The 55862-nt window shown below is 68.6% G+C and carries 54 protein-coding genes, 1 tRNA gene, 5 pseudogenes and 1 riboswitch (2 of these 61 running past the window's edge); of the genes and pseudogenes, 32 read left to right on the plus strand and 28 right to left on the minus strand.

The annotated features are described in order from the left end of the window. Window positions 1-210, minus strand: partial view of a GTP cyclohydrolase I FolE gene (gene folE, locus ACWDKQ_RS02270; protein ID WP_450136953.1) — the beginning only. It extends 387 nt beyond the left edge of the window; the window shows 210 of its 597 coding nt (coding positions 1-210); the start codon lies at window positions 208-210; its stop codon lies beyond the left edge, outside the window. A gap of 203 nt (window positions 211-413) precedes the next feature. Here folE and ACWDKQ_RS02275 point away from each other — a divergent pair, with 203 nt between their 5' ends. Then, window positions 414-1085: a helix-turn-helix transcriptional regulator gene (locus tag ACWDKQ_RS02275; protein WP_450137019.1), complete on the plus strand. Its 672-nt coding sequence runs from the start codon at window positions 414-416 to the stop codon at window positions 1083-1085. Between the two features lie 59 nt (window positions 1086-1144). On the opposite strand, the gene ACWDKQ_RS02280 is transcribed toward ACWDKQ_RS02275, so the two are convergent. Beyond that, a complete protein-coding gene (locus ACWDKQ_RS02280; protein WP_450136954.1) occupies window positions 1145-2380 on the minus strand; it encodes a sodium:proton exchanger in 1236 nt (411 codons plus the stop codon). A gap of 266 nt (window positions 2381-2646) precedes the next feature. Here ACWDKQ_RS02280 and ACWDKQ_RS02285 point away from each other — a divergent pair, with 266 nt between their 5' ends. Next, a complete protein-coding gene (locus ACWDKQ_RS02285) occupies window positions 2647-3024 on the plus strand; it encodes an ArsR/SmtB family transcription factor (RefSeq protein ID WP_450136955.1) in 378 nt (125 codons plus the stop codon). A gap of 34 nt (window positions 3025-3058) precedes the next feature. On the opposite strand, the gene ACWDKQ_RS02290 is transcribed toward ACWDKQ_RS02285, so the two are convergent. Continuing rightward, window positions 3059-3475: a hypothetical protein gene (locus ACWDKQ_RS02290; RefSeq protein ID WP_450136956.1), complete on the minus strand. Its 417-nt coding sequence runs from the start codon at window positions 3473-3475 to the stop codon at window positions 3059-3061. A gap of 91 nt (window positions 3476-3566) precedes the next feature. Here ACWDKQ_RS02290 and ACWDKQ_RS02295 point away from each other — a divergent pair, with 91 nt between their 5' ends. The 8 genes and pseudogenes from ACWDKQ_RS02295 (at window position 3567) to ACWDKQ_RS02330 (ending at window position 7441) form a co-directional block, all read left to right on the plus strand. After that, window positions 3567-3932 carry a TetR-like C-terminal domain-containing protein gene (locus ACWDKQ_RS02295; protein ID WP_450136957.1) on the plus strand — a complete coding sequence of 122 codons (366 nt, stop codon included), beginning with the start codon at window positions 3567-3569 and terminating at the stop codon, window positions 3930-3932. 111 nt (window positions 3933-4043) lie between these two features. Further along, complete coding sequence (locus ACWDKQ_RS02300; protein WP_450136958.1) at window positions 4044-4262, plus strand: 2-hydroxycarboxylate transporter family protein; 219 nt, start codon at window positions 4044-4046, stop codon at window positions 4260-4262. Window positions 4263-4276: 14 nt separating this feature from the next. Continuing rightward, window positions 4277-4384, plus strand: a pseudogene (locus ACWDKQ_RS02305) (CoA transferase); the annotation flags it as partial. Beyond that, window positions 4381-4617 (plus strand): annotated as a pseudogene (locus tag ACWDKQ_RS02310) (CoA transferase); the annotation flags it as partial. The pseudogenes ACWDKQ_RS02305 and ACWDKQ_RS02310, both read left to right, overlap by 4 nt. 131 nt (window positions 4618-4748) lie before the next feature. Further along, window positions 4749-5048, plus strand: a pseudogene (locus ACWDKQ_RS02315) (aldolase/citrate lyase family protein); the annotation flags it as partial. A 50-nt stretch (window positions 5049-5098) separates the two neighbouring features. After that, entirely contained in the window at window positions 5099-5491 is a 393-nt protein-coding gene (locus tag ACWDKQ_RS02320) for an aldolase/citrate lyase family protein (RefSeq protein WP_450136959.1), read from the plus strand. A gap of 593 nt (window positions 5492-6084) precedes the next feature. Next, window positions 6085-6600: a DUF6879 family protein gene (locus ACWDKQ_RS02325; RefSeq protein ID WP_450136960.1), complete on the plus strand. Its 516-nt coding sequence runs from the start codon at window positions 6085-6087 to the stop codon at window positions 6598-6600. Further along, window positions 6587-7441, plus strand: coding sequence for a helix-turn-helix domain-containing protein (locus ACWDKQ_RS02330; RefSeq protein WP_450136961.1), 855 nt, complete (start codon window positions 6587-6589; stop codon window positions 7439-7441). Before ACWDKQ_RS02325 ends, ACWDKQ_RS02330 begins: the two co-directional genes overlap by 14 nt. Before the next feature lie 599 nt (window positions 7442-8040). Here the strand turns inward: ACWDKQ_RS02330 and ACWDKQ_RS02335 are convergent. After that, window positions 8041-8568: a hypothetical protein gene (locus tag ACWDKQ_RS02335; protein WP_450136962.1), complete on the minus strand. Its 528-nt coding sequence runs from the start codon at window positions 8566-8568 to the stop codon at window positions 8041-8043. 902 nt (window positions 8569-9470) lie between these two features. Here ACWDKQ_RS02335 and ACWDKQ_RS02340 point away from each other — a divergent pair. Both ACWDKQ_RS02340 and ACWDKQ_RS02345 read left to right on the plus strand, forming a co-directional pair. Continuing rightward, window positions 9471-9560, plus strand: a pseudogene (locus tag ACWDKQ_RS02340) (helix-turn-helix domain-containing protein); the annotation flags it as partial. A gap of 12 nt (window positions 9561-9572) precedes the next feature. Beyond that, window positions 9573-10535: a LysR substrate-binding domain-containing protein gene (locus ACWDKQ_RS02345; RefSeq protein ID WP_450137020.1), complete on the plus strand. Its 963-nt coding sequence runs from the start codon at window positions 9573-9575 to the stop codon at window positions 10533-10535. Between the two features lie 144 nt (window positions 10536-10679). Here the strand turns inward: ACWDKQ_RS02345 and ACWDKQ_RS02350 are convergent, their stop codons facing one another. Next, on the minus strand, window positions 10680-11630 hold the full coding sequence (locus ACWDKQ_RS02350) for a LysR family transcriptional regulator (protein WP_450136963.1): 951 nt from the start codon (window positions 11628-11630) through the stop codon (window positions 10680-10682). Between the two features lie 83 nt (window positions 11631-11713). Here ACWDKQ_RS02350 and ACWDKQ_RS02355 point away from each other — a divergent pair, with 83 nt between their 5' ends. Next, the gene (locus ACWDKQ_RS02355; protein WP_450136964.1) at window positions 11714-12475 is read left to right on the plus strand and encodes a sulfite exporter TauE/SafE family protein; all 762 of its coding nucleotides are present in this window, start codon (window positions 11714-11716) and stop codon (window positions 12473-12475) included. Between the two features lie 221 nt (window positions 12476-12696). Further along, window positions 12697-12864, plus strand: coding sequence for a hypothetical protein (locus ACWDKQ_RS02360; RefSeq protein WP_450136965.1), 168 nt, complete (start codon window positions 12697-12699; stop codon window positions 12862-12864). Between the two features lie 36 nt (window positions 12865-12900). Here ACWDKQ_RS02360 and ACWDKQ_RS02365 read toward each other — a convergent pair whose 3' ends face one another. After that, entirely contained in the window at window positions 12901-13221 is a 321-nt protein-coding gene (locus tag ACWDKQ_RS02365) for a hypothetical protein (protein WP_450136966.1), read from the minus strand. A 197-nt stretch (window positions 13222-13418) separates the two neighbouring features. Between ACWDKQ_RS02365 and ACWDKQ_RS02370 the strand changes: the two genes are divergently transcribed. From ACWDKQ_RS02370 to ACWDKQ_RS02390, 5 genes are all read left to right on the plus strand, one after another. Then, entirely contained in the window at window positions 13419-17174 is a 3756-nt protein-coding gene (locus ACWDKQ_RS02370; RefSeq protein WP_450136967.1) for a CHAT domain-containing protein, read from the plus strand. Window positions 17175-17413: 239 nt separating this feature from the next. After that, a complete protein-coding gene (locus ACWDKQ_RS02375) occupies window positions 17414-19018 on the plus strand; it encodes an Hsp70 family protein (protein ID WP_450136968.1) in 1605 nt (534 codons plus the stop codon). 168 nt (window positions 19019-19186) lie between these two features. After that, entirely contained in the window at window positions 19187-19525 is a 339-nt protein-coding gene (locus tag ACWDKQ_RS02380; RefSeq protein WP_450136969.1) for an ATP-binding protein, read from the plus strand. Window positions 19526-19613: 88 nt separating this feature from the next. Then, on the plus strand, window positions 19614-20249 hold the full coding sequence (locus ACWDKQ_RS02385) for a hypothetical protein (protein ID WP_450136970.1): 636 nt from the start codon (window positions 19614-19616) through the stop codon (window positions 20247-20249). Between the two features lie 2 nt (window positions 20250-20251). Then, on the plus strand, window positions 20252-20914 hold the full coding sequence (locus ACWDKQ_RS02390; protein WP_450136971.1) for an RES family NAD+ phosphorylase: 663 nt from the start codon (window positions 20252-20254) through the stop codon (window positions 20912-20914). A 440-nt stretch (window positions 20915-21354) separates the two neighbouring features. Here ACWDKQ_RS02390 and ACWDKQ_RS02395 read toward each other — a convergent pair whose 3' ends face one another. The 10 genes from ACWDKQ_RS02395 to grpE all read right to left on the minus strand — a co-directional run bounded on the left by ACWDKQ_RS02395 (window position 21355) and on the right by grpE (window position 33379). Continuing rightward, a complete protein-coding gene (locus tag ACWDKQ_RS02395) occupies window positions 21355-21963 on the minus strand; it encodes an Rv1733c family protein (RefSeq protein ID WP_450136972.1) in 609 nt (202 codons plus the stop codon). Window positions 21964-22314: 351 nt separating this feature from the next. Further along, the gene (locus tag ACWDKQ_RS02400) at window positions 22315-22533 is read right to left on the minus strand and encodes a hypothetical protein (RefSeq protein ID WP_450136973.1); all 219 of its coding nucleotides are present in this window, start codon (window positions 22531-22533) and stop codon (window positions 22315-22317) included. A gap of 143 nt (window positions 22534-22676) precedes the next feature. Beyond that, window positions 22677-22880 carry an Hsp70 family protein gene (locus ACWDKQ_RS02405; protein WP_450136974.1) on the minus strand — a complete coding sequence of 68 codons (204 nt, stop codon included), beginning with the start codon at window positions 22878-22880 and terminating at the stop codon, window positions 22677-22679. Then, window positions 22873-23013 (minus strand): hypothetical protein, encoded by a 141-nt coding sequence (locus ACWDKQ_RS02410; RefSeq protein WP_450136975.1) that lies wholly within the window; start codon window positions 23011-23013, stop codon window positions 22873-22875. The genes ACWDKQ_RS02405 and ACWDKQ_RS02410 overlap by 8 nt, the downstream gene beginning before the upstream one ends. After that, window positions 23010-24593 carry a TRAFAC clade GTPase domain-containing protein gene (locus ACWDKQ_RS02415; RefSeq protein ID WP_450136976.1) on the minus strand — a complete coding sequence of 528 codons (1584 nt, stop codon included), beginning with the start codon at window positions 24591-24593 and terminating at the stop codon, window positions 23010-23012. The genes ACWDKQ_RS02410 and ACWDKQ_RS02415 overlap by 4 nt, the downstream gene beginning before the upstream one ends. Next, window positions 24593-26995: a GTPase-associated protein 1-related protein gene (locus ACWDKQ_RS02420; protein ID WP_450136977.1), complete on the minus strand. Its 2403-nt coding sequence runs from the start codon at window positions 26993-26995 to the stop codon at window positions 24593-24595. Before ACWDKQ_RS02420 ends, ACWDKQ_RS02415 begins: the two co-directional genes overlap by 1 nt. Next, window positions 26992-28182, minus strand: coding sequence for a TRAFAC clade GTPase domain-containing protein (locus ACWDKQ_RS02425; protein WP_450136978.1), 1191 nt, complete (start codon window positions 28180-28182; stop codon window positions 26992-26994). Before ACWDKQ_RS02425 ends, ACWDKQ_RS02420 begins: the two co-directional genes overlap by 4 nt. 163 nt (window positions 28183-28345) lie before the next feature. After that, a complete protein-coding gene (locus tag ACWDKQ_RS02430; protein WP_450136979.1) occupies window positions 28346-30706 on the minus strand; it encodes a hypothetical protein in 2361 nt (786 codons plus the stop codon). A gap of 173 nt (window positions 30707-30879) precedes the next feature. Next, the gene (locus tag ACWDKQ_RS02435; protein ID WP_450136980.1) at window positions 30880-32535 is read right to left on the minus strand and encodes an Hsp70 family protein; all 1656 of its coding nucleotides are present in this window, start codon (window positions 32533-32535) and stop codon (window positions 30880-30882) included. Then, the gene (gene grpE / locus ACWDKQ_RS02440; protein ID WP_450136981.1) at window positions 32528-33379 is read right to left on the minus strand and encodes a nucleotide exchange factor GrpE; all 852 of its coding nucleotides are present in this window, start codon (window positions 33377-33379) and stop codon (window positions 32528-32530) included. The genes ACWDKQ_RS02435 and grpE overlap by 8 nt, the downstream gene beginning before the upstream one ends. Before the next feature lie 372 nt (window positions 33380-33751). Here grpE and ACWDKQ_RS02445 point away from each other — a divergent pair, with 372 nt between their 5' ends. The 3 genes from ACWDKQ_RS02445 to ACWDKQ_RS02455 all read left to right on the plus strand — a co-directional run bounded on the left by ACWDKQ_RS02445 (window position 33752) and on the right by ACWDKQ_RS02455 (window position 35035). Next, window positions 33752-34105 carry a PIG-L deacetylase family protein gene (locus tag ACWDKQ_RS02445; RefSeq protein ID WP_450136982.1) on the plus strand — a complete coding sequence of 118 codons (354 nt, stop codon included), beginning with the start codon at window positions 33752-33754 and terminating at the stop codon, window positions 34103-34105. Then, window positions 34102-34725 carry a maleylpyruvate isomerase N-terminal domain-containing protein gene (locus ACWDKQ_RS02450; RefSeq protein ID WP_450136983.1) on the plus strand — a complete coding sequence of 208 codons (624 nt, stop codon included), beginning with the start codon at window positions 34102-34104 and terminating at the stop codon, window positions 34723-34725. Before ACWDKQ_RS02445 ends, ACWDKQ_RS02450 begins: the two co-directional genes overlap by 4 nt. A gap of 148 nt (window positions 34726-34873) precedes the next feature. Next, window positions 34874-35035, plus strand: a complete 162-nt coding sequence (locus ACWDKQ_RS02455; RefSeq protein ID WP_450136984.1) for a hypothetical protein — start codon at window positions 34874-34876, stop codon at window positions 35033-35035. A 187-nt stretch (window positions 35036-35222) separates the two neighbouring features. Here ACWDKQ_RS02455 and ACWDKQ_RS02460 read toward each other — a convergent pair whose 3' ends face one another. The 7 genes from ACWDKQ_RS02460 to ACWDKQ_RS02490 form a co-directional block, all read right to left on the minus strand. Continuing rightward, window positions 35223-36155, minus strand: coding sequence for a heme o synthase (locus ACWDKQ_RS02460; RefSeq protein ID WP_450136985.1), 933 nt, complete (start codon window positions 36153-36155; stop codon window positions 35223-35225). After that, complete coding sequence (locus ACWDKQ_RS02465; RefSeq protein WP_450136986.1) at window positions 36152-36550, minus strand: DUF3817 domain-containing protein; 399 nt, start codon at window positions 36548-36550, stop codon at window positions 36152-36154. The genes ACWDKQ_RS02460 and ACWDKQ_RS02465 overlap by 4 nt, the downstream gene beginning before the upstream one ends. A gap of 274 nt (window positions 36551-36824) precedes the next feature. Beyond that, window positions 36825-37919, minus strand: coding sequence for an LLM class flavin-dependent oxidoreductase (locus ACWDKQ_RS02470; RefSeq protein WP_450136987.1), 1095 nt, complete (start codon window positions 37917-37919; stop codon window positions 36825-36827). A gap of 51 nt (window positions 37920-37970) precedes the next feature. Then, window positions 37971-38141, minus strand: coding sequence for a SidA/IucD/PvdA family monooxygenase (locus ACWDKQ_RS02475; protein WP_450136988.1), 171 nt, complete (start codon window positions 38139-38141; stop codon window positions 37971-37973). Between the two features lie 133 nt (window positions 38142-38274). Then, entirely contained in the window at window positions 38275-38463 is a 189-nt protein-coding gene (locus ACWDKQ_RS02480; RefSeq protein ID WP_450136989.1) for an MbtH family protein, read from the minus strand. 119 nt (window positions 38464-38582) lie between these two features. After that, window positions 38583-43307 (minus strand): amino acid adenylation domain-containing protein, encoded by a 4725-nt coding sequence (locus ACWDKQ_RS02485; protein WP_450136990.1) that lies wholly within the window; start codon window positions 43305-43307, stop codon window positions 38583-38585. A gap of 91 nt (window positions 43308-43398) precedes the next feature. After that, window positions 43399-44754 (minus strand): GNAT family N-acetyltransferase, encoded by a 1356-nt coding sequence (locus ACWDKQ_RS02490; RefSeq protein ID WP_450136991.1) that lies wholly within the window; start codon window positions 44752-44754, stop codon window positions 43399-43401. A gap of 307 nt (window positions 44755-45061) precedes the next feature. Between ACWDKQ_RS02490 and ACWDKQ_RS02495 the strand changes: the two genes are divergently transcribed. Continuing rightward, complete coding sequence (locus ACWDKQ_RS02495; RefSeq protein ID WP_450136992.1) at window positions 45062-46024, plus strand: hypothetical protein; 963 nt, start codon at window positions 45062-45064, stop codon at window positions 46022-46024. A 12-nt stretch (window positions 46025-46036) separates the two neighbouring features. Then, the gene (locus ACWDKQ_RS02500; protein ID WP_450136993.1) at window positions 46037-46486 is read left to right on the plus strand and encodes a hypothetical protein; all 450 of its coding nucleotides are present in this window, start codon (window positions 46037-46039) and stop codon (window positions 46484-46486) included. Window positions 46487-46668: 182 nt separating this feature from the next. Here the strand turns inward: ACWDKQ_RS02500 and ACWDKQ_RS02505 are convergent, their stop codons facing one another. Continuing rightward, the gene (locus tag ACWDKQ_RS02505; RefSeq protein ID WP_450136994.1) at window positions 46669-46968 is read right to left on the minus strand and encodes a DUF2218 domain-containing protein; all 300 of its coding nucleotides are present in this window, start codon (window positions 46966-46968) and stop codon (window positions 46669-46671) included. A 143-nt stretch (window positions 46969-47111) separates the two neighbouring features. Between ACWDKQ_RS02505 and ACWDKQ_RS02510 the strand changes: the two genes are divergently transcribed. Continuing rightward, window positions 47112-48227, plus strand: a complete 1116-nt coding sequence (locus ACWDKQ_RS02510; protein ID WP_450136995.1) for a polysaccharide pyruvyl transferase family protein — start codon at window positions 47112-47114, stop codon at window positions 48225-48227. Between the two features lie 290 nt (window positions 48228-48517). On the opposite strand, the gene tenA is transcribed toward ACWDKQ_RS02510, so the two are convergent. The 3 genes from tenA to ACWDKQ_RS02525 form a co-directional block, all read right to left on the minus strand. Next, window positions 48518-49228 carry a thiaminase II gene (tenA, locus tag ACWDKQ_RS02515; RefSeq protein WP_450136996.1) on the minus strand — a complete coding sequence of 237 codons (711 nt, stop codon included), beginning with the start codon at window positions 49226-49228 and terminating at the stop codon, window positions 48518-48520. Between the two features lie 261 nt (window positions 49229-49489). Beyond that, window positions 49490-50287 carry a bifunctional hydroxymethylpyrimidine kinase/phosphomethylpyrimidine kinase gene (thiD, locus tag ACWDKQ_RS02520; RefSeq protein ID WP_450136997.1) on the minus strand — a complete coding sequence of 266 codons (798 nt, stop codon included), beginning with the start codon at window positions 50285-50287 and terminating at the stop codon, window positions 49490-49492. Continuing rightward, a riboswitch (TPP riboswitch) is annotated at window positions 50275-50370 on the minus strand. Its footprint overlaps the gene before it by 13 nt. A gap of 47 nt (window positions 50371-50417) precedes the next feature. Then, window positions 50418-50714: a hypothetical protein gene (locus ACWDKQ_RS02525; RefSeq protein WP_450136998.1), complete on the minus strand. Its 297-nt coding sequence runs from the start codon at window positions 50712-50714 to the stop codon at window positions 50418-50420. A gap of 160 nt (window positions 50715-50874) precedes the next feature. On the opposite strand from ACWDKQ_RS02525, the gene ACWDKQ_RS02530 reads away from it, so the two are divergent. The 7 genes and pseudogenes from ACWDKQ_RS02530 (at window position 50875) to ACWDKQ_RS02560 (ending at window position 55564) form a co-directional block, all read left to right on the plus strand. Further along, window positions 50875-51615, plus strand: coding sequence for a hypothetical protein (locus ACWDKQ_RS02530; protein ID WP_450136999.1), 741 nt, complete (start codon window positions 50875-50877; stop codon window positions 51613-51615). Window positions 51616-51856: 241 nt separating this feature from the next. Next, entirely contained in the window at window positions 51857-52099 is a 243-nt protein-coding gene (locus ACWDKQ_RS02535) for a hypothetical protein (RefSeq protein ID WP_450137000.1), read from the plus strand. A gap of 101 nt (window positions 52100-52200) precedes the next feature. Beyond that, window positions 52201-52512, plus strand: a pseudogene (locus ACWDKQ_RS02540) (ISKra4 family transposase); the annotation flags it as partial. 198 nt (window positions 52513-52710) lie between these two features. Next, the gene (locus ACWDKQ_RS02545; protein WP_450137001.1) at window positions 52711-52908 is read left to right on the plus strand and encodes a hypothetical protein; all 198 of its coding nucleotides are present in this window, start codon (window positions 52711-52713) and stop codon (window positions 52906-52908) included. A 129-nt stretch (window positions 52909-53037) separates the two neighbouring features. Further along, window positions 53038-54669: an AMP-binding protein gene (locus tag ACWDKQ_RS02550; protein ID WP_450137021.1), complete on the plus strand. Its 1632-nt coding sequence runs from the start codon at window positions 53038-53040 to the stop codon at window positions 54667-54669. 48 nt (window positions 54670-54717) lie between these two features. Further along, complete coding sequence (gene orn / locus ACWDKQ_RS02555) at window positions 54718-55380, plus strand: oligoribonuclease (protein WP_450137002.1); 663 nt, start codon at window positions 54718-54720, stop codon at window positions 55378-55380. A gap of 111 nt (window positions 55381-55491) precedes the next feature. After that, a tRNA-His gene (locus ACWDKQ_RS02560) sits at window positions 55492-55564 on the plus strand. Between the two features lie 105 nt (window positions 55565-55669). Here ACWDKQ_RS02560 and ACWDKQ_RS02565 read toward each other — a convergent pair. Continuing rightward, window positions 55670-55862, minus strand: partial view of a L,D-transpeptidase gene (locus ACWDKQ_RS02565; protein WP_450137003.1) — the 3' end only. The gene runs 953 nt beyond the window's last position; 193 of the gene's 1146 nt are visible here — the last part of the coding sequence; the start codon falls outside the window, past its right edge; it ends in the stop codon at window positions 55670-55672.

Below are 55862 nucleotides of genomic sequence, written 5' to 3' on the forward strand. Positions count from 1 at the left end.
CTCCTCGTTCGGGAAGGTCGTCAGGTCGAACGGCCGCGGCGTGAACAACTCCGCGTAGGCGCGGGCCATCCGCCCCGGCGTGCCACTCAGGCTCTCGGAATCGGTGGATATCCCCAACGCCCGCAGCAGATCACCGGCCGCTTTCTCGGCGGCTGCGAGATCGATCTCGCCCTCGGGCTGGTGGGCGACGTGCAGGACAGGTGCGGACATCAGGTGATCCTCTGGGTCAGTTGCGCCAGGCCACCTGGCTCGGCCACCCGGACTAGTTTCACCAATGAACGCTAGTCTTTTTCATGCCATCGGGTCAATGCAGCAGTACATGACCTCCCAATGCCGATTTCGGACACCAAATTGGGCGTGAGAGGCGTTACCGTGGAGGCATGGTGTCCAGCGACGAGCCAGCTGCGGGCTCGATGGCGGCAGTCGCAGTGTTGGCGGACGGCCTGCGGCGCGGGATGTTCGAGTTCATCCGCCGCGCCCGTCGGCCTATCGGCCGGGACGAGGCAGCCGCCGCGGTCGGCATTTCCCGCAAGCTCGCCGCCTTCCACCTGGACAAGCTCGTCGACGCCGGGTTGCTGTGTGCGCGGTTCGAACCGGTGGGCGGCATCCGCAAGGTCGGCCGCACGCCGAAGGTCTACGAACCCACCGACGCCCACATCGGGGTGAGCATTCCGCCAAGGCGCCCCGACCTGCTGGCCGACATCCTGCTCGATGCGGTGCTCACCGAAGGCGAGCGCGAGACCGCGATCGAGTCGGCGATGCGCACCGCGCGCGAACGTGGACAACGCCTCGGCGCCGAAGAACGCCTCCGCAGCCGCCCCGGCCGCCTCGGCGCCGAACGCGCGCTGACCAGGACCGAACAGGTGCTCACCCGCTACGGCTTCGAACCCGACCGGGAGAGCCCGACCTGCGTCCGGCTGCGCAACTGCCCCTTCCACCCGTTGACCGCCAAATCGCCGGAGTTGGTTTGCGGGCTCAACAACGCCTTCCTGCAGGGCTTCCTGGCCGGGCTGCAGGCCCCGTCCGTGGAGGCCGCCCTGGACCCGCGGCCCGGGGAGTGCTGCGTCGCCCTGCGCAGCACGTGAAGGCTGGTCACCAGCGGGCGCGAAACTGGGGGTGCGCCCGCTGATGGTCAGCCGCTCGATCAGCGGACGGCGCTTGCAGGTTCGGGCGCTTCCGAGCTGTCGTCGACTTGGCGCCGGAAGGGCGCGGCGAGGGTGGGCAAGATGTGGTGGCGGTTGCGGATGAGCGCGGCGATCGCGATCACGGCGTAGATGCCGCACAGGACGTAGCGGGCGGTCTGGCCGGGCAGCGCGAACTGCGCCGCGAACAGCCCGAGCAGCGTCCACGCCGTCCAGCGCGGGAAGCGCAGCGCCAGCACAGCGGCCACCCCGAGCACCGTTTGGGTCGCGGTGAGCAGGAACTCCTCCAACTGGCGGGCGTCCAGCCGCAGCGCCGTCTCACCACCGCCGAGCAGGTAGGCCACCGGCAGGCTGCCCACCAGCAGCGTCCACTGGTTGACCTTGGCGGAGATCAGCGTGCCGATCGCATCGGCACCCTTGCCCCGGACGGCAAACAGGATCGCGACGATGAACTCGGGCGCTTCCGAGGCCAGCGGCGCGAGCCACTGCACGAGCAGGAACTGGTCGATGCCTAGCTGGGTGCCCGTTTCGATCAGCGAGTGGGCGAATGGTTCGGCGCAGACGACGATCACGGCTGCGGCGAAGGCGAACAGCGCGATCACCAGCGGTCGGCGGACGTGCTTGGGCAGCCCGCCGATGGTGGCGGCGGTGCCGACCAGGTCGGGTTCTTCCGCCTCGGCGCGTGAGACCCTCCACAGGTAGAACACGAAGAATCCGAGCAGCGCGAACCCGAGCAGCAGCGAGATCTGACCGGTCGCGGGCACTAGGAACGCGACCACCGAGGCGATCGCGAGGAACCCGAGCTCCACCCGGTTGTCGGACTCCAGGGTCAATTCGCGCACCGACTTCCCGGTGCGCCGCTTGGCCAGCGCGAGCGCGACGATCACCACCAGCGACCAGCCCAGGCCGAGCAGGAGGCGGTTGGAGCCGGTCATGTTCGCCGCGGCGTAGGCGACGTACTCGGGGGCGCTGCCTGCGGTGTAGGCGAAGTAGAGGTCGACCGCGTACTCGGGCAGCACGGCGATCACCGCCAGGATCGCGATAGCCAGCCCGCCCGAGATGTCGACCTGCGCCGCTTCCGCAGCCCAGGCCAGCACGAACGACGAGGCCACCACGGCCATGCCGAACAGCAGCAATCCAAGCACCGGGCTTGGCGTTAGCCCGGAGAACCGGAGGACCAACGCGGGCACCGCGAGTGCTCCGCAAAACGCGAGCGGTCGCAGCAACTTGGTGGACATCGAACACCTTCCCGGGCCGTGGCCTGCCTCGGCCGGGACGTCCAGGGTCTCGGCCAGGCGCAGATCAGCTGGCCGAAGGTCTCGTCCACCCGCGTCGCGGGCGCCACCGCCGGAGAAGGATCTCAGCGTGTCGAACGGTGGGCTTGCGGACTACTCCCCTTCGGAACGAGATCACCTTGGCATTCATTTCGTAGTTTTCGCAACCAACGAAGCATTTGCCGCGGCGCCCACCAGGGGTTGCGCGTTCAGGAACAATCGAGCTCGCCATGCCGAAAAATCCCGCGCCGCCCGCCGCAGAATCCGACCCGCCCAGGCAGGACGCCGAACCGACCGAGGCCCAGCTGACCGCTGCCGCGGCGACGTTCGCGCTGCTCGCCAGCCCACCACGACTGCACCTCGTGTGGTTGATCACACACGGTTCCTACGACGTGGGCACGCTGGCCAAGCGGGTCGGCATCAGCCTCGCGACGGTTAGCCAGCACCTGAGCAAGCTCCGGTTGGCGGGTGTCATCACCGCCCGCCGCGACGGCCGACGCCACCTCTACACCGTCGACGACCCGCACGTGGTGGCGCTGGTCGAGCAGATCTTCGAGCACATCGCCCCGGACGGCAGCCTCGCGCCCGATCCGCCGCAGTCCCGCTGACGCTTTCCACACGAAGCGGCGCGAGGCCGTCCGGTCACCGCCCCGGCGGGACCGGGATCAGGCGGTACGCATCGCCATGGGCGGCGACGCGGCCCGCGGTGGGCGGCGGGAAGTGGGTGCCGAGCACGAGGGTGTCCGCACCGGCGAGGGAACCGAGCAGCGCGTGGCGGGTGACGGCGGATTGCTCGGGGTCGATGTCGACGCAGGCGCTGATGTCGGGATGGGCGAACTGGATGGGGTGGTGGACGCAGTCGCCGGTGATCAGCGCCATGTCACCGCGGCTGGTCAGCTCGACGGCGACGTGTCCGGGCGTGTGCCCGGGAGTGGGAAGCAGGCGCACACCGGGTGCGATGTCCACACCTTCGGCCGGGATGTCGAGCAGGTCGAGCAAACCGGCGTTCTCGACGGGGTGCACCGAGTCGCGGAACATTTGCCGTCGCGGCTCGTCCATTGCGTATCCGGCCCAGAATTCCCGTTCGACTCGGGCGGTGAGGTAGCGGGCGCCGGGGAACGTCGGGACCCATTCGCCGTCCTGCTGCCGCGTGTTCCAGCAGCTTCGCCCCGAGACTCCCCCCGAAGACCACGGGGCGCTGGCCGCTGACCTGACCGCTTGGGCTGAGCAGTTCCTCGACGAGATGAGTTCGCCGCCCGGACGCGCCTACATCCGCGACGCCCTGCTCGGCTCCCCCGGCGGCGGCAATGCCGGCCAGTGCTCCGCCTACGCCGCGGAGCAGATCGACGTCATCCTCGCCCGCGCGGCCGCCCGAGAGGAGCCCGCCCCCGACGTCGAAGCCGTTCTCGACCAGGTGGTCGCCCCGATCATGTACCGCATCCTTTTCCGCCCCGACGGCACCGACGCCAAGTACGCCCGCGGTCTGGTCACCAACCTCCTGCACGCACCGGCGTAAGTTCCGAGTCATAAGCGAGGCTTATGCCCACCTCGGGAATCGGCCTCTGATGCCTGCTAGGCGTTCACCGTCGGAACCTTGATCACCATCGTCGCCACCGTGGTCACCATGATGGCCACCGCGTTCCTGGTGGGTCGCTGGATCGGCATGTACCCCGTCGACACCGCGATCGTCGTCGGAACGCACACCGGCATGGGCGGCACTGGCGACGTCGCGATCCTCAGCGCCACCCGGCGCATGGCGCTGATGCCGTTCGCACAGATCGCGACGCGCATCGGCGGCGCGATCACGGTGACCGTGGCGCTCATCGCCCACACCAACCTGTACTGAGAGGTGGGAAGCAAGTGCAACCACTCCGCGGCGTGACCGTGGTGGCCCTCGAACAGGCCATTGCCGCGCCTTATGCCACCCGGCAGCTCGCCGACCTCGGGGCTCGGGTGATCAAGGTGGACCCGAGCACCACGGCTACGCGGGCAACGCCAACCGCGAGGAGTTGGGACGGATCATCGCCGCCCGCTTCGCGGCCCTGACCGGCGACGAAGCAACCGTGCTGCTGACCTCCGTACCGGTCGCCTGCGCCCGCGTCAACACCCTCGCTGACGTGTGGGAACACCCGCAGCTGGCGGCACGCGGCCGGTGGCACGAGGTGCAGACGTTGCGCGGCCCGGTGCCCGCCTTGGCACCTCCCGGGCCGGTCGGCCCCGAGCCGCGGATGGACCCGATCCCGGATATCGGCGAGCACACCAGGAAGATCCTGGCGGAGCTCGGCCACGAGGAGTCCGATATGGACGTTTTGATACGAGACGCAGTGGTGCGATGCGCAACGCGGTCACCTTGCTGTTTGTGCCGGGCTCACGTCCTGAGCGGTTCGCCAAGGCCGCCAGGGCGGGCGCCGATGTCGTCATCGTCGACCTGGAGGACGCCGTCCCGGCGGACGTCAAGGCAGCAGCACGGGAAAACCTGCGCTCCGCATGGCCGATCGGTTCCAGCGTGGCGGTGCGCATCAACGGGCGCAGCAGCCCGGAGTTCGACGACGACGTGGCGCTCTGCCGGAAACTCCGCCCTGCCGCCGTAATCCTGCCGAAGACCGAAAACGCGCAGGACGTAGAGGTAACCGCCGAAGCCACCGGAAGCCCAGTGCTCGGCCTCGTCGAAACGGCGCGCGGATGGTCAACCTCGGCGAGATCTGCGCTGCACCGGGACTCGGCAGGCTGGTGTTCGGCAGCATCGACCTGGCGCTGGACCTCGGCGTCACGGCCGACGCGGCGTTGGACACCTCGCGCAGCGACCTGGTCCGGTGGTCGGCGGCGTGCGGGCTGCCCGCACCGATCGACGGGGTCACGCCGTCAATCAACGACACCGAAGCGATCGAACGGGATTCGCGCCGCGCCAAGGAGTGGGGGTTCGGCGGAAAGCTGTGCATCCACCCCGCACAGCTGCCGGTCGTCCGCGACGCCATTAAGACCGAGCCCCGAGGAGGTCGCGTTGGCGCGGCGCGTGGTCGAAGCGGACGAGCAGGCGCTCGGAGCTGCGGTTTCGCTGGACGGTGCGATGATTGACCGGCCCGTGGTCGAACGCGCACGGCGGTTGCTGCGGGCGGCGAACTGACTTCACGTCGCGCGGCGAGGTGGTTTGGCGATTTCGCGTACATGGTTACCGGAGTTACACGCAAGTCAGACCCCGCCTGGCCTACTTCACCGCAGGTCAGCGGCGGTCAGAGCGAACCGCTACCCCCCGTCATCGCAGGTCGGCCCGAGGGCGTGATTTCCGCTGGTCAACTGGGCCGCTAGGGGGAGCCGCCCCGCTATCTGGGGGCGCACCCTCTGATCTGTGCGGCTATGGGCAAGTTATGCAACATCGCGACTAGACCACGGTCGGGCCTTGATCCGCCCTGGCTGATCGCTAAGTCTGTGACCATGAAGCTACGCAAGGTGTCCGGCTGTGAAGATAAGGCATGCCCCACCGTGTACGTCTCAGACCGAGGTACGGCCGTAGTCCAGGGCGACCACGTGCACAGCGCTGAGGGCCTGACACTCGGCGAAGGAGAGACGGCAGTCGAACTACCCCCTGAGATCATTCTCAACGCCGTGTCCGAGCTAGTCGAGTCTGGAGCTAGCCCGGACGCCGTTCAGCGGCTCAGGGAGGCTCTGAAGTGATTTTGACCGGCGAGCAGTTCGGCGCACGGTTTGACAACTGCCAGCGGTCCGCATGGCGGTTCGAGTGCCAACCGACGTACGCCATGCAGAGAGAACAAGACAACCTGAATTGTTGGCGTGCAGGGGAACCGAAACCCGAAGGACACAACGCGGTTTGGCACGAAACAGTCAGGGAGATTGCGACATCCGGCCGGACCATCGGGCGTGTTCGCACCGTTCGGCAACCGCTCACGGAGTACCAGCGGTTCCAACTTGCGTGGGCCATCCCCGGCAACATCGAAGCCGGGGAAGACATCCGGATCTTGGACCTGACCGAACTAGACCTTGATCTACCTGCCCATGACTTCTGGTTGTTCGATGAGTCGACCGTGGTCGATCTGAACTTCAACTCTGGCGGAACTCTGCTCAACATCGACCAGCGGGAAAACCCTGACCTAACCCAATACCTCAAGTGGCGAGACACCGCATTGAGTCGCGCCGTGTCGTTGAGCGAGTGGAATGCTCGAACCTGACACAGAACAGCAACAACGCAAGAACCTTGCGGACACGCTGAAGCAGCTACGCAAAGCGGCCGGGCTCTCTGGCGAGAGGCTGGCCGTTCGTGCTGCTATGTCCCAATCAAAAATCAGCCGGATTGAATCCGGCAAGACCTTACCGACTGTTGCTGACGTAGAACGCATCATGGCGGCACTCGACGTGCCAACCGACGTACGGGAAGAACTGCTAGCGCTCACTCGTTCAGCAAACGTCGAATACACGTCGCTACGGTCATCCGCCCGGCAAGGGATCTGGCGCAGCCAAGCTGAGATCAAAGCGCTCACCGAATCAGCCTCAGTCGTCCGCCAATTCTTACCCGCTATCCCCTCCGGACTAATCCAGACCCGAGACTACGCAGGTGCCGTACTTACCCCCGGCGTTGAGGGCCGACCAGCACGGAATATTGACCGCGCCGTACAGGCGAGGCTAGATAGCCAAGACACACTCAACAACGAATCTCGGCGATTCCATTTCTTACTCACCGAGCAAGCCGTAAGGCTCAAGCGTGCCGCAGCTAGCGTTATGGTTGAACAGCTAAAGCACATGGCCGAGGTGTCGCAGCGGACAAACGTAGATCTAGCGATCCTCCCTAACACGGCCTTGGTGAACGCCTCCCCACTAAACGTGTTCGTCGTCTACGACGATCGGCTAGTGCTCACCGAGATTTTCGCGGGCGAGGTAGCGCTACGCGACTACCGAGACATTACCTACCACATCAACGTGTTCGAGCACTTCCGCGAACGCGCCCTAACGAGCGAGGACGCGAGACAGCTTCTCGAATCGGCAGCAGACGAGTTTATGCGAGCACGCGACTAAAACTACACCCGCCGATCAGCGCTCCCGATAATCAAGGTAGAAATATTCGGGAGGCACCTTGCTTACTCTGTTGTGGCGCTGGCAAGAGCAGCGCCGAAAGCGTCAGAAATACCGAGCGATGGTGAAGCGCCGGAAGCGGGTGCAGCTGTGAGCACCCCGGCTACTGAAACCGAGTCGTCGCTGACGCTGGAAGACCTGCTAACTGAACTCCGACTGCGAGGCTGGACGCTGATTCGATGGGGGCCGTTGGAATCCCCCGAGCTACTCGCAGCGATGTATCATAGAGCGACTAGCGCCGACGTGTTCATTCTCCGCAGCGCTAAGGACGCTACCGCCTACCGGTGCCCGGTCATCGGTGACGCACCCGTGTTCTGCCCGCCGATAGTGGCGTGGCAATATCATGGAAAACCGTCATGGACCCTGCGCGAGGTTCTGGCACTGGAAGAACCGGGGAAGCCAGGGGCGCCGATTCATATCGTAGCTCCGCACCCGAACTGCACGATACCGCCAGGGCTGCCTAAACCTGTGAACATTCGACCGCTGAGACAAAACCTCTGAGCTAGCCCCCGACCAGGCGCAGGTCGGGGGCTTTCTCATGACTAAGACCCGAGTAGGTCCAAGTGGAACCCGATTACGATCAACACAAACGAAAGCCACTTCCAGCCGTTTCCGTGTTGGCCAATCGCAACAATCTTGGCAATCACCAGAAGGAACTTCTCTGCCTTAATCAGAAGATAAGCTAAACCAAGTGCCAGCAACATGCCCAGCATCGTAGGGATTCCAGCAGACCCAAAGGTCTCACTTAACGTCTGCTCTCCACGCATCTCAACAATCACCACGGGAACCATACTCGCAGCAAGCGAGAGCGATGCAACGAGCAACAGAACGAGGCGCACTAGCGGAAATCTTGCTAACCATCTGCTCCTTACTCGCAATCGAAGTGCACTGCGCCGGAACCGATCGGGACCGATCAGATCGAGTACGACCACGGCACCGGCGATAAACTGAAGGTACTTCCCAAGGCGTGCCCAATACAGCATCGGCCAGCCATACATGGTGAAGTCTTCTAGCTTCTGACCATCCCACCACAGGCCCACGGCTTCCCAAAAACCAACGTCCTGCACCACGGTCGTAGCCACCTCCCAGTAGGGAGTCGACTATAGCGCCTTGATCACGGCTGCCGACCGGGCCCGCGAAGAACAAAAAGGCGGGCCACTATTCGATTACCCAGGGGGACGGCCGACGGTTGCCCTTCGTATTTTCTAGCAGCAGTTTCGGACGCCACAGGAACAACTTCTCCTGACGGATACACGTCATAAAGAGTCCACCGCCGTTCATCCGTCCGCATGCCCAATGCCCAGCCACAAACCCTAATACCTTCTCCCGACTTGATCTGGCGAGGCACACAGTTCGGAAACGCTCGCTGCCTAAGCGCTTCTCTGTGCTGGTAGTGGTCGATCGCCAGCCGATACGGGTCATATCCTCAGCTGGAGCCAACGACGGTATGTCCGTTGGCTTCCGCCCAGCGCTCGATAGCCAGCCGCTGACGCTCAGGGCTGGTCGTGGTGTCCTCGCGGCCCTGAAACCGGCGCAGCCTGATACGGCCTAGTACCCGTAACCCTGCTACCGGTGCGGCTGACCTAGCCACCGCTCACGCTCCCTTACCTGCCAAGACCAGATCGGTAACGACTGTTCATGCGTTACCGCCTGGTCAGTGCGGGTTCACACGGACCGATCGGGCGTGATGGCTTGGGGACCTAGGTCCCCGTGCTGGCCTGGTGACGTCGGGTCGGGGTTACTGCCGCTGGTAACGGGCTGCCCGGTGGTCCGGCGTTGGTCTGTGTGAACTTGGTAAGTAAGAGCACGAAATCGGCGTCTCCCGCGCCCACCAAACGCCGATTTCGCGCGAAACCGGCGTCTCCGAGCGCTGCGGACAATGCGTGGTTGAATCCGGATCGAGGTTCGTGGACGAGGCGCTGGAACGGGGGTCGACGTGGACATCGCCCACCTGCGCGACTTCATCACCGTCGTGGATTCCGGCAGCCTGACGCGCGCCGCCGCCCAGCTCTACGTCTCGCAACCGGCCATGAGCTAGCGGATCGTCCAGCTGGAATCCGAGCTCGGGGTCCGGTTGCTCGAACGCGGGCCGCGCGGCGTGACGCCCACCGCGGCGGGCCGGGCCCTCTATCGCGACGCGCAGCAGCTGGTGCGGCAGTTCGACCGCATCGCGGGCGATGTGCTCAGCGACGACCGCATCCACGGACCGGTCGCCGTCGGGCTGCCCACGACCGTCTCGGTGCGCTTGGCACCGGCGCTGTTCGCCTGGACGAAGGCCCACCACCCCGGCATCCACCTCCAGCTGTTCGAGTCGATGAGCCGCTACGTCCAGGAGCTGCTGGCCCTCGGCCGCCTCGACCTGGCCGTGCTGTACCGCGACGACCACACCGTCCGTCCCGCCGAGACCCTGCTGTACTCGGAGGAACTTTTCCTCATCGGGCAACCGAAACCGCCAGCTGCCGACGAAGACGAGATCGGGTTGGTGGACGTGCAGAACACACCGCTGGTGGTACCGGGCGGTCGCAGCAACCTGCGGGAGCTGATCGATCGGGCTTTCACCGCACGGTGCCTGCTGGCGTCCATCGTCGCGGACGTCGACTCGCTGGGCGCCATGATCCGCATCGCGGCCAGCGGCGAGGCGTGCACGATCCTGCCGCTGTCGAGCGTCGCGGACCAGGCGAACCACCGGGAGCTCGGGGTTCTGCGGATCCGCAATCCGGTCATCTCCCGGAGCGTCGCGGTCTGCAACGCCGTCGAGTACTACCCGGCCCGAGACGCCGTGGCGGCCGTGCGGGAGGGCATCTCAGTGGTGACGCGGCAGATGGCCGCAGCCGGGAATGGCCGGGAATCCGGCTGGTGTAGCACTTCGCAGCACCTCGCGGTCCACCTCGCGGTCCACCTCGAAATTGTCCTTGCCGCCGATGAAAGCGGACTACACCGGCGCCATGCTCGGTTTGGAGGTATCGATCTTCGCCCTGTCAACGGCTGCCATGGTCGAATCCGCTCGGTCCCGGATACGTTGATCACGACGGCGTAAACCCGTTCTGGCAGTCCCCCGGCCTTTTGGGAATATCCGGTTCCGGTCAGCGGGGTGCGACCTGGCAACAAAGAGCCGTTCTATTCACCGTCCCTCATTCGGCAAGGGCGGGTAGGCGGCCCCTCCTGGCGGGGTGGCGGCCGGTCACCCGTCGTGGAGAGGACGCCGGTCGATGGGGTCTGCGTGTGTGCTGCTGGAGACTTGATCGAAGAGGGCGGCGTGACGCAGGTGTTCGGCGAGTGCGGCGACGGCCGTTGAGGCGGCATGGTCCTTGACTCCCCAGGCCAGCAAGTGGTGGCGACGAGCCCAGGGGTCTTGCAGTTCACACACCTCAAGTGGCTGTTGGGAGTCGATGACGGGACGCGGTACGACGGCGAGTCCGACTCCGGCAGCGACGAGGGCGACGAGGACGTTGATATTGGCGACGGTGGTGCGGTAGCGCACCACCGGAGCGTGTGACACGAGGTGCTTCTCAATCCAACGGCGCAGCGAGGACTCGGCGTTGAGCCCAACAAGAGGGTGCTCGGCGACCTCGCTGTAGGTCAGCGCGGTCCGCCCGGCGAGGATTCCTCCGGCCTGGCCGATCACGACGAGGGAGTCGTCGCCGAGGGGCTCCATGTGCAGGCCGCAGTCGTGGGTCTCGTCGTCGAGGACCACCCCGAGGTCCGCCTCGCCGTCGGCGAGCATCCGCACGGTCTGGGGGGTTCGGCTCTCGGACACCGTGACGTCGACGTCCGGATGTGCTCGGAGGAACGAGACCAGGGCTCTCGGCACGAGCCGGTGCATCGCGGAGCCGCCGCCCAGCAGGGTCAGGGGGACGGTGGAAGACCGGGTATAGCTCGCGACGGCGCTTTCGAGTCGCGCGGTCTGGGCGAGCACGTCCCGTGCGTGGCGGGCCAGGGTGGTCCCGGCTGGTGTCGGCCGCACGCCCCGCCGGCCGCGGATCAGCAGTGCCACGCCGGCCTGGCCTTCCAGCGACCGCACTCTGGCGCTGGCCGAAGGCAGGCTCAGGTGCATCCGGCGAGCACCCGCCGTGATCGACCCCTCGGTCACGATGTGGAGGAAGAGCCGCAGGTCGTCCAGGTCATAGCGCATCGTCTCAGGCTAAGGCCCAGCCTTAGGCTGGGTACGCCGATTACGCATTGTGGACCCACTGGCCGCGGGACGATGCTCGGCCTGTGATCGAGTTTTTGTTTGTTCTGCTGACCGGTATCGCTGCCGGGGCGCTGAACGCCATCGGTGGTGGGGGTACGTTCGTCGCGCTTCCCGCTCTGGTCGCGTTCGGCCTGCCACCGGTGACCGCGAACGCCTTATCGCGGGTCGCCCTCGTGCCTGGAGCCATGGCCAGTGCGTGGGTCTACCGACGCGAGCTCACCCCTGTCGGGGAAACGTCCACGAAGTCGCTGATGGCGATCAGCATGGTCGGCGGCGGGATCGGTGCTGGCCTGCTGCTGGCACTGCCGGCATCATCCTTCGATGCCGCGGCACCCTGGCTGCTCGCCACCGCCACGCTGATTCTTGCCTTCGGGAGCCGCCTCTCCCAGACGTTGCGCAACGCACTGGGCCGCTCGGCCAGCATGAGTCCCCGAGCCGTCCTGATCGGTCAATTCTTCCTCGCCGTGTACGGCGGATACTTCGGCGGTGCCGTAGGTATCACGATGATGGCGCTGTGGAGCATCGGGCTCGGACTCGACGCCGCGACAAGCAATCCGATGCGGGTCGTACAGCTCGCGGCCGTCTTTCTCAGCGCGGCCGTGCTGTTCCTCTTCGCTTCGGACGTACTGAGCGCTCCGCTCGTCCTCGCGGGCATGCTGGTCGGCGCGGTGGCCGGTGGCTGGGCCGGCGCCCACCTCGCCCGCCGTCTCCCCGCCTCGCTGCTGCGGGGCAGCATTCTGACCATCGCTGTGGTCATGACTGTCCTATATTTCTTGCGTGGCTGAGCATGCGGGAGCGAGCTACCGCGCCGCGCACGAATGTGGCCGGCGCGAGAATGGAGGCAGGCAAGGGATGACTGTCGGCCCGCGCGTAATGCCGGCCCGATCGGTGAGCACGAGCCGAAGCCCGACGGCACCATCTTCCCCTGGCACCGCGCCGATTTCGCTGGCCTGGTCCCAAGTTGACGACATACCGAGAAGCACTCCCGACCGCTCGGAGGACAGAGATGGTCACACCGTCATCCGGCACACCGTCCGATATTTCCCGGCTGCAGCGGCAGTTCGCCCTGCGCGCTTTGGCCCTCGCGCTCGTCCTCGGCATCACGGGCGAAATGCTGCTGACCATTCTCGTCGCGCTCATCGGTCTCGGACTTCTCGTGCTATCGGCCGAGTGACGGCGGTTCCGGCCCGGGAGGTTCCCGGGCCGGCTCTCACCGTTTAGCGGGGCACGCCACTGCGTCCAGGTCCCAGCGCGCCACCCGGCCGTTGAGGTTCGAATCGCCCTGGTCCGCGCAGTATTCGCCGGTCAGCAGGGTGTTGCTGCCCTGGCGGTTGGCCTGATCCAGGATGTTCTGCACGCCGAGCTTCGGCAGTTGGGCATCCAGCTTGTCGACCCTCGAGTGCAGGTCCCCGCTAGTGTTGTTGAGGACGAAATCGTTGAGGTTAGGTGCTGCCGCGGCGGGCAGGGCGGCCAGCGTCGTCGTCACGACAGCCGCCGATAACGCCGCAGCAAACAGGTTTCTCCTGCTCACCGGTTTCCCCCTTCGAGTCGAGAACGGCGAACATCGGGGGTTACGCAGGAAAGCGCTGCGGCAGAACGGAATTCACCTGTTCGCCTGCCGCGTTTCGGCCGGCCGCGGAAGCGGGCCGGAATCATTCAATCCCGCTGCGCCCGGCCGTGCTGGCTCTATGCTGGGCTTGTGGTCCTTGATCACTTCGGGGAGGTGCGATGACCGTCGATCCGGCGGAGCTCGACGAGGCCATCGCGCAGCGGTACGCCCAGTTCGCCGAGGAACTCGACGACGAAACCGCCTACCTGGTCCTGGTGGAGCTGGCTGATCTGCTGCTGCACCGCGTCCAGACCACCGGCGCGGATGTCGACGAAGTCATCGAGGTCGCCGGGAACCTGCTCCACCACCTCGCCGATGACTCCCCCGCCCGCGCCGCCCCGCTCTACCAGCTCGGCCTCGCGCATGCGCTGCGCGCCGAGCGCGGGGACAAGGAGGAATTCCGCACCGCCGTCGGCTATCTGCGGCAGCTGCGGCCGCTGCTGTCCGACGACGCGGCCGAGATCGTTGGCCGGATCGGCCTGATCACCGGCCAGATGGTCGTCAACCTGGGTGCGCTTGAGGAGTCCGACGCGGCGCTGGCCGACCTGAACACGGCGTCCGTCCTGCTGCCGGATTCACCGCTGCGGAACCAGGTCCGCCTCACTCGCGGGCTGATCCACACCGTCCGGTTCCTGTCGGGGGGCGGCGACGAAACCGATCACCGGGCCGCAACCGATGATCTCACCGAAGCGCTGGAACACCAGCTCGACACCAGCATGTCGGACGCCTGCCACATCGGGCTGGCCTTCCTCATCGTGGCCAGGGACGTGCCCGCCGAGGTGCGCCGCGGCCGCCTCGACGCAAACATCGGCGACCGGATGTCACTGCCCACCGATGAGCTCCCCGAGGTTCGCCGCCACCTGGACGCGCTTTCCCCGGACGCCGCCGCCGACGGCTCCGTGACCACCTGGAAGGTCCTCGTCCAGGCCGCGGGCAACCTGGACAACGCGTCCCGCGCGGACTGGGAGACGGCGATCGGCGAGCTCGACGACGCGGCGCGCAGCTGGCCCGAGGATGAGCCGGGCAAGCAAGAACTCGCCGGACTGCAAGCAGGTCTGGCCGCAAAGCTCGCAGAGGTCACGGGCAGCCCCGAGGACACCGACGCCGCAACGGCCCAGATCGCCGCAGCCGCCGCGGCCCTACCGGCCGACCACCCCATGCGCCCGTTGCTGCTCACTGGTTTGCGCACTTCCTTGGTCACGCCCGGCAAGAAGCCCTCCGATTTCGACCAGACCGAGCACGCCGCCATCATCCAGCGGCTGGAACACGCGTTGAAGCATTTCGCGGACGACGATCCGGATCGTGCCTCGGTGCTCACCCAGCTGACGATGGCGCTGCTGGGCTCGGTCGTTACCGACCGTGCCCAATCGCCGAAATCCCTGGCCAGGGTACGGGAAATGTGCGAGCAGGCCATCCACCGCGGCTCCGCAGACCCGGTCAACACCGGCGTCAACCACTTCCTGCTGGGCTCCGCCGACGGCCTCCAAGCGATCACCGATCGCACCGATGGAGTGCTCGACACCGCAGTGGAGAACATGCAGCGCGCCGACGAGCTGCTGCCCGCGGACCACCAGTTGCGGCCGTTGATGATGCCGTGGCTGAGCGCCCTGCTCTCCCAGCGGTTCATGGCCCTTGGCGCTCGGGAGGACCTCGACGCCGCGCGCTACTACGCGGAAAGCGTCGGCGGGGACGACGTGCTCGCGCGGTTCACATCCGCGGTGAGCCAGATTTCCCCGAGCCGCACCGATCCCAACGCGTTGGACCAGGCAGGCGCGGAACTCGAGCAACTGCTGTCGGAACTTCCGCCGCAGAGCGTGCTGCGGCCCCGGTTCGCGAGTGCGCTGGGGTCGATCCGGCTGCTCCGGAGCATGATCACCGGCGGCGAGTTCACCCTGGACGGCATCGACAAGGACGAGGTGCGCAGCGCGACGGACGCCATTCTCGACGCGCTCGACCAGGTGCCCGATCACCACTTCGACCAGCCGAACGAGGCGCTCGGTGCCGCGGTGGCGTGCGTCAGTCAGGCGATGGCGACACGGGATCTCGGGATGCTCAACCGGGGCATCGGCATGATGGTCGAGATCTGCGCCAAACCCGATGTGTACCCGCAGAACCGCTGGCATGCGCTTTACATGTTGGCGACCGCGTTGCGAACCCGCTTCGAATTCACCCGCGCACCACGCGACCTCAGCAACGCCATCGACCGGTACGAGCAGGTGCTTCGCGAGTTCGAGCTGGAGCCCGGCGCGTTCGACACCGCGAACCTGCTGCACTCGCTGGCCGACTGCTACTTCACCCGAGGCGACAGCGTGCGTCGTGATCCGCAGCGATCCGTGACCACCGGGCTGGATGCGTTGCGCGAGCGGGCGCGCACCGTTCTGCTGCAGTCCAGCGCGCGCCGGGCGTTGGAGACGGCGAGCACCGCGGCCGGTGAAGCAGCTGACGTGGGCCGTTGGTGTCTCGCAGCCGGAGAGCCGGAGGCTGCGGTGCAGGCGTTGGAGTTGGGGCGTGGCATGGTCTTGCACGCTGCGACGGTCGACGCGAACATGCCGGCCCTGCTGCGCAAGAGCGGGCACGCGGACCTCGCCGACCGGTGGGAATCCGAGGTGGGGCAACAACAACCTTGGGACATCGGCGCATCCGGCACCGCGAGCGTGGCCGATGCCGCGCTGCCCAGCGACCTTCGTTCCCGCGTTCTGCGTGCCTTCGCAGGCACGGCAGTCGAGGCCCAGCTGCTGGCCCCGCCGCTGGTGGCGGAGATCGCCGCCGGGTTGAGCGCCGCGCGCACCCAGGCCCTGGTCTACCTGCTGCCCGGCGTCGCGGTGTTGGTCACCGCCGACGGGCGGGTCGAGCAGGTGGAATCGGCGCAGCTCACCGAGGACGGCCCGGTCGCCCGGTTCGACCAGATGCAGCGCGAACGCTCCAGCAAGGTCGAGGACCAATGGCGGGCGGCGCTGGAGAGCGTCTGCGACTGGGCTTGGCCCGCGGCACTGAACCCGGTGCTGGACCTGGTCGCCGCCGGGTCGCGCGAGCGCCCGCTGCGAATCGTGCTGGTACCCGTGGGAAAGCTGGGCACCGTGCCGTGGCATGCCGCGCGGCGGCGGGTGCCCGGCGGCAAGCTCCGCTACGTCTGCCAGGACGCGATCATCTGCTACGCGGCGTCGGCACGGCAGTTCGTCGAGGCCGGTCGGCGCGAAACCCGTTCCTGGGCCAGCGAACCCGTGCTGGTGCGGATGCCAGAGCTGCACTTCAGCCGGCACGAACTCGGCCACATCCACGACAGGCACTACGAGCACGGCACCTACCTGGGGAAACCGTCCGATCCGAGGCGGCGCAACCGGAACCGCATACCGCCGAAACCCGCCGAGGTGCTCGCCCAGTTGCCCACCGCCTCGCTGCTGCACCTGGCCTGCCACGCCACCCCGGCGGAGCTGCCGACCGAATCGGCCCTGCTGCTGGGCTCCGAAGAAGTGCTGCCGGTGCAGGACATCCTGCGGCAGGCGCGAGACCGGCCGCGCGACGCCGCCGGGGCGCTGGTCGTGCTCGCGGCCTGCGCCAGCGACCTCACCGACCGGGAGCACGACGAGGTTCTGACGCTGTCCACCGCGTTCCTCGCCGCCGGTGCCGCCGGGGTGGTCGGCACCCGCTGGGAAGTCGAGGACATTCCCACGGCCATGTTCATGATCGTGTTCCACCACTACCTCAACTCCGGCTACACCGACCCGGCGAGTGCGCTGCGGGCCGCGCAGCAGTGGATGCTCGACCCACGCCGCCGTCCGATTTCCGGTATTCCCGAAGAACTGGCGGCGTTTTTCGCCGACATCGATCCCACCGGGCTCACTTACTGGGCAGGGTTCACCTACCAAGGCCGTTAGCATCTGCTTTTGCAAGCGGCGGAAGCCGCTTGCGGTGTGCGACTCGGTTCGCACCGCCGCGGCTTCTCAGACCGTGCCCACCCGTAGGGTTCTCTGCGAGGGCCTACCCCGGCGTTGCGAATGAATCGAGGTTGCGACAGCGAGAAGATGAGCGCAATTCCCGCGCGGAGCCGGCCGTCCGCACCGCTACGCGAAACCTTCGAGCACACTCCGGCATCCGGCACGACGAAGGGAGCTCCATGGCGCCGGCCACGTTCGGCATCGACCTCGGCACCACTCATTCCTGCATCGCGCACATCGACGAGGCGGCGCGCCCGGTGATCGCCAAGAGCGCGGTCGGCGAGGACACCACGCCTTCGGTGGTGTACTTCGAGCGGCCAGGCGTGGCGCTGGTGGGCACGGCGGCGAAGAATTCCGCGCTGCTCGCGCCGCACCTGGTGGCGCAGCTGGTCAAGCGCGACATGGGGCGCAAGAACACCGAGTTCACCTACCACGGGAGCCGCTACACCCCGGAGAAGATCTCCGCGCTGATCCTGCGCGAACTCGCCCGCGCCGCCGAGGAGAACACCGGGCACACCGTGTGGGACGTGGTGATCACGGTGCCCGCCTACTTCGGCATCGCCGAACGCGATGCGACTCGCAAGGCCGGGGAGATCGCCGGGCTGAACGTGCTCGACGTGCTCGACGAGCCCGTCGCCGCCGCGCTACACCACCACGCGCTGGACGACTCGCCGCAGGCCCGGCACGTGCTGGTCTACGACCTGGGCGGCGGCACGTTCGACACCACCGTGATCCGGGTGGCCGGGGACGACATCCAGGTGGTGTGCACCGACGGGGACGGCGAGCTCGGCGGAGTCGACTGGGACCAGCGGATCGTCGACCACCTGCTGGCCGCGTTCCGCGACGCGCACCCGAAGCTGGATCCCAGCGCCGACGAGCAGGTAATGCAGGAGTTCACCGACCGCGCCGAGGAAGTCAAGAAGGCGTTGAGCGCCACCATGTCCCGCAACGTCGCGTTGCGGGCCGGGGGCGCCGCGGTCACCGTGCCGGTCACCCGGCAGCAGCTGGAGGACCTCACCGCCGACCTGCTCGACCGAACGATGTCGATCACCGAGCGGATCATCGAAACCGCGCGGCGCAAGGGCGTCGAGCGGTTCGACGAGGTGCTGCTCGCGGGCGGGATGACCCGAATGCCCGCCGTAGCGGGCGGGCTCAAGCAGCGCTTCGGGCTCGACGCCCGGCTCTCCGAACCGGACCTCGCGGTCGCCAAGGGCGCGGCGCTGTTCGCGCTGATCAGGCAGGCCAAGAAGGTTCAGGGGGCGTCGGCCAACCGGCAGTTGGGGATCAGCGCGGCCGACGTCGACGCGATGGCCAAGAAGCGGGTCGCCACCGTGGTGCCGCGGGCGTTCGGGGTCAAGGCGGTGGACCCGCGTGATCCGCTGGCGCTCACCGATCCGATGCGGGCGCGGCAGATGGTGGCGCATCTGCTGCACGCCAACACCGCGCTGCCCGCCGACACCGGCCCATACCCGTTCCAGACGGCCGTCGACAACCAGCGGATGGTCGAGATCGAGGTGTGGGAGCAGGCCGGCCCGGTCGCGTCTGACGAACCGGCCGACAACACCCAGGTCGGGACCGGCATGCTCACCGGCATCCCGGCGCGCCCGGCCGGTTGCCGCATCGAGATCACCTTCTACATGTCCGAAACCGGTGAGCTGACGGTGCACGCCAAGGAGCTGGAGGGCGGCAACGACGTGCGCTTCGAGCTCAAGATCGGTGGAATGGACCAGAAGGCGGTGGCCAAGGCTCGCACCGACATCGCCGGGCACCAGGTGAGCGGCTAGCGCGTCAGTCCAGCAGCGCGGCCAGCTCCGCCACCTCGGCGGTGACACCGCTTTCCGCCTTCGGCTGCGACACCGCCGCGCTCGGCGGCCCAGGCTTGTTTGACCGGCGGGCGGTTCGATGTTCAACGCCGTGGCACGGCGAGCCGCCGGTGCGGGTACGCCTGCGGAGTGCCGCCGAGCAGGTCGGCGTCGAGGGTCACCGACCACGGTCCCGGCCTGCCGGAGGAGGTGCTGCCACACGTGTTCGGGCGGCTCTACAAAGCCGATGCGGCGCGCACCCGGTCGGAGGGCAGCGAACTCGGCCTGTCGATCGCGATGAAGAATGCGACGTTGCGCGGCGGCACCATCGAGGCGGGCAACCAGCCCGGTGGCGGGTCGAAGTTCACGCTGCGGTTGTGCGCGGGAGAGGTCGGGAACCCGCGTTCTGCCCGGCCGACGGCTAGGGTGCGGCTGCCGAGTTCAGCAATCCCGGCTTCGCCGCCCCGGTTCGTTGGATCTTGGTGTTGACTGGGCGGGTGTTGGGTTCGTGGATCCCGTCGGGTTGCGCGCAACCGCGGGCACCGGAACCACCGCCCATCGGAGAGGAGGTCGGCGTTTGAGTCAACAGCGGATGCTGGACGCGCTGGCGACCGAGTGGGACGACGTGGCCGACCGGCTCGATCCCGAGACATTCACCCGGCTGGTCGCGCTGGTCGCCGAGTTGCAGGACGCGGCTGATTCGGAGACCTCGGCGCTGATCGCCGAGGACATCGCCTCGCTGCTGGGGGATGCGCTGCCGATGACCCACCCGGTCCGGCAGGCGCTGGCCGAGCCCCAGTCGCGGTTCCGACGGCCGACGGTGGACTGGCAGCGGCTGAGCGCGGACCTGCGCGACCAGCTGACCAGCTCCGCGCCGCACCCCGACCTGGATCGGCTGCGCGCGGCGGATTCGTTGAACGAGCAGCAGGTCCAGGCCGCCGGGGCGGATCCGGCCGACCCCGACCTGATCCGGCTGCCTTCGGACGACGGCCCGAGCCGGTGGCCCGCGTTCCAGTTCAACGCCGCCGGCGCCCCCCGCGAGCTGGTCCGGACCGTGAACCGCTACCTGCACGCCGCGGAGGACCCGTGGGGCGCGGCGGACTGGTGGCTCGGGCCCAACGACTGGCTCGGCGGGGTGCCCGCCGAGCTGATCGGGCAGATCGCCGACCGGGCGCTGATCGACGCCGCCCGCGAAGACTCGGCGGAGGTGTGAGCATGCCGGAGGCCACACCACCACCGGAGTTCGAAGCCGCCCCGAACAAGTACGTGCTGCCCGCCGATACCACGCTGTTCCGGCTGCACTTCCGCACCCGGCACGCGGCCGAGTTCAAGCCCGCGCAGGCGGGCAACGGGTCGGCGGGCGGTCGGTTCGACGGAACCTCGGCTGATCCGTTTCCCACCTACTACGCGGGCTTGCACGTGACGACGGCGTTAGCCGAGGTACTGATGCGCAACCTCGGGTTCGGCGGCAACGGACAACGGCTGATCCGCCGGGCGCAGATCGCCGAGCGGCGGCTCAGCGCGGTGCGCACCGCCCGGGAGCTGAACCTGGTCAGCCTGCTGACGGCACCGGATCTTGCCGCGGTTGCACAGGATTCGTGGCTGGTCGATGCCGAGGGCGAGGACGCCTACGCCCGGACCCAGGCGTGGGCGGTCTGGATCCGCTCGCAGGCGGAATGGGCGGACGGCTTGATCTGGCCGTCCAAAAGGGACACCGGGAACCCGGCGCTGGTGCTCTTCGGCGACCGCTGCGGCGGCGACGGCCTGGACGGCGACGAACCGGAGCTGCAGATCGACCTGGACACCCCGATCGGCGTGGCGTGGCTGGGCAAGATGCTCGCCCCCTACCGCGCAGTGGTGGCCCCCCGACCGAACTGACGTGCCCGCTGGTCTCGGCCGTGAGTTGGATGGGATCGTCCATGGTGCGGTAGCGCGGGCCCTTGCCAAGCGGTGCCAGCGGCTAGCCACCCTCGCAGCGGCACCGCCTCGGGTTCTCAGATGTCGTCTGGCGAGGACAGCCCGAAGCCGTGTGGAACACAGGGATCGCGGAGACCAGAGGGCGTCTGAGGTTCCGCCACCCGCACCTCCACGCAAGCCTGGAAAACCTCTGCAGCAATGAAAAGCGCTCACGGGCGCTTACGTGCCGGAACGTCAGGCGGATTCCATCAGACCGGTGGGGACTTGCCATTCGCAAGCGGCGCCCCTTGGTTCGTCCGGCGCAGCCCTTCCGTCCAGCAGCGCCGCGGTCATCGCCCGCCCGGCCTCGGATGCCCGGCTCCGCGGGACGATCCTGGGAACCAGGTTTGAGAACGGGAAATTTACCGTTGGGACCAGGTGCCGCCGTGCTGAAGGAACGCCCATTCGCGTTCCCACGCCCGCATGGACATGCGGCGGGCGAGGTTCTGGGTTCCGGCGATCAGGGCGATGCAGGCCAGCTCGATAACCAGCAGCAGGAGCATCGCGGCGAAGATCGCCGAGGTCGCGATCGAGCCCGCGCTCGCCGGCGGTGGCACGCTGTCGCCCGCCTGGTCGACCCACACCGTCAGTGTGTCGCCCGGCGAGCTGTCGGCCGGCACCGGGAGGGTCGCGGCGTGCGACTGCAGCCCGATGCGCCACTCGACGACCGCCGTGGAGCTGAGGGAGTCCTGGCTGTAGGCCTCGGAGACCGGGACGCTGAGCGCTGGACGGGTGGTCAGCGTTGCGGTCACCGGCTGGGTGGTGGTTGCTGATTCCGCCGCCCGCTGCGTCAGGTCGGCGTGCAGTGACGCACCGAACAGACCGGACGCGGGGACCGCGATCAGCGCAACCATGAGCAGCAGCACCGTGATGCCGGCCGCCAGTCGATCGATGGGCCTGCGCAGCGGGTTCCGGTTCACCCCCAGCACGTTCACCAACCATGCTGCGTGCGCTTTCAGCGCCGCGACCATCGCTAACCTCCAAGACGTTTGGTGCACCATGAGCCGCGTAACGACCGTCGTTTGGTTTTACCTCGATGGTTGTGCGCGGCAACCGCCAATACCATTATCCTCACGGCCCAACTTATCGTTATCGCAACGTGACCAGCCATACACCGTTGGTGTAACAGATCACTCCCTTCGCGGCTCCGCGCCCTCGAATAACGGGAAGCCGAATATTCGGTCGAATGCGCTTATTCCGGCATTAGAGGAGGCGCCGGGACGGGCCTCCGCCACCGGTGGCCGCAGAGGCCCGCCAGATGAACCTTCAGTCCTCGGTGGACAAATGAAGGAGCGCAGCTCGTCAGCCACCTGCGCCGGCTCTCATGCGCCATGAAGTGCCCGCCGCGTCGCGACATGCTCCGGTGACGCAGGTCTCGGTAGTGCGCCCGGCGAGCTCTTCGGGAAGTCCGCGAACGCGGCTTCTTGGCTCAACGCGACCGCCCAGGGTGCCGCGATCGCCGGCACCGGGTCGTTGCGATGGTAGTCGTAGTACTGCCGCAACGACGAGCCAATGGTGCCGGTGGCCCAGAGGGTTGCCACGGTCAGCAGCCGTCCTTGTCCCAGCGCGCCTCCAGGTCGCCGGCGCAGTCGCTCCAGTCGCGGTACTCGTCGGCGATGAGCGCCGACACTGACTCCGGCGTGTGCCTCGCGCCGTGGAACATCAGCTCGAATACGGTATTTGATCAGCTTGACGGTGTTCTCCGGATCCAGTTGTCCCGCGCCGCCGCGCCGACCACGGCCGTGTCGGCGGACGCGAAGTGCACCACCGAAAGCGTGGTGAGCTCGCCCAACCGATTGCGGACCACCCCGACCTCACCGTCCACGATGGACGCCACTGCGGGGTAGGTGGTGCCGAGGTCGATGCCGAGCACCAGCTCGTCAGCCATTGTTCAGCACCGAGGTCACGACGCCGGCGCAGCTGGTTGCCGAAAACAGGATGCTGGCCAGCATCGCGATCGCCAAGACCACGACCAGCAACCAGCGGGACACCCGGTAGTTGACCGGGGGACGAATGCTCATACCGCCTCCGTGGTCGGTTTCTCGTCGCGACCGAGGGCGAAACCGCCGCGCCCCAGCAGCCAGCGGAACGGCCCGGCCGGGGTGAGCCGGTGGCCGGGCCTGGTCCCGGTGACCGACGAGACCACGAAGTAGCGGACCTCGGCGAAGTCCCGCTCCGCGGCCAGCACGAGGTTGTCCAGCCCCGCGGTGTTCAGCCAGCCGCGCACCGCCCCGGCGCACAGGTCGGCGGCCCACGGCAGGTCGGTCAGCAGGTCCGCCTTGACCACGGCGATCGCCAGGGCGCGCCGTTCGGTATCGACCCCGTAGTCGCGTAACCGCCGGGCCGTCACGTGGTAGACCTGCTCGGGATCGCCGTTGGCCGGGTGCGCCTCGACGAGACGGGATTCCAGCGCGCCGCCGAGCTGGTCGCGCACCCAGCTGATGGCGAACGGGTCGACCACGAACACCAGTCCCCCGGCGTGGTCCAGGAATTCCAGCTCGCTGTTGTCGTCCCGGTCGAGGTAGAACTCGCCGGCCGCGTCGAAGAGGTGCACCAGCGCTTGGCCCCGGGACTTCCCCGAACCGCCGCGGGTGAACCGGACCGTGATCGCCGGGGGCAATTGCCCGGCCGGGGTCTTCGCGGTGTCGCCGCCGCTGGCGATCAGCTGCTCGCCGTGCTGGAAGGCCTGCCTGCTCGTGTCGTCGACGAAGTCCAGCACCACGCCCTCGGCGGCGGCCACGTCCCGCAGCGTGACCAGACCCGCGTGCACGAGCCGGGTCTTGCCCGCCGACACCGGGCCGAAGACCGGCACCCGGATGTCGGTGACCGCGCCCGAGCCGCCCCGCAGCGGCCGGTCGCACCGCTGGCAAAGCGCCTCCAGATTCCGGGACGCCCGCAGCACCGTCGTCGGGAGCTTCGCGCCGCACCCGCAGGTGCGCGAGGCCGCACCCAGCACGCCGGGCCGGATGTCGTGGTGCACCACCTGGCACCCGCTGCACCGGTAGGCGGGGACTGCCATCACGTGGTAGCACACCGGGCAGCTCCCGCTGGCCTTCCGCATCCGCCGCACGACGTGGTCGTAGCCCCGCAGGACGCCGACCATCGCGGCCCACCCGAGCCAACCCACTCCCAGCGCGATCGCGCCGATGACCGCCACCTCGACCGCACCCAGCACCGCACCCAGCGTGACGCCGGACCAGACCAGGATGGTGATGCCGATGCTCACCCACTTGAGCTTGCTGCCGTCGCCGTAGTTGAAGCCCCACCGCCAGCCGCGCACGATGAAACCGCAACCGTTGTGCCAGGCGGCGATCAGGTCGCGTCGCCACTGGGCGGCGAGGTAGCTCGGCCAGGCCCAGTCGCGCGGGAACGGCCCCTTCGGCTCGCGCAGCCCTGCGGTGCCGTTGACCACGTCGTTGGGCGTGACCAGAACCGGAGGCCGACAACCGCGCCCCAGCAGCACCTGGCACGTCGCGACGAACGCCCAGGAGCTGCCGATCAGCATGAAGACCGGGAACAGCCAGGCGGCGATGGTGATCACCACCGAGGCGACCCAAAGCCCCAAGCACAGCAGCAGGATGCCGCCGACGATGTACGGCATCACTTCTCCCGTCTGCGGAACAGCCGCAGAGCGAGCTCACGGGTGCGGGTCGGTTTGGGCTTCTGCTGCGAGTACTCCTGCAACCACTCGTGCCAGGCGGCGGCGTCCTCGGCCGCCACGCCGCGCAGCAGCTTGCTGATCCGCCGGTAGTCGGACTGCTTGTGCTTGCCGGCCCAGCGCTCCAGGGCCTTGTCGAACGCCTTCCGCACCTCTTCGGAGGTGGTGTCGTGCCAGGCGGTCAGGAACGCCAGCACGACCGCCTGGTCCCGCCGCGACGGCTCGGCCTGCTCGTCGTTCCACACCGCGGGCAGCGCGTGGACCAGCATCTTCTGCAGCTGTTCACCGCCCTGCTCGGTGGCGTCCAGCGTGGCTTGCGGCGAGGCGCCGATCAGCGTCGCGATGATCTGGTCCGCTCGAGCGGTGAAGACCTCTTCGGAGACGTCCTTGAGCACCCCAGCATCGGTTTCGGCGCCCTTGCGGGTGAAAGTGCTCAGCCAGGACCGCAGCCGGCTGTCCTCCTCCCACAGCTTGCGCAGGGCCTCCCGGTCGCCGATGTGGTGCCCCAGCATCCGCAAGACGTCCAGGTAGAGACCGGACACTTTGGACTTCTCGAGCGCCGCGAATGCTTTCTGCGCCAAGGAATCCGAAACAGCCGTAGAAGGAAGGGCGGTTAGGAAGTCCTTCACCTCGGCCATGGTGGGCGCCGAATTCCGGAACAGCGCCTCCCACACCGCTTCGCCGGTACCCGGCCTGTCCGGTGCGCGCAGCTGCTCGCGGAAGCGCCCGATGGTCTCCTGACGGGCCGTGCCGCCCGCGGCCACCGCCGCTGCTGCGATCGCCGCATCCAGCGGCATGAAGGGGTCGCTGAGAGTCGGGGAGAGCAGCCGCCACCAGCGGTCGTTGATCGCCTCGGCGACAGCGGCCGAATTCGGGCCCCTCAGGCGGCGGGTCAGCGCGTCGCGCAGCAGGTCGGTCATCTCCAGGCCGCACGTCCAGCGCGCCGGGTCGAAACCGACGTGCGGGTGCTCGGCCCACCACTCGACGAATCGCCCGGCGGCCTCGCCGAATTGCCCCACCCGGGGCCGCACGTCGAACCTGGTCGCGGTCCGCAGCAGCAGGTCCATCCGTTCGGGGGCGAGGGCGCCGGCGGCGGCCTCGACCAGGACGCGGGTCTCCTCCGCCTCGTCCGGGCTCCACGGCTGCGGCGCGAACGGCGGCCGGGCGTCGGCTGGGGTGCCGCGCACGATCTCGTCGAGCTCCGCGCGCAGCAACGCGATCCGCACCCGCCCGGCCTGTGCCGTGTTGGTCTCCGCCAGTTTCGCCAGCACCGGCAGCCCGGGCGAGGCGGCCAGCACGGCATCCAGCACCGGCTCGACGACGTCCGTCGCGGACACCGGCGGCGCGGAGACCAGCCACTTGGCCAGCGCCAGCGCGCAATCCTGCCCGGACACGGTCTCGTCGAGCATCAGCACCCCGGCGGCCAGTCGGTCCGCCGCGATCGGCAGCTTCCCGCCCCGGCCTCGTGCGAACTGGTGCGACAGCTCGATGGCGTCGACCACGTCGTAGGGGTCGGCGCCGAGGAAGCGCGGCACCCAATGCCGGGCGGCGGCCGTCGGCTCGACCTTCCGGTGCTCGCCGCTGACCAGGTTGAACACCGCGTAGTCGGAGTTGCGGTCCGGGTCGGCCAGCGATCCGGCCCAATCCGGGTGCACCGCCAGCACCTCGTGGCCGCTGTACTGCGGATTTGTCGCGAACACCCGGAAGCCCACCCGCAGTGCCCGTTCCTGCGGCAGCAGGAGCGTTCCGGCCGCGATCCAGCGCACCGCGGTCTCCGCATCCTCGCTGACGAACACCAGCCGGGGCGCGCCCTCGTCGTGCACCCGGTCCATCGCGGACTGCACGGCGAGCAACCAGGATTCGCCGTCCTGCTGGCCCAGCACCCAGTCCCGCAGCGCCTCGACGCCGAACGGGCCAGCCTCGGGTTCGGCCGGCACCGCCTCGCACTCGGTTGTCTCCGCAGGTTCCTCGACCCACCACTGCGCGCCCCACAGCTGTGCGGGCCGGATCGGCCCGTACAGCTGCGGGTCGGCGGTGGCCAGCGCGTGGGTGAACTGGTTGCCCTCCCGCACGCCGCCGGTCTCCGCGCCCAGGTAGATCCCGCGGGCGGTCGCGTAAACGGCGCCGTGCACGTGGACCAGCGAAGGCGGGTAGTTGGATACTTCGCGCTTCTCGCGCATCCAGCCGACCGGGGCCTCGTAGAGCGCCGAGCGCTGCACCACGGTCATCATCTCGTCGGTGGTGCCCGAGGAGACGGCCTGGAACTGGAATCCCGCGCCGCCGCGCAGTCCCTGGCCCGGCCGGCAGTCGGTGTAGTACAGCGACTGGAACTCGCGCCCGCTCATCGTCGGCTCCCTTCGATGATCCCGAAGTGGCTGAGCAGCCACAGCAGTGGTTCGTCCACACGGAACGGCCGCACCCCGGCCGGGTCGATCTGTTTGCGGCCATAGTCCGGTTCCGCACCCAGCGAGGAAACCGCGAAATAGCGGAACGTCTGGTAATGCGCCCGCAGATGCCCGTCGAGGTCGTCGGCGCCGAGCTCGGCCAGCAGCGCCCGCAGGTGCTCGTCGGCGTCCTGGCCACCCGCCTCGTCGTACTCGGGCCCCGTGGCCGGCGGGCGCAGCAGCGGATGGTTGTCGCCGAGCATCCCGAAGAACGCGTCGATCTTGGAGAACACCACGGCGATCGGGATGCCGATCTTCTTGCGATCGCTGAGCCCGACGCTGGAGCGAAGCATCTCGGTGACCCGGTTGAGCACGTTGATCGGCGGCTCGGCGTCGCGGCGGCCGACGTCCGGCACCGCGATCCGGTCCCGCGCGCCGGGCAGCTGGAACGGGTCGAGGAGCACGATCAGCCCGTCCGCCGCGGTCAGGTAGGCCTGGCTGTTGACGAACTCCTGGGTCGTCATGTCCTCGCCGGCGGCGTCGTAAAACGACAGCGTCGTGGTGTTGTGCACCTGGCGGCCGAACTGCACGCGCGGCTGCCTCCACTGCATGACCAGCGGAATGCGGATGCCGTCGGCGGAGCTGGCGGTGGACTCGAACAGCGCCCGGTCGTCGAACAGTGCCTGCTCGTAGCGTTCCAGCCACTGGGCGGTACCGACCCCTGCCAGCTCCCCGGCGAAGGAGATGTCGGCGTCGAAGCGGCGCCGGATGTTGTGCCGCAGCTCGTGCACCAGCACCGTGGTGTAGACGGTCTTGCCAGCGTTCTTGCCGCCCACAACCCCGATCAGCGGGCTGCGGCCGTCGGCGAAGTTGGCGGGCAGCGGTGTGTGGCACACCGGGCAGGCTCGGATACCGCTGACCGTGCCGCAGTCCGGGCACGGCGCCCGGCGCGGCGTGCGCCCGAGCAGGGCCTTCGGTGCGGCGAAGGTCGGCCAGGAAGCGGGGGCGTAGCCGGTGAGCCGCTGCCGTTCGGGGTCGACGACCTTCCGGCACTTCTCCTTGCCGGGTGCGGGCCGGCCGGTGCACTGGAACCACAGGTTGCTCCCGGGAAACCGGTGGTAGCAGTAGGGACAGGCGAGTTTGGCCATCAGGCGCCTTCCCCGGACTCGTTCCGCACGGCTAACCGCCCCACCACCCCGTTCCACCGCAATTCCAATGGAAAACGGACCTCCGATTTCCATTGAAATTGCGGAACTCCTCGCTGGGAGGCGACGGGCTTCGGGGTCGGTTGTGCCGCATCGAGGATGTGCATCAGGACACCTTCAGCTGGGAGATCGGCGGATCGATCAGCTCGATACCGGCGGCGTGCACGAAGCACCGCAGCCAGAACGGTTTCCGGCGCGGCAGTTCGACGGTCAGCTCCAGCGGTTCACGGAGATCGTGGACGCCGCGGTGCAGGACCTGGCCGTCGTCCGGTTTGAGCGGCATGACGCGGCCGGGCGCGACGACCACCAGCACCGTGCAGTCCGGCACCGGCTGGTCGGCGGTCAGGACGACGCGCGCGGTGCTCGTGCCGAACAACCGGCTCTGCCGTTCGACCCGGTAGCTGACCTGCGGCGGCGCCCCGGGCGCCTCCAGCACGGCGGGCAGCGACCGGCTTTCGCCGTTGTCGGCGGTCGCGATCGCCGATACCTGCGCGCGCACGGTGCCGGGCCCGGCGTCGATGCGGCAACCGCCGTCGGCCTGGTACTGCTGCCGGGTCAACCGCAGCTGCCCGCCGCCGGTGTCGGCCAACGCGTTCGTCCAGGTCACTTCGGCCATCCGGACGTCTTCCGGCCACACCCACGACAGCACCAGCTCGCCGCCGAAGCGCCGCGCGTCCAACGAGGTGACCGGCGGCAGCGTCGCCGCGACCCGCGCGGTGTGCCGCACCGGCACGGCCTCGGCCGAGACCTCGGTGCCGTCCGGGCGGCGATACCGAGCGGTCAGCAGGTAGGTGCAGTCACCACCGGCGTCCGCTGCGCAATCACGAAAGGCCGTGCCACCGCTGGTCGGCACCGGAACGTCCGCGGATCCCCCGTCGCGACGGCGCCGTACGTCCACGCCGACGGCGTCCCGGTGAACGACCCAACTCCCCTCGACCGCCCCGCCGCGAACGGCCAACCGCACCTTGTGCACGGGCGGCAGCACGTCGATGGTCACCCCGACCGGCCGGGACCAGACGCCACCGTCCCCGGTGGCGAAAACCGCGTACCCGACGCTCCCACCGGCCGCCACCGCGGCGTCCACCACCGCCGTCTCCCCGACTTCGGCGACTACGTCGCCGTCGTCTGCGTCGGCGGGCATCCGCCCGGCTCGGCGCACCACCCGGTACCGGGTGCCGTCGTCGTGGTCGGGCAACGCCCGCCACGACACCCGCACCCCGACTCCTTCCGGCTGCGCCGTCACGGCGTCGACCGGGCTCAGCGGGATCCGCCGCAGTTCCGCCGCTATCGCGTCGTCGTCGGCGGCGAGCCGCACGGCTTCGCCAAGCTGGCGCCGGGCTTCGCCGTCGGCTCCGCCGCGCAGCGCGCGGTGCGCGGCTTCGCGCAGCTGCCGCACTTGCTCCGCGTGCCGGTCGACGGCCGCTTTCGCGGCGGTCACCTCGTCGGTGTCGATTATCGCGGCGAGGGTTTGCTGGGCGGCGATGAGCTGGCCGTCGGCCAGCAGTTCGGTGACCTTCTGCAGGCCGGTGACCGGCGGCGCGGTGGCGCCGGTTTCGCTGAGGAGGCTCACCACGACCTGCCGGACCTCGCCCGCGTCCAGCCCGCTTCGGCCGAGCACCTTCAGTAGCGCGCTGGCGGGTGCGCCGTTCTCGCGGAGCCGGCGCACGTCGTCGAGAAGGTGGTAGAGCGCCAGCAGCCGGAGGTCCGCGCCGTCCTTGCCGAGCGCCGTGTTTAGGATTCCGAGCGCCTCGCGGGCGGCCTGGTTTCCGGAGCGCCGGTTCTCACGGTCGATTGCCTGCTGGATGGCTTTCGCGGTGAGCCCGGTCGGGAAGGACGGGGTGCTGTCGAAGTCCACCAGGAGCCGGTAGCTTTCGAGCTTGCCGTGCAGGAGTTCGGGAATCCCGGTGACTTCAGCGTCGCCCAGCAGGGCTTTCAACCGCCGGAACAGAGTCTCGGACAGGCCGCTGGCCTTCGGCAGTTCCCGCGGTGTCACGGTCTGCACCCCGGCCTTGTCCAGGGCTCGGTCGACCTCGGCGGGCGCCAGCTGGCCGAACGTCTCGCGCATCGCCGCCAGCTGGCCGGGCGTGATCAGGCCGAGTTCGCCGAAGTTCGCCTTCAGCATCCCGACGAGTTCGTCGATCTGCCGCATGCTGGTGCCGGCTCGGTCGTTGTTCCGGTTGCGCCACCAGGACATGCCGGACATCGCGTCGCCGTGCGCGCGCCGCAGCTCCTCGTCCTCGCGCAGGAACGCCTTGTAGACGCTGGTGGTGAAGCTGGACTTCGCGGTGGATTGGGCGCTTTTGTTCCAGTGCGAACGGATTTGGGCAAGCCGCTGCACCAACTCCGCGTCGGAGAAGCCCGGCTCGACCGCGTACCTGGTCAGCAGGTCGTCGGGTAATCGGCCGCTGCGTCCCCGCAGCGGCCGCACCACTTCGCGCTCGTAGGCCTTGGGATCGAAGGGTTGCATCGGGTCCTGTCTTTGACTTCTGCTCGATCTTCATCTCGGACGTGGCGCAGCCGCCGCAGGTTCTCAACTGTGTCCTGCGGGGACACCCCGCACCCCGGGCAACCTCGCGGAGGACAGGCCCGACGCGGTGAATCTGGCGCATCGGGGCGGGAGTCTGGCCCTGGTGCGGGCTCTCAGCCGGAGACCGTAATCCCGGCGACCACCTTCTTTGCCTCCGCGACTTCCTCGTCGCTGCGCACGCTCACCCTGACCTTGATGTCCAGCGACTTGCCGGTGGACGGCTCGGTGGCGGTCAACTCCAGCAGGCCCTCGTCGTCGACCGTCATGCGGATGTTCACCGGCGATCCGGCGGGCAGCTGCGGCAACCCGTCGATGAGCCCCTTACCCTCGTTGATCGGCTTGTTCTCGTCCAGGTCCGGCCCGGCGACGACCCCGGACTGCTCGAACAGCTCGATCATCACCCCGGTCTGGCCGTCTTCGACGGTGGCCGCCTCCAGCACGCGCTCGTCGGTGGGCAGCGAGTCGTTGGCGTGCACGAGGTGCTTGACGAAGTGCTTCGTCGGCTTCTGCTGCCAGCCCTGGTCGCTGGTGTCGACCAGCTTCACGCCGAAGGCCTTGGGCAGCACGTTCCGGGTCTGCTTGGCGGCGAGGTTCTCCAGCGCCTTGACCGAGATCCCGGTCTGCTGCGCCACGGTCTGCACCGCTTCCGCGACACCTGTAGCGCCCTGCTTGGCGGCCTCGGTCATCTCGCGGTGCACCACGCGGCCCAGCGCGTACAGCGCGGCGCCTTTGGCCACCGCCAGGTCCGGGTCGTGCAGCTTCGGGTCCCAGTCGAAGTCGGCGCGCAGCCGCTGGGCAACCGCGGGCATCTTGGTGGATCCGCCGACCAGCAGCACGTCGTCGATCTGCGTGCCGGGCTGCTTCTCCTGCAGGGTCGCCAGGGTGCGCTTGACGATGTCGACGGTCTTGTCCAGCAGGTCCTGGGTTTCTTCCTCGAACTGGGCCCGGGTCACCTCGACGCGGGCGCTGACCCCGGCGCCTCGCAGCGCCACCGCGCGGGATTCCGCCTTGGACAGCTGCTTCTTGGTCTCCTCGGCGGTGGTGGCCAGCGACTGCATGAACTCTTCGTCGTCGTCGGCCTCGGTGCCTTCCGGCGCCTGCTCCAGGAACTTCGCCAGCAGGTGGTTGCGCAGCCGCGTGTCCCAGTCCGCGCCGCCGAGGTTGTCGTCGCCGTCGGTGCAGATCACCACGATCTCGTCGGAGGACACCCGGATCACAGTGGTGTCGAAGGTGCCGCCGCCGAGGTCGTAGACCAGGATCGTCTTGTCCTCGGCGTCGGTGGTCGCCTCGTAGTGCAGCGCCGCCGCCACAGGCTCCGGCACGATGCCGATCACCTCCAGTCCGGCGATCTGACCGGCGTTCTTGGTCGCGCTGCGCTCCAGCATGCCGAAGTAGGCGGGCACGGTGATCACGGCGCGCGTCGCCTCGCCACCAGTGTGTGCGGCGGCGTCCTGGGCGAGCTGCTTGAGGATCAGCGCCGAGATCGACTCCGGGGTGTAGGTGGTGCCGTCGAACTCGAACTCGGCGTCGCTGCCCATCTGCCGCTTGATCAGCGACACCACCCGGTCCGGGTCGATGATCGCGGAGTTCTTCGCCACCGACCCGACGACCACGTTGGACTCGTTCTCGAAGAACACCACCGAGGGCGTGGTCTCGTTGCTGTCGGTGTTGCGGCAAACCGCGGGTCGGCCGGTCTCGTCGACGTACGAGATGGCGGAATAGGTGGTGCCCAGGTCGATGCCGAACACCCTCAGGTCTCCGTCAGACATCTGCGCTCATCCCCTCTGCTCGCGGGTCGTTCTCGGTGGTCGGCGCGGTTTCGGCGCTCCAGCGGTACACGTGCACCCGCGCGGGGACGGTCACGCGATCGGTAGTGGTGTCCAGGTATCCGTCGGAGACGACGACGGCGATCCGCTCGTGCTGAGCGGGGTCGTCGGCCGGGAGGACCTTGATGGCGCGGTGCTCGCGCGGCTCGAAATCGGCGCCGATCTCCGGTCGGATCGGGGCGCTGCCGCAGCGCTCCAACGCCTGCTCCGCGCTCAGCGCGAAGGATTCGAGCAGGTCCACGACCTGCTGGCGGCCGATTTCGGCGGGCAGCAGGCGGGCTTGGTGCAGCAGATCCTTGCGGAGGTTCTGCAGGTCCTTGGTGATCGGGCGCAGCACGAGGTTTTGCTCCCCGGCGCGCAGCCTCTCCACCTCGGCGTGCAGCTTGTCGATGACGCGCTCGCGGGCGGCGGCCCGCTCGTGGTGTTCGCGGATCTGCTCGGTGAGCGCGGTGACCGCCTCAGCCAGCTGCGCGACCGGGTCCGGGGGTGCGTCGGGTAACGGCTCGGCGGATTCCTCGGGCTGCTCGCCGGATTGCGGTTCGACCGCCGAATCAGCGGTGTCGGTCCCGAGCTCAGCCGGGTTTTCCGGCGGCCCGACAAGTTTTCTGGCCGCCTCAGCCGCCCCTTTCGCAGGCTCAACCGGGTCATTCTCCGATCGGGCCGATCCAGGCGGTTTCTCGGCCGATTCGACTGCGGGTTCGCCCGCCAGCACCTCCGGTTGCCGCGCGGCGTCGACCGGCTCGCCGGTTTCCGGCTGCCGCTCGTCGTGCCCTGGCTCGTCGCGCATGACCTCGCCCGCCTCGCTGCTCTCCGCTGTCGCGGAGTGACCCGTTGATGATCAGCAAGCCTAGTACCGCCAAACCCCGTTCAAGCGGGATTCACGGAGTTTGACGGCAGCGCAGCGAAAGCGGTTCCCCGCACCGATTGCTCCGAACCGGTGAGCAACGGCCCGTGAGCGCTCGCAGGGCTATCGCACCGAAACGCACTCTCGTGCCTTGAGCAGCCGAAACAGCAAGTTCGGTTGCGGTCGACCTCGGGCCCGGAAAAAAGGGACTCACCAAAGCGATGATTCCTGCGGAGGACCAGAAATTGCGTGGCCAGTTGTTCTGCGCAACCCCAGAATGAACTAGTACCAACGGAACTTTGGGAGGATGACGCGATGGCCGACGCCCTCAAGCCCATGCCGCAGGACTGGCGCCGCGCAATGGCCATCGTCGCCCACCCCGACGACCTCGAGTACGGCTGCTCGGGCGCGGTAGCCGCCTGGACCGCGAGCGGCCGGGAGGTCGCCTACCTGCTGGTGTCGCGCGGCGAGGCGGGCATCGAGGGGGTAACGCCGGAGGACGCCGCGCCGCTGCGCGAAGCCGAGCAAATCGCCAGCGCCGCCGAGGTCGGCGTGCGATCCGTGGGAGAGGAGCACGCCCGCGGTTTCCTCGAAGCAGCCGTCCACGAGCACGCCGACCGCTTCGGCGGCCGGGCGTGCGTGACCTTCGAACTGATCGGAGAAGCATGATCATCGACGCCTTGGATCAAGCGTGGCGGGCCTGGGCCGAGCTGGGCAGCAGCCTCGACGAGACACGGTGGCGGCGGCCGACCCGGTTGCCGAGCTGGACCGTCAAGGACGTCTACGCCCACCACAGCGGATTCCCGGCCGGGACCGGCGCGGCCTTGGACGCGCCGGAAGCCGAGGGACAGGTGACCCACAACGACGCAGCCGAGCTTCTCGCGTTCATGCAGCAGTCCGGCGGCGTCGCCGAGCAGAATGCCGACCTCCTCCGCGACCAAGCGACCGAGCAGGCCGCAGCGACCTCGACCGGCGAGCTGGTCGCTCAGTTCACCGAGGTGGCCCCGAAGGTCGTCGCCGCGTTGCGGGGCGCCGATCTGAACCAACGCGTCGACTACGGCGGTGTTGCCGTGGTGCTGGCGGGCGAGGCGCTGCGGATCTTCGTGATGGAGGCGGTGGTGCACTACTTCGACATGGCCACCGCGCTGGACCTCCCGATGCCCGGGCCGATGGAGGGCGAACCGCTGCGCGAGGCGGTGCACCTGCTCGCCGCCACAGCGGATCCGATCGCCTTCGTCGATGCGGCCACCGGGCGGGGCGCACCAGGCATCTTCCCGATCGTGCGCTGAACGGTTCCGCTGGTCATTCCCATGAGTGGTTTCGGGCGCCACCGCGCGCCACCGCGCGCCACCGCGCCCGAACCGATCACGACATCTACCAGGTGAAACAGCGGTATGACGGCGGTATGACAGCGAGTGGCAGCAGGAGCATCGCGGCATGAAGGTGAGTGTGAGCCTGACCGACGAAGACGTCACCTTCGTCGACGAGTACGCCCAGCAGAAGGCGCGCCATCGCGGTGGCGGCAACCGCATCGCAACGCTGTCGCAGAACACCCTCGCCAGGCTGGAGAGCGCCCTCCGACTCCACCTCCGCCTGTAGTCGACGGGCCGCGCCTGTAGTCGACGGGCCGGGTGCTGGGCGAAGCGAACGGCCTCTCCACCCCTTCTAGCGAGATGAACGGTCCGTTCACCCCCCTCCGCCCGAAAGCCCGGAAGAAGCGAACGGCCTGTTCGCCTCCTCCAGCGAGACGAACAGGCCGTTCGCGCCAAACGTGATAGGTGCTGCTTCAGCCCAGCACGGGCAGGCCGACGGCGGCGTCCACCGCGATGGCCACGAACAGCAGCGCCAGGTACGAGTTCGACAGGTGGAACAGCTTCATCGGGTTGAAGGCCTGGCCGTTGCGCACCGCCGCGTGCAGCCGCTGCGCGACGATCAGGAACGCTGCCCCGCCGAGCACCGCGAACGCCACGTACACCCAGCTCGTCACCGGCACCAGCAGCAACGTGCAGCCCACCGTGGCCCAGCTGTAGGCCAGGATCCGCGCCGACACCTGCCGCGCGGTGGCGACCACCGGCAGCATCGGCACCCCGGCGCGCGCGTAGTCGTCCTTGTACTTCATAGCCAGCGACCAGAAGTGCGGCGGTGTCCACAGGAACACCACGCCGAACATCACCAGCGCGGGCCACTCCACCTTGCCGGTGACGGCGGCCCACCCGACCACCACGGGCATGCAGCCGGCCGCGCCGCCCCACACGATGTTCTGCGAGGTCCGGCGCTTGAGCACCAGCGTGTAGACGAAGACGTAGAACAACAGCGCGGCCGTGGCCAGGATCGCCGCCAGCAGGTTCGCGCCCAGCCACAGCAAGGCGAACGACACCACGCCGAGCACGATGCCGAAGACCAGCGCGTTGCGGCGCGGTACCTCGTAGCGCACCAGCGGGCGCTTCTTGGTCCGGTTCATCACGGCGTCGATGTCGGAGTCCGCGACGCAGTTGAGGGCGTTGGCGCTACCGGCGGACATGGCGCCGCCGAACAGCGTCACGATGACCAGCCACAACGACGGGACACCGCGCTGCGCGAGGAACATCGCGGGAATCGTGGTGACCAGGAGCAGCTCGATGACACGTGGCTTGGTCAAGGCCAGGTAGGCGGCCACCACGCCGCGACGACGACCGGCGGTCGGCGCGGGCTGCGAAGCGGATTCCGGAGCGGCTGTCATGAGGCGTGCGATTCCTCCGACTTCGCGACGCTGTGCGGCGCGGTGATCGGCTTGCCCGCCAACCGCAGCTCGTGCCAGTGCGTCACCTTGCGCTCGGCGACGAACGCGCCGAACGGGATCGTGCCCGCCAGCAGCACCAGCAGCATCCGGCCGATCGGCGCGCGGAGCTGGGTGGTGGCGATCACCGCGACCAGCAGGTACACCATGTACAGCCAGCCGTGCGCCACGCCGATCCGGAAGGTCCACGTCTCACCGAGTTGCTGGGTCGAGGAACCCTCCGACCACAAACCGACGAAGTGGCCGTACTTGAGCACCATCGCGGCGCACAGGAGGATCAACAGCACCGCGGTGACGTACGCCATGATCCGGTAGAAGGCCAGCACACCAGGCTTCATGCCAATCCCTCAATCCCGCCTCGTGCTTAGAAAGACCGGTGTCAATAGACCGTACGCCACGGTCCCGAGCGCCTGCGTCGGACCTCGGGCAAGAGTGGCGGCGCACACCTTGAGAACTTGTTCTAGTGACCGATTTCCGTAGCTGGTCCCGCAGCGGAACCCTCAGACGCTCCTGGTCCGGGATCCTCCCGAGACGACCCCGAGAACCCGCGGGTAAGCACCTCTCATGCGTGGGTCAATCGGCTTCGCCGCTTCAAGGACAACTGGCGAGCGGCTAGATCATCCGGTACGCCTTGCCAATCAGTTCGAACGAGTGCAGCTTGCTGTCCCGATCCGGCACGTTCGCGGTGAGCATCAGCTCGTCGACCCCGGTGCGTTCGCGCAGCTCGTCGAGCCCGGCCCGAACGGTCTCCGGAGCGCCGTAGACGGCGTCTGCCAGCCAGCTGTCGATGAAGCTTTGCTCCAGTTCGGTGTACGGGTACTCGCGGGCCTCTCGGCGGGTCGGCTGCTTGCCGGGCATGCCCCGCCGCAGCCGCAGCATGCTCAGCGCGACGGGACGGATGATGTCCAGCGCTTCCTCGTCGGTGTCGGCTGCGACGGCCTGCACGCCGATCAGCACGTACGGCTCGGCCAGCACTTCCGACGGCTGGAAGGACTGCCGGTAGAGCTCCAGCGCGGGCAGCGTGTTCTGCGCGCTGAAGTGGTGCGCGAAGGCGAATGGCAGGCCGAGAGCCCCGGCCAGCTGCGCGCTGAAGCCGCTGGAACCGAGCAGCCAAACCGGCGGCATGGGGCCGTGCGGCACGGACTGGATCGCGGCGTACGGGTGGTCGACGGGGAAGTTGTCGTGGAGGAAGGCGATCAGTTCGCCGAGCTGCTGCGGGAAGTCGTCGGCGGACAGCGGCCCGGTGGTGCGCCGCAGGGCCCGAGCGGTGGCCTGGTCGGTGCCCGGTGCGCGGCCGATGCCGAGGTCGATGCGGCCGGGGTGCAGCGCCTGGAGGGTGCCGAACTGCTCGGCGACGACCAGCGGCGCGTGGTTCGGCAGCATCACGCCGCCGGAGCCCAGGCGCAGGCTGGTGGTGTGCGCGGCGAGGTGCGCGATCACCACGGCGGGCGCGGAGCTGGCGATGCCGGGCATGCCGTGGTGCTCGGCTACCCACAGCCGGTGGAACCCCCACTGCTCGACGCTGCGGGCGAGCTCGGTGGTGGTGCGCAGGGCATCCGAAGGGCTGTGCTCGACGCCGACGGTGGACAGGTCGAGCACCGACAACGCCACAGGCGAGTCGCCACGGGCCAAGCCCTTGATCGGGTTGTCCTGCTCTGCGGTCGCACTGCCCGACTCTGTGTGCTCCGGGGACGCATCAGTTTCCATCAGTGCCTACAACCGCACCCGGCCGAACACCATTCCCGCTGTGCCCCACGATTACCCCTGGTGCCACCCGAACGCGGCCTGGCACTCGAAGAAAACGCCGTCGAGGCGGTCCACTTCGGACGCGGTGCGGTTGTGCTCCTCGATGGCGATGGCCAGCGCCAGGTTGGACGGTCCGAAACCGATTGCCAGCACGTCGTGGTTTCTCTCGTTGACCGCAGCCACGTTTTCCCCTCAGCTCGCCGGCACCCGTTTTTCGGGCACCCGGATTTGCCGACGTACTCGTCGTGCAGCACGAAGTCGACGTCGAACTCGCCGCGCGACTCGTCGTAGCGGCGCACGGTGTAGGTCCGCATGGTCAGCGCGCGGGTCGCATATCGGTCCAGTTCACCTCGATGTGGTCCACGCAGGACTCCCGGCTGGCCGGGCCGTGCGCGATGGTCCACCCGGCGGGCACGGCTATCGCGGCTGGCCACAACGAGTACTGGTCCTGCTCATTGATCAGTGCGTAGTATTCCGCGGCCGGATCCTCGAACGGGTTCGTCATCGTCATGCTCCTTCGGCGTTCGAAGCCTGTTTCCAAACTCGTTCTGCGCAGCCGAGCGGGTGCGAAACCGCACACGCCTCCTGGCCTCCGGGATCCCCGATTCGCCAACCCGCGGATCTTCACCTGGTCGTCCGCGCGTCCGGCGAAGGCTTGTCCGGGTCCTGCGCGACCTTCGCGCCGGACAGCTCGGGAAACGTTCCCGCCGGAGCCGCGCCACCAGCGGCGTCGCCCCATTCCAACATCCGCTGCCGGGCCGCATCGCCCAAGATGTCCAGGCTGCCGACGGGGGCGGCCGGATCCTCGACGGCGGAAGCGAGCAGCCGGACCAACCGCGCGGCCAGGTCCTCGACGGTGCGCCGGGTGAACAGGTCGGTGCTGTACTGCACCAATCCGTCGATGCCACCGTCGGCCCGTTCGCCGAGGCTGAACGCCAGGTCGAACTTCGCCGCCCCGGCGGGTGCGGTGTCCACAGTGGTCTCGAGCCCCGGCAGGTCCGCGGTGACGGACTCGGCCGCGCCCCGGTACGCGAGCATCACCTGGAACAGCGGGTGCCGGGACGGCGAGAGGGCCGGGTTGAGCGCCTCGGCCAACCGCTGGAAGGGCAGCTCCGCGTTGTCGAAGGCGGCCAGGTCTCCTCGCCGCACCCGGTCGACGAGCTCGGCGAAGCTCGGCTCGCCCGAGGTGTCGGTGCGCAGCACGAGGCTGTTGACGAAGAACCCGACCAGGTCGTCGAGTGCGTCTTCGCTGCGACCGGCCACCGGTGAACCTATCGGGATGTCGGTGCCGGCGCCGTGCCGCGTCAGCAGCGCGGCCAACCCGGCCTGCAACACCATGAACACGCTGGCCTGGTGCTCGCTGGCCAGCCGCCGAAGCCGCTGGTGCAAGGCGGGGTCGAGGTCGAAGCGCACCGCGTCGCCCCGGTGGCTGGACACCGCCGGGCGTGGGAAGTCGGTGGGCAGCTCCAGCTGGTCCGGCAGGCCGGCGAGCGCCCGCCGCCAGAACGCCAGCTGCCGCGCCGCAAGCCCACCCGGATCGGACTCGCCCCCGAGCAGTTCCCGCTGCCAGAGCGTGTAATCCACGTACTGCACCGCAAGGTCGTCCCAGCCCGGCTCCGCGCCCGCCACGCGCGCGGCGTAGGCGGTCGACAGGTCCCGCACCAGCGGCAGCGTCGACCACTCGTCGCCGGCCACGTGGTGCAACAGCACGAGCAGCAAGTGCTCGCCGCCGGTCTCGGGGGATTCGGTCGTCGTGAACAACGTCGTCCGGATAGGCGGTTCCGCGGCCAGATCGAACCCCTGCCGAACCGCTGCTGCGAACGCTTCGGCCACCCCGCCGAAGGACCCCGAGTCTTCGGGGTCGCGCAGTTTCCGGGGAAATCGAAGGTTCGATTTCCCCGGAAATTGCGGATCACCGGTGGCCGGAATCCGAACCAGCGTCAGGTCGGGCACGGTGTCGAGGACCTCCTGGCGGGGTTCTCCCAGCTCGTCCGGGAAGATCGTGCGCAGGCTCTCGTGCCGCCGCACGACATCGCCGATCGCCGCCCGCAGCGCCGCCACGTCCAGCTCCCCGGACATCCGCAGCACCAGCGGCAGGTTGTAGGTGGCGCTGGCGTCCTCCAGCCGGTTCAGGAACCAAAGGCGCTGCTGCGCGAAGGAAAGCGGAATGCGTTCGGGCCGCTCCACCGGCCGCAGCGCGGGCCGACTCGTCCCCGCTTCGAGCTGCGCGGCCAGGCGCGCGACGGTCGGGTGGTCGAAGAGGCTGCGGATGGTCAGCTCGGCACCGAGCTCGGTGCGCACCCGCGCCAGCAGGCGCGCGGCCAGCAGGGAGTGCCCGCCCAGCTCGAAGAACCCGTCGTCGATGCCGACCTCGCGCACCCCGAGCACCTCGGCGAACAACCGGCACAGCGTCGACTCGACCACGTCCCGCGGCCCGCGGCCACCTGCCTCTGCGGCGAAATCTGGCGCGGGCAAGGCCCGGGTGTCGAGCTTCCCGTTGGCGGTCAAAGCAATCGCGTCCACGGCCATGAAGGCCGACGGCACCATGTGGGCCGGCAGCCGCTCCGCCAGGTGCGCCCGCAACTCGCTCGGCTCGGCCGCACCGACGGTGTAACCGACCAGCCGCTTGTCGCCGGGCTGGTCCTCGAGCACCACGACGGCGGCCTGCCGCACCTGCGGATGCGCCGCCAGGTTCGCCTCGATCTCGCCGAGCTCGACGCGCAACCCGCGCACCTTGACCTGCTGATCGGCGCGGCCGACGAACTCGATGCCGCCGTCCGCCCGCCACCGACCCAGGTCGCCGGAGCGGTACATCCGGGTCCCGGGCGCGCCGTGCGGGTCCGCGACGAACCGCTGCGCGGTCAGCCCGCGCTTCCCGAGGTAGCCCCGGGCCAGGCCTTCGCCTGCCACGTACAGCTCCCCGACCACGCACGGCGGCACCGGCTGCAGCAGTACGTCGAGCAGGTACACCCGCAGGTCGGGAATGCCGCGGCCGATCAGGCTGCCGTCGCGCCGGGCGACCGCCTCGCGGTCGAGCTCCGCATAGGACACGTGCACGGTGGCCTCGGTGATCCCGTACATGTTGATCAGTTTCGGCAACCCGGGGCGCCGGTCGTACCAGTCGTCCAACCTGGCCAGTTCCAGCGCTTCGCCGCCGAAGATGACGTACCGCAGCGCCAGCTCGGTGCCCGGCGCCTCCCGATCGGCCTGGCTGAGCTGGTAGAACACCGAAGGCGTCTGGTTGAGCACGGTCACGCGCTCGCGGGCGACCAGCTGCAGGAACTCCTGCGGCGACCGGCTGACCTCGTGCGGCACCACCACCAACCGGCCGCCGTGCAGCAGCGCGCCCCACAGCTCCCACACCGAGAAGTCGCACGCGTAGGAGTGGAACAACGTCCAGACGTCGTTGCCATCGAAGGAGAACCACGGCTCGGTCGCGCTGAACAGCCGGACCACGTTGTGGTGCGGGATCGACACGCCGTTGGGCTGCCCGGTCGAGCCGGATGTGTAGATCACGTAGGCGGCGTGCTCGGAGGTCAGCGGGCCCCGCTCGCCGGCCTTCGGATCACGTTGCGAATGCCGGGCGATCTCCTCGACCTCGACCGGATCGTCCAGCAGGATGCGTGTGATCCCGTCCGGCAGTCGTGCCGCGTGCTCGGCGTCGCTGATGAGCAAGGTCGGCTGCGCGTCCCCGATCACGTAACGGATCCGCTCGTCCGGATGCCCCGGGTCCAGCGGCAGGTACGCGGCACCGGCCTTGAGCACCGCCAGCAGCACCACCACCAGTTCTACGGATCTCGGCAGCGCCAGCGCGACGAGTTGCTCCGGCCCGACGCCGTGGTCGATCAGGTGGTGCGCGAGCTGGTTGGCCCGCGCGTCGAGCTCGGCGTAGGTGAGGTTCTGCTCACCGAAGGTGACCGCGACTGAGTCCGGGGTGCGCTGGGCCTGCTCCTCGAACAGCTGCGGCAGCGGCGCCCCCGGGGGCGCGCCGACATCGGCGATCGGCGCGTTCCACTCGTTCAGGATCCGGTGGCGCTCTTCGGCCGAGAGCAGGTCGATCCGGCCGACCGGGGTGTCCCCGGCGCAGTCCGAGAACTGCTGCAGGAACCGCAGGAACCGCTCGCGGTGCGCGGTCAGCTCCCCCTCGCTGTAGCGCTCGGGGTTGGCGTCGAACTCGAAGCGCAGGTCGCCGCCGGCGTTGTACACCGCGATGGTCAGGTCGTCGACCGGCCCGGCCGCGAGGTTGTGCACGGTCGCCGGGCTGTCGCCGAAGGCGAGCTCGTAGTCGAAGGACTTGATGTTGATCACCGGCCCGAACAGCGGCTGGCCCGAGCCCAGCAGCTTCAGGTCGCGGCGCAGGTCTTCGCTGCGGTAGTTCTGGTGTCTGCGCACCTGCCGCACAGCCTTGACGACCTGCGCGATCAGCTCCGCGCGCGTGGTGCCGGGGGCGATCCGCAGCCGCAACGGCAACACGTTGACGACCATGCCGGGCACCCGCAGCGCAGCCGACCCGAGCCGCCCCATCACCGGTAGCCCGAGCACGACGTCGGTGGCCCCTGTCATCCGGTGCAGGTAAGCGCCGAAGGCTGCGATGAGCGCATCGGACCAGATCGCCCGGCTTGCGGTCGCGGCGAGGGCCAGGGCATCGGCCGCGCCGGAGGCGTCGGCCTGGCGGTGGAAGGTGTGCGCGGTGGCGCTCGGATTTCGGGCCAGCGACGCGACATCCGGTCGGTCCGCGAACTGCTCCCGCCAGAACTCCGCGTCCTGGACGAACTTCGGCGACTCCCGGTACTCCCGTTCCGCATCCAGCAGCAAACGCAGCGAGCCAAACGGCGACGGCCCGGAATCCGCCGAGCTGTACAGCTCGGATACCCGCCGGATGAGCAGCGAGAAGCCGTAACCGTCGATGGCGACGTGGTGGATCCGCTGGTACCACCACCAGCGCTCGTCACCGAGCTTGAGCAGCGCCGCGCCCCACAACCGGCCGCCGTCGGCCCTCGACCGCGTCAGCTCCACCGGTTCCCGCAGGTCGGCGCGCATCCAGGCGAGCGCCCGCACATCGGGATCGGCGGCGCCCGAGCAGTCGATCACCGGGGCGTCGAAGCCGTCGGCCTCGTCGATGGCCTGCCGCGGCTCGCCGGCGTCGTCGACCACCCGCATCCGCAGCGCCTCGGCCTCCTCGACGACTCGCCGCAGGGCCGCCACGAAACGGATGGGCTCCACCGGCCCGTGGATCTCCACGTATTCGGCGGTGTTGAAGATCGGGTTTTTGCGGTCCAGTTGCTGCGCGAACCAGATCCCCGACTGCGCGGCGGACAACGGCAACTGCTCGTCAGCACGACCCGGCATCGTTCTCCCCACGATCGACGAGCAAGTAAGGCTTACCTTACTTATGATTCGATCCGGAGTACAGCTGCTCACCGCATCGACCGACGTGGGACTACTCACCCGGCGCAGACCGGGCGAACACCATCAGCGCGGAATTCTTTTTCGGCAACCCCACCTCCGCAGCCCACTCGAACCCGGCCTTGCCGAACGCGCACACCGAAGCTCCATTGTGGACGTCGGGCTCGGCGACGACCCGGCCGCAGGCCGGATCGACCGCGAGCAACCCTTCGGCCACCGCCCGCAGCAGCGACGAGCCGACTCCGCGTCCGATCGCGTCCGGCTCACCGATGGCGATGTGCACGCCGAGGTCGTGCGGATCATGCGAATAGCAGCGCGCCAGCTTGTCCCGCTGCACCCGGTAGAGCTCCAGGTAGCCGACATCCCGCCCGTCGATGCCGACGATGCAGGGAACAGAATGCCGCCCGGCGAGCTGACCAGCCAGTTCGTCCCGCCACCGCGGCACCGGCCACGCCTGGTTCCAGTTGACCGCGACGTGCTCATTGTTCATCCAGCGGTGCACCAGCTCGACATCCGGCCCGCCGTCCGCGCCCGAGACCCGCACCGGCCGCAACGACCAGCCCTCCCCGAGCTCCGGGATCGGTACGCCCGGAGCGTCCGCAGCGCCCGACCACAACGGGTTGCGCACCTCGAACGGCACGGCCTGCACCCGGATCTCGCCCGAAACCGCGCGGTACCGCAGCCCGGAACCGTTGAGCGCGGCGAGATCGGTCAGCGTCGGGCTGGTCAACCAGTGCCGCACCAGCCATTCCGCGTCCGGATACGCCTCGGCGATTGCCCGCAGCCGATCCACGAGGTCGGCGATCAGGTCCGTCTCGTGCACGACACCACGCCGCCCCAGCAACCCGATGACGGCGAGCGCGCCACGCGTCAGCAGCGCCGCCGTGGCGCCGGCGGCGTCGTCGGGTTTCCAGCCCCGAATCGCGGGCAGCAACCGGCCCTCGACGTGAGCGGACAACCAGCGCCGTGCCTCCGCCCCGTCGGAGACCGACCGGGCGAGGGCGACCAAATCCTCAGGCAGCGCAAGCGGATCGACCGCACTGCGCGGCAAGGCATCCACCAGCCAATCCAGCAGCGTGCCCGAGTCTGCGGCGTTGATCGGCGCGTCGGGCAGCGCGCGGGCGCGCGCATCGGCGGAGCACGCGACGGCGAGCAACGCGGGCTCGGCCACCTCGACCGGCGCGCCGGTGGCGCCCAGGATGTGGATCGGGCCGAAGCCGTGCGCGCCGGTCGGCGAGTCGTAGACCACGTCCGTGCTCAACCGCAGCGACCCGATGGTCAACCGCAGCCGCCCCTCGGCGACCGGGGTGTGCGTTTCGGCCAGCCACCGCCGCAGCAACACCGATGTCCGCTGGTGCGACCGGTCGGCAAGGTTGACTCCAGTCGTCACGCCACGCTCCCTAGACACCGCGAACCCGTACGCGAGCGGAGCCTAACCTAACCACTCGATCTCGTGACAGTGCTTCACACCACTGCCGTACCCGCCCCAATCGGCCCCGTGCGTCACCCGGCGAACGAAACGAGCACAGTGGACGAACACGTGTCACGATCGCTGAGAGCAAGGCGATCGTTTGATCGCCTGATCATCAGCACCTGATCCGGTGATGATCGTTGTTTTCCGCTGGGCGAACTAGCAGCATCGCCCCTACTCTCCGACCTATCGAATCAGCCCAGACCGTCCGGAGAGGAGTTCACCAATGGAAGACGCCGACTCCGTCGTGCCGCTCCGGCCGGGATTCGACATCCAGGTACGCGGCTTCAACCGCCATCAGGTCATCGAACACCTGGAACTGCTGGAGGACCAGCTGCGCCTGGTCACCATCGACCGCAACGAGGCCGCGCAGCTCAACTCCGACCTCCGCAAGCTCTGCGACGACACCCGCCGCAACCTCGACACCGCCGAGCAGCGGCTCAAGCAGATCGAGTCTTCCGACACCGGGCTGCCCGCCGCCTCCCAGCGGGTGCAGAACATGCTCTCGATCGCCGAAGAAGAGGTGCAGACCCTGCGCGACCAGGCCAGGAGGCAGGCCGAGATCATCCGGGGCACGGCGGAAACCGAGGCGCGCGAGCTGCTCAACGAGGCCCAGCGGGCCGCCACCGAGCTGCGCAACGAGTGCAGCGAGCTGGTCACCGACGTCGAGGAGCGACGCGCGCGGCTGCACCGCGAGCACGACCAGAAGGTCAGCGACCTGCGCTCCCGGGAACAGCGGCTGCGGCAGAACATCCGCAACGAGTACAAGCGGACCATGTCGGCCGCCCAGGACGAATCTGACCAGCTGATCGACCAGGCCCGGCGGCAGTGCGACCAGTGGAACACCGAGACCGAGCAGCAGCGGTTGGAAGCCCTGGAAGAGATCCGCACCAAGCAGCTCCGGCTGGAGGAGCTGCGCAGTTCGCTTCTGTCCGCAATGGACAAGGCCCAGCGCCTGCTGGACCAGTCCGTCGCAGAACTGAGCGACCCGATTCCGGACATCGCCGAAGAAATCGACCAGATCACGCGGGACCGGAATGTCGAGCAGGTCGAACGGATCGCGAAGGCCGAGCAGCAGCCGGTGCGGCTGCCCGAGCAGCGCGACGACGCGCAGACCTACACCATTCCCATTGAGCGGACGCACACCAACGGCGCCGCCCCGCAGACAGGCCCCGCCAGACAGAACTGATCGGAGCTACTCGTGGATCTGCTCGTGCTGATGTTCGTCACCGGTTTCGCATTGGCCACGCTGATCTTCTGGCCACTGCTCAACCGCGCGAACCGACGCCTCGCCGAGAGCGGCGTCGCCGAACCAGCAACCGCCCCGAAGGGCAGACACGCGCTGCGCACCCCGCCCGCACCGGTCAAGCCGGTGACGCCGACGGTCATCCCCCGACGGCCGAGCACCGACGAGCAGCCACCGGCGACCGAACCCGACACCGAGGCCAAGACCGGGTCCGACGCCGAAACCAGGTCGCAGGCCGAGTCGGAGGCACGCCGGCCGGCGCCGGTCGCACCGCAGCAGCGATCGGCGGAGCCGGCGGAGGTCCCGCAGTTGCCCACGGACCTGTTCGAGAAGCACTTCGAGGCCAAGTTCAACCGCTCCCGCCAGCGCCTGGCCCGCATCCGCGACGAGATCAGCAAGGAATAGAAGAATTCCGGGTCGTTGTGCGAGCCTGTGCGGGTAGTGGTACCTCGGACGGCGTCGCGGTCCGGAATCCCCGACTCATGAATGACCACGTCCGAGAACTCACTGCGCCGCGAGTTGCGCGTGGCAGGAAGCGGCTGACGCCGCTCGCCTGACCTTCGCATGATCATCGCCACTGTTAATACTCAGTCGTTCGTCCAGTTGACCTTGAGCTCGTCGCGCTGACCGAAACGCTCGAGGTGGCGGCCGATCACGTCCTGCACGCGGTCGAGCACCTCGGCGTTCTCCGCCTCGGCGTGCAGGGCGAGCACATCCGGTTCGTTGACCAGGAGGCCGGGTGCCCACGCCGCTGTCGGCGGCCAGGGTGATCCGGATGCCATCGGGTTCTTCGGACGCTGCGCACTCGCGCCCAGGTGCGAGGACAGCCGCTTCGCGTAGCCGACCGGCTTGTCGGTGCCCACCTTCGCCTGGGATCGGATCGTCAACACGCCTTCAATGAAAGTTAGCGCACCCTGATTGGTACCTACGGTGGCGGCGGGGGTGCGAGACATCACCAAGCACGGCGGTTGGGGCCTCGTCGTTGCTACGTTCGAAAGGGACTCGGCACCCGAAGGCTGGAGCCCCACCGTTGACGAAGCCCCCCACCGTCTACCTCGTCGCCACCACCGGGCACCCGAACTACGGGGACGAACTGATCGCCGCCGCCTGGTTGAAGCACCTGGCACGCGTCGCGCCGGACAGCGAGATCTGGGTGGACTGCCCCAACCCGGGACCCAGCGATGTCCTGCTCGGCCACTTGCATCCGCGCGTCCGGTTCACCGACACCTTCTGGCGGCTGTGCTGGGAGGCCCCGTCGGACGGGCCGTGGGAGGTCGCGTCGTTCGTGCAGCACGCGTTCAACAACCCGGGGCTGGCGCCGCGATGGGTGGCCGGCATCGAACTGGCAGCCCGGGCCGACCTGGTGCACATCGTCGGCGGCGGATTCGTCAACGGCATCTGGCCGCGGCACATCGGCCTGCTCGCGGCCGCGGTGGCGGCGACGCGCCGCTCCGGCGGCCGGGCGGTGATGACCGGCCAAGGGCTGTCGCCAGTCGCCGACGAAGCGGAACCGCTGCTGCGAAACCTCGCCGCGCAGTTCGAGGTCGTCGACGTGCGCGACGAGCCGTCGGCGGCGCTGTCCAGCGCCACCTCGCACACCGGCGACGACATGTTCTTCGGGGTCGAACCCGGGCTGTACCGGGACGACGACCTGCGCGAGGTCATGGTGTGCCTGCAGTCGGACCTGCTCGACGATTCCGTGCCCGCGCTGGCCGGATTCCTGTTGGACACGCTGGGCGAGTGGGGCGTGCGCCCCGAGCAGGTCGGCATCGTCGAAGGCATCCCGCGCGTGGACCGCGAGGTCTTCGCGCTGGTGGAACACGACCTGCCGGGCGCCCGCTTCTACCCGTTCTCCGAGATCATGGCCGACGGGCTGCCCGCGGCGGGCGGGCAGCGCTGGCTGTCCAGCCGATTCCACCTGCACCTGATGGCGGCCGCGGCCGGAGCGCACGGGGTCGCGGTGTCGATCAACTCCGGCTACTACACCAACAAGCACCGGTCGCTGATCGACTGCGGCTCCGGCTGGACGCTCAGCGAAGGCCTGCGGATCCCGGCCATGCCGACCAGCGGTGGATTCGCCGCCAATGCGTTGCAGGAACTCAAGCGGGGCAAGGAAGAACTCGCGAAGAAGGTCTACGGGGGCTGACCTATTCGTCGCCTTCGACGAGATCCTGCTGCTCCCGACGGCGGTCGGCGAGGTAGAACGGCGCAGCCGCTAACACGGGCACCAGCATGCCCGCCAGAACGATCAGAAGAGAATTGCCCACGGTCGTCGAAACTCCGTCTACGGTGGGAAGAACCCACACCCAAGTCCTCGCCCGGACGGGCGTCTCGATGGGAGCATCGCTTCGAACCGCGATTCGTTACGGGCCCATTCGGGCACCGGATCACGCCAGGCCGAAGTGCGTTCTTCCCACCCTGCAACGGGTTTCGCGATTACTTTAGGAATCGTGAAGTCTGCCACTCCTCCTTGATCCAAGCGCTGTTCCAGAACAGCCACTCGTACTCAGTCGCTCGGGTGAACGCGTCGAGCATCCGCTGCCGCGTCTCGGCGTCGACGCCCTTGGTGACCCGGTCGGTGAGGTCGCGCGCGGTCAGCACCGCCTCGGCGAACTCGTCGTCGGCGTAGGTCTGGATCCACGCCCGGTACGGGTGATCTTCGGCACCGCCGGTGGCTTCCAGGATGGTGGTGCCCACGTGCTGGTACACCCAGAAGCACGGCAGGATCGCCGCCAGCAGCACCGGATACGACTCGGTCAGCGCGGTCGCCCGCAGGTACGAGGTGTAAGCCAGGCATGACGGGGACGTGTCGATCCCGGCGATCTCGGCGTCGGTGAGGCCGAACTCCGCGACGTAACCGGCATGCAAACGGCGCTCCTCGACCAGTGCGCCCTGGGACGCACCGGCCAGGAACGCCGCGTCCTCGGCGTTGTCGGCCCGCGTCGCGGCGGCCGCCAGCGCCTGCGCGAAACCGACCAGGTAGCGCGCGTCCTGCACGATGTAGAACGCGAACCGGTCGCGGTCCAGGGTGCCATCGGTGAGCGCGGTGTTGAACGGGTGCTCGACGATCGCCTGCTGCAGATCGGCGGTGAGCGCCCATGCCTCGGCGCAGAAACCGTCGGCGGGCGGAGCGGGCAGCTTACTCATCAGGACCTCTCGTCGTATGCGCAACCCCGGTGCACTGCTGGGTGCCGGTGCCGCTTTAGAACCAGTTCTTCTATGTCTTCGAAGCGCCGGAAGCGCTTAGCCCACCTGTGCGAACTTGCACCGCCGCGGGTTCTCAGACGTCATCTGGCAAGGACTGCCCCGAAGCCGGTCATGCGCAAATCGGGGGCCCCAAAGTCCAGGCGATGTCTGAGGTTGCGCCACCCGCACCGCCGCGCGAGGCGAGCCCGAAACCGGAAACGGTCACCACCAGTGGTGGAAGTGGTGCACCGGGCCGTGGCCGTGGCCCACATCGAGCCGGTCGGAAGCGCGCAGAGCCTCCGTCAGGTACTCCTTGGCCTCGCGCACCGCTTCGAGCCAGTCCGCGCGCTGCGGGCGCAGCGCCGCTATAGCGGCCGACAGCGTGCAGCCGGTGCCGTGGTCGTTGGTGGTCACGACGCGCTCGCTGGAGAGGAATTCGGCGATGCCGTCGCCGTAGAGCAGGTCCGAGCTGGACCGGCCGTCGAGGTGACCGCCCTTGAGCAGCACCTGCTTCGCGCCCAACCCGGCCAGCCGCTCGGCCTGCGCGGGCATGTCGTCGGGGTCGGTGATCTCCGGCTCGCCCAGCAGATCGGCGGCCTCGGGCAGGTTCGGGGTGATCAGGTCCACGCGCGGCAGCAGCTCGTCGCGCAGCACGCTGACCGCCTCAGGCGCGAGCAACCGGTCACCGCTCTTGGCGACCATCACCGGATCCAGCACAACGCGCGGCAGCGCGTAGCGGTCGAGGACCCCGATCACCGCGCGGATCACCTCGGCGTTGGCCAACATGCCGATCTTGACCGCGTCCACCCGCACGTCGTCGAGCAGTGTGACCAACTGCGCGGTGATGAACTCCGGCGGCACCTCGTGGACCTCGGAAACGCCGGTGGTGGTCTGCGCGACCAGCGCGGTGATCACGGACATGCCGTAGGCGCCGTGCGCGGAGAAGGTCTTCAGATCGGCTTGCACACCGGCGCCGCCGCTGGGGTCGGTGCCTGCGATGGTCAGCACATTGGGAACCATGACGTCCCTCCGCTAGTACGAGCTAGGTCAGGTTCAACGGGTCTGTTCTCAGCCCGGCAGCCCGGGCACCCCGCGTCACTGCCACCAACCTAACAACCGGGGCCGCCGCGCGACCACGCCCTCGGCGTCCTCAGTCGATCAGGCCCACCACCACGCCGGCGGTGAGCACCTCGCCGGGCCGCACCTGGTGCCAGAGCGTTCCGGTGGCCAGCGCCGAAACCCACCCGATCGTCGTGCCGCAGCAGTCGTCGGCGACCTGGACCTCCGCCACCCGATCGCCGACGTGCACCCGGCTGCCGTCCGAGACCAGCCAGCACACCAGCACTCCACGTGCCCGACCGTGACCGGCCCGCTGTCGCCTCAACTCAGGAAAGTGCACCTCGGTCATCCCCGCCCCCTCGGTGATGGCTTCAGCATTGCCGCGCATGCGCCTCGCGACAAGACCGCCCGGCCGCCGAGCGGTCGGTGCCTGCTCCGATAGGCGCACGGCCGCTCGCCCGGCGCCCGGCACAGCGATCGAATTCACACCATGAAGGCCCCCACCGGCAGGCCAGCCAACCCTTCGTCGCGGACTAAAGTGGTTGATGATGGAAACCACGACCGATGCCCCGAGCTTCGCCCGTTCCCGCCGGCAGCCCCGGCCGGAGGATCCCGCCCGGATCTGGGCCCCGCTGGCGGACCTGACCGAAGCCGCCGTGGCGGCCGCCGGTTCGGGGACGGTGGCGATCACCCGCGGATTCGACCGCAACAGCAGGCAGCGCGCGAATGCGCTGCGCGAGTTGCTGAACCGGCGCGACGTCGCCGCGGTTGAAGTGACTCCGGCTCCCGGCAGCGACCGGCTGCTGGCCGACGCCGAGATCACCGCGGTGGTCAACCTGATCGGCGCCGGATCGTGGCAGCCCTACCGGGTGGCCGCCGAGCTGCGCGCCCCGGTGCTCGCGCCGAAGCCCGGCGACGGCCCCGCCGAGGAGGTCAAGCGGGACGTGATCGCCCTGGCCGGCGACTCCGGCCAGCGTGACGTCGCGATCTCGCACGTCGCCGTGCGCGCCGAGGACCCTGCCGGCAGCCGGCTGGTCCTGACCTTCGACGGTGAGCAGCTGACGGTGCCCGGCGGCTGGCTGACCATGACGGTGCAGGGCGGCAAGCTGCAGGTTCAGGTCGGCGGCGCGGACATCCCGGAGCGGACGCTGACCACCCGCGAGATCCGGGTCGAGGCCTTCGACGCGCCGCACCGGCTGGTGCGCGACGAGCTGCCGATCGCCGACTTCGAGGAAGCCGCGGTTACCTTCACCGCCGAACCGAACGGCCTGGTGGTCCGCCCGGTCTGAAGACCGGCCGCCCCCGCCGGTGTCCGCAGTTTCAATTGGGTGTGGCTCTTTTGCTCTCCGGATCAACCACTACCGGTACTTACTAGGGGAGCTGTGGTCGGGGGGTTCGGCGGGCGGTGATCATGAAAGGGGCTCCTTCTGACTACGTGGTGGGCGTCTGACGTCCATCAACGTAAAGAAGGAGCCCTGTGGCAGGTACGCGAACCACGATGTCGCCGGAGCGTTCGAATCCTCTCGGGCGGTGTTCGGGTCGATCATCACGGAGCTCGGCGCCGTTGACCGTGGCATCACGCATGGCGAGCTGGAAGAGCCGCTGACCGAGCGGTCCCGGCAGTTGATGCGCCGGCTGCTACAGAAACATCTTGATCTTCGTGCGGTGCGTGAGCACCCGGTTCCCGGTGGCGTGACCGGCCCCGAGGGCATACAGCGCACTCTCCTGGAGCGGGTCGCCGGCGTGGTCTGGCCACGGTGTTCGGGGAGGTGACCGTGACCCGGCTGGCCTACCGGCGCCGGCTGAGTGCACTGTCCATCCCGCGGACGGCGTGCTGAACCTGCCGGCCGAGATGCACACGAGGCGACCCGACCCCGACGCAACGCAAAAACGCCGCAGCCACGGTCACCTACCTCACCCGCAAAGCCCAAGTCGGCTACCTCGACTACCCCACCGCCCTGACCCACGGCTGGCCCATCGCCACCGGCATCATCGAAGGCGCCTGCCGCCACCTCATCGCCGACCGCATGGACATCACCGGCGCCCGCTGGAAACCACCCGGCGCCGAAGCCATCCTCCAACTCCGCGCCCTCCACACCAACGGCGACTTCAACGACTACTGGACCTACCACCTCACCCAAGAACAACAACGCAACCACCCCACCCGCACCATCCCCCGAGCATGACCTACCCCCAAAAGCGCCACACCCAACTGAAACTGCGCCCACTCTGCGTATTGCACTCCTTACCGGGGAGTGCGCCAGAAGCTTTCGGGTGACTTATGCGCAGAACCGCCGTCACGGTGCGCGCCCAACTGCGTCCCTCGATCAACAACCGCGCGCGGGAGGCAAAGCGCGAGGACAGCAACAGGGAGGCTGGGGATCGTGGAGCCCGCCAGGCAGTGGCACGTGAGCTGCCGCGATGTCACCGGCAGACGCCGGGACATGTCAGTGTTGATCAATCAGGGGAACGTGGTCGTGATCGCTCCACCGGGTGAGACCGCGGTGCTTTCCCCGCTGGAGGTCGGCAGACTGCGCGCGGCCCTGCGCGACGCGATCGTGGTGGCCGCCGAAATGGAGTGAATCCCCTCGTGAGCGCGGTGGCTGCGGTCCGCCGGCCGCCGCGCTCACGATCGCAGTCTTTCCCCGCAAGTCGGCTCGCGGCGATATCTACTCCCGGTAACCTGGCGACCGAGAGGTGACTGCGTGAGCATGTTCTGGCAACGATCAGCCGCGCTGCTCCGGCGCGGAACGACCGGCCTGCACACGGTGTCCGTCCTGTGCAAGCAGGGCGTGATCAGCCCGCTTCGGCCGGACAAGCTGCTGCGCATCGTCCTCGCCTGGCGCCGCTGGGGCATCACCCCGCCGCTGGGCTTCGCCGTCGGCGCGGTGCGCCACGCCGACCGCCCGGCCGTGATCGACGAGCGCGGCGCGCTCAGCTATGCCGAGCTCGCGCAGCGCACCACCCGGCTCGCCAACGGCCTGCGCAACCGGATTCCCCGAGGCACCCGGATCGGCGTGCTGTGCCACAACCACCACGGGCCGATCGAGACGATCGTCGCCGCCGCCAAGCTCGGCATTGACGTGGTTCTGCTCAACACGGGCCTGAGCACCCAGCGGATCACCGACGTGATCGCCGAGCAGCGGGTCGGCCTGCTGGTCCTGGACGCCGAATACCGCACCCACCTGCCGAACCTCCCCGAAGATCTCGAAGCCGTGCTCGCGTGGACCGAAGGCACCACCCGGCACGACACGCTGGAGCACCTGATCGCCACGTCCTCGGCCAAGCACCTGCCCCGGCCGAAGTGGCACTCCCGGGTGATTGTGCTCACTTCCGGCACCACCGGACCCCCGAAGGGTGCCCGCCGCCCCGATCCGCCGGGGCTCGCGCCCGCGGCGTCGATCCTGTCCCGGGTGCCGCTGCGCCACGGAGACCGGATCTTGGTCAGCGCCCCGCTGTTCCACGCTTGGGGCCTCGCCGCGTTCCAGCTCGGCTCCGTGCTCGGCGCGACACTGGTGCTGCGCCGCCGGTTCGACCCTGAGCAGTCGCTCGGCGCGGTGCAGCGCAACCAGTGCACATCGATGTTCGCGGTGCCGGTGATGCTCCAGCGCATCCTCGAGCTCCCCGAACGGGTCCGCGACGAGTACGACCACAGCACGCTGCGAGTCGTGGCGAGCAGCGGTTCTGCGCTGCCCGCCGACCTGGCCACCAGGTTCCAGCGCGCCTTCGGGCAGGTGCTCTACAACCTCTACGGCTCCACCGAGGCGTCCTGGGTCAGCATCGCGACACCGCACGACCTGAGCGCCGCCCCGGGTACGGTGGGCCGACCACCACGCGGGACGACGGTGCGCATCCTCGGCGACGACGGAACCCCGGTGCGCCGCGGTGCGACTGGGCGGATCTTCGCCGGCAACGACATGCTCTTCGAGGGCTACACCAACGGCAGCAGCCGGGAAACCCGCGACGGCCTGATGTCGACCGGAGACCTCGGGCGCTTCGATGTCGCCGCGCGGTTGTTCGTCGTCGGCCGCGAAGACGACATGATCATCTCGGGCGGCGAGAACGTCTATCCGAAGGAGACCGAGGACGTCATCGCCGGCCTGCCGGAGGTGTCCGAGACCGCCGTCATCGGAGTCGACGACGCCGAGTTCGGGCAGCGGCTAGCGGCATTCGTGGTGCTCCGAGCGGACAGTCGGCTGGACGCCGAGCAGCTGCGCGAGCGGCTCCGCGGCAGGTTGTCGAAATTCGCCATGCCCCGCGATGTGGTGTTCCTCGACGAGCTGCCGCGCAACGCCACCGGCAAGGTCGTGCCTCGCGAACTGCTCGCCCGCTTGGAAGCCTGACCGGCAGGGCTGCACGATCACCCCTCGTGTCGAGTTAGGCTGCCTCGGGTGAACGACCGTCTAGTGTGGATCGACTGCGAAATGACCGGTCTCGATCTCGGCAAGGACGCGCTGATCGAGATCGCCGCCCTGGTCACCGATGCCGACCTCAACATCCTTGGCGAAGGCGTGGACATCGTCATCCGCGCCGACGAGGAGAAGCTCGCCGGAATGCCCGACGTGGTCCGCGAGATGCACGACCGCTCCGGGCTCACCGAAGAGGTGCGCCGCTGCACGGTGACGCTCGAAGAGGCCGAACAGCGCGTGCTGGACTACATCCGCCATTACGTGCCGGACAGCCGGTCCGCGCCGCTGGCCGGCAACTCGATCGCCACCGACCGCGGCTTCCTCTCCCGCGACATGCCGCGGCTGGACGCCCACCTGCACTACCGGATGGTCGACGTGTCGTCCATCAAGGAGCTGTGCCGCCGCTGGTACCCGCGGATCTACTACGCGCAGCCGGAGAAGGGCCTCGCCCACCGCGCGCTCGCCGACATCCGGGAGTCCATCCGCGAGCTCGCCTACTACCGGCGGACCGCATTCGTCCCGCAGCCGGGGCCGACCAGCGAGCAGGCCCAGTCGGTGGCGGCCGAACTGCTCGACGGCGATGGCGTCGGCGGCACCGAGAAGGCCCGCGAGGAGTCCGGCCAGAACCCGAAATCCGGCCGCTGACCAGCGCGCACCTGATAAAGCGGAGCCGGTGGAAAACCGGATGACGGCGCACGCTACGATATGAGCGTTGCCCCGGAAGGGGGCCCGAGAGGGCTCGTCCGAGCAATCGTGGTGGGTGTAGCTCAGTCGGTAGAGCACTGGGTTGTGGTCCCAGGTGTCGCGGGTTCGATTCCCGTCACTCACCCAATGAAGAAAGGCCCCGTTCCAGTAGTTGGAACGGGGCCTTTCTTCATCGTCCTCGTGGCCGTCGGGTGGTCGTTCGACCGGAACGACCACCCGCGGTTTCAACTCACTTGTTGCCCTGCACCCACTGGTCCCACGGGACCTGCCAGTCGCCGAAACCGTCCCAAGCGCGCAGGTTCGGACCGCCGGAGTTGGTGATCTGCACGACATCGCCCTTCTTCAGCAGGTCGAAGACCCACTTGGCATCGGACATGCTCATGTTGATGCAGCCGTGGCTGACATTGCGCCGCCCCTGATCG

The organism is Saccharopolyspora sp. NPDC000995 (genome assembly GCF_053599315.1).

What these genes read in the sequence shown, in the direction of transcription:
- ACWDKQ_RS02410 (WP_450136975.1), bottom strand. Translation starts at nt 23,013, where the DNA reads ATGAGCATTCGTCCCCCGGTCAACTACCGGGTGTCCCGCTGGTTGCTG.
- ACWDKQ_RS02470 (WP_450136987.1), bottom strand. Translation starts at nt 37,919, where the DNA reads ATGGAAACTGATGCGTCCCCGGAGCACACAGAGTCGGGCAGTGCGACC.
- ACWDKQ_RS02460 (WP_450136985.1), bottom strand. Translation starts at nt 36,155, where the DNA reads ATGACAGCCGCTCCGGAATCCGCTTCGCAGCCCGCGCCGACCGCCGGT.
- ACWDKQ_RS02420 (WP_450136977.1), bottom strand. Translation starts at nt 26,995, where the DNA reads ATGAGCGGGCGCGAGTTCCAGTCGCTGTACTACACCGACTGCCGGCCG.
- ACWDKQ_RS02300 (WP_450136958.1), top strand. Translation starts at nt 4,044, where the DNA reads ATGGCCACCGCGTTCCTGGTGGGTCGCTGGATCGGCATGTACCCCGTC.
- grpE (WP_450136981.1), bottom strand. Translation starts at nt 33,379, where the DNA reads ATGCGCGACGAGCCAGGGCACGACGAGCGGCAGCCGGAAACCGGCGAG.
- ACWDKQ_RS02405 (WP_450136974.1), bottom strand. Translation starts at nt 22,880, where the DNA reads ATGGCTGACGAGCTGGTGCTCGGCATCGACCTCGGCACCACCTACCCC.
- ACWDKQ_RS02485 (WP_450136990.1), bottom strand. Translation starts at nt 43,307, where the DNA reads ATGCCGGGTCGTGCTGACGAGCAGTTGCCGTTGTCCGCCGCGCAGTCG.
- ACWDKQ_RS02480 (WP_450136989.1), bottom strand. Translation starts at nt 38,463, where the DNA reads ATGACGAACCCGTTCGAGGATCCGGCCGCGGAATACTACGCACTGATC.
- ACWDKQ_RS02390 (WP_450136971.1), top strand. Translation starts at nt 20,252, where the DNA reads ATGCCGGAGGCCACACCACCACCGGAGTTCGAAGCCGCCCCGAACAAG.
- ACWDKQ_RS02370 (WP_450136967.1), top strand. Translation starts at nt 13,419, where the DNA reads ATGACCGTCGATCCGGCGGAGCTCGACGAGGCCATCGCGCAGCGGTAC.
- ACWDKQ_RS02450 (WP_450136983.1), top strand. Translation starts at nt 34,102, where the DNA reads ATGATCATCGACGCCTTGGATCAAGCGTGGCGGGCCTGGGCCGAGCTG.
- ACWDKQ_RS02435 (WP_450136980.1), bottom strand. Translation starts at nt 32,535, where the DNA reads ATGTCTGACGGAGACCTGAGGGTGTTCGGCATCGACCTGGGCACCACC.
- ACWDKQ_RS02375 (WP_450136968.1), top strand. Translation starts at nt 17,414, where the DNA reads ATGGCGCCGGCCACGTTCGGCATCGACCTCGGCACCACTCATTCCTGC.
- ACWDKQ_RS02445 (WP_450136982.1), top strand. Translation starts at nt 33,752, where the DNA reads ATGGCCGACGCCCTCAAGCCCATGCCGCAGGACTGGCGCCGCGCAATG.
- ACWDKQ_RS02455 (WP_450136984.1), top strand. Translation starts at nt 34,874, where the DNA reads ATGAAGGTGAGTGTGAGCCTGACCGACGAAGACGTCACCTTCGTCGAC.
- ACWDKQ_RS02425 (WP_450136978.1), bottom strand. Translation starts at nt 28,182, where the DNA reads ATGGCCAAACTCGCCTGTCCCTACTGCTACCACCGGTTTCCCGGGAGC.
- ACWDKQ_RS02330 (WP_450136961.1), top strand. Translation starts at nt 6,587, where the DNA reads ATGCTCGAACCTGACACAGAACAGCAACAACGCAAGAACCTTGCGGAC.
- ACWDKQ_RS02290 (WP_450136956.1), bottom strand. Translation starts at nt 3,475, where the DNA reads ATGGACGAGCCGCGACGGCAAATGTTCCGCGACTCGGTGCACCCCGTC.
- ACWDKQ_RS02550 (WP_450137021.1), top strand. Translation starts at nt 53,038, where the DNA reads ATGTTCTGGCAACGATCAGCCGCGCTGCTCCGGCGCGGAACGACCGGC.
- ACWDKQ_RS02275 (WP_450137019.1), top strand. Translation starts at nt 414, where the DNA reads ATGGCGGCAGTCGCAGTGTTGGCGGACGGCCTGCGGCGCGGGATGTTC.
- ACWDKQ_RS02415 (WP_450136976.1), bottom strand. Translation starts at nt 24,593, where the DNA reads ATGCCGTACATCGTCGGCGGCATCCTGCTGCTGTGCTTGGGGCTTTGG.
- thiD (WP_450136997.1), bottom strand. Translation starts at nt 50,287, where the DNA reads ATGGTTCCCAATGTGCTGACCATCGCAGGCACCGACCCCAGCGGCGGC.
- ACWDKQ_RS02285 (WP_450136955.1), top strand. Translation starts at nt 2,647, where the DNA reads ATGCCGAAAAATCCCGCGCCGCCCGCCGCAGAATCCGACCCGCCCAGG.
- ACWDKQ_RS02495 (WP_450136992.1), top strand. Translation starts at nt 45,062, where the DNA reads ATGGAAGACGCCGACTCCGTCGTGCCGCTCCGGCCGGGATTCGACATC.
- tenA (WP_450136996.1), bottom strand. Translation starts at nt 49,228, where the DNA reads ATGAGTAAGCTGCCCGCTCCGCCCGCCGACGGTTTCTGCGCCGAGGCA.
- ACWDKQ_RS02525 (WP_450136998.1), bottom strand. Translation starts at nt 50,714, where the DNA reads ATGCGCGGCAATGCTGAAGCCATCACCGAGGGGGCGGGGATGACCGAG.
- ACWDKQ_RS02320 (WP_450136959.1), top strand. Translation starts at nt 5,099, where the DNA reads ATGGTCAACCTCGGCGAGATCTGCGCTGCACCGGGACTCGGCAGGCTG.
- ACWDKQ_RS02465 (WP_450136986.1), bottom strand. Translation starts at nt 36,550, where the DNA reads ATGAAGCCTGGTGTGCTGGCCTTCTACCGGATCATGGCGTACGTCACC.
- ACWDKQ_RS02530 (WP_450136999.1), top strand. Translation starts at nt 50,875, where the DNA reads ATGGAAACCACGACCGATGCCCCGAGCTTCGCCCGTTCCCGCCGGCAG.
- ACWDKQ_RS02350 (WP_450136963.1), bottom strand. Translation starts at nt 11,630, where the DNA reads ATGCGCTATGACCTGGACGACCTGCGGCTCTTCCTCCACATCGTGACC.
- ACWDKQ_RS02280 (WP_450136954.1), bottom strand. Translation starts at nt 2,380, where the DNA reads ATGTCCACCAAGTTGCTGCGACCGCTCGCGTTTTGCGGAGCACTCGCG.
- ACWDKQ_RS02395 (WP_450136972.1), bottom strand. Translation starts at nt 21,963, where the DNA reads ATGGTCGCGGCGCTGAAAGCGCACGCAGCATGGTTGGTGAACGTGCTG.
- ACWDKQ_RS02430 (WP_450136979.1), bottom strand. Translation starts at nt 30,706, where the DNA reads ATGCAACCCTTCGATCCCAAGGCCTACGAGCGCGAAGTGGTGCGGCCG.
- ACWDKQ_RS02360 (WP_450136965.1), top strand. Translation starts at nt 12,697, where the DNA reads ATGGTCACACCGTCATCCGGCACACCGTCCGATATTTCCCGGCTGCAG.